Annotated in this window: 53 protein-coding genes (2 of these 53 only partly in view); 35 read left to right on the top strand and 18 right to left on the bottom strand. The window is 74.0% G+C overall.

Features of this window, described 5'->3' with window-relative positions:
- The 10 genes from AB0J46_RS30190 to AB0J46_RS30145 all read left to right on the top strand — a co-directional run.
- Window positions 1-1,016, top strand: partial view of an ABC transporter substrate-binding protein gene (locus AB0J46_RS30190; protein ID WP_364337618.1) — the 3' portion only. The gene continues 484 nt to the left of window position 1, outside the view; 1,016 of the gene's 1,500 nt are visible here — the last part of the coding sequence; its start codon lies off the left edge, out of view; the stop codon is at window positions 1,014-1,016.
- Window positions 1,013-1,951 carry an ABC transporter permease gene (locus AB0J46_RS30185; RefSeq protein WP_364337617.1) on the top strand — a complete coding sequence of 313 codons (939 nt, stop codon included), beginning with the start codon at window positions 1,013-1,015 and terminating at the stop codon, window positions 1,949-1,951. Before AB0J46_RS30190 ends, AB0J46_RS30185 begins: the two co-directional genes overlap by 4 nt.
- A complete protein-coding gene (locus tag AB0J46_RS30180; protein ID WP_364337616.1) occupies window positions 1,948-2,781 on the top strand; it encodes an ABC transporter permease in 834 nt (277 codons plus the stop codon). Before AB0J46_RS30185 ends, AB0J46_RS30180 begins: the two co-directional genes overlap by 4 nt.
- On the top strand, window positions 2,768-3,682 hold the full coding sequence (locus AB0J46_RS30175; RefSeq protein ID WP_364337615.1) for an ABC transporter ATP-binding protein: 915 nt from the start codon (window positions 2,768-2,770) through the stop codon (window positions 3,680-3,682). The genes AB0J46_RS30180 and AB0J46_RS30175 overlap by 14 nt, the downstream gene beginning before the upstream one ends.
- Window positions 3,651-4,475, top strand: coding sequence for an ATP-binding cassette domain-containing protein (locus AB0J46_RS30170; RefSeq protein WP_364337614.1), 825 nt, complete (start codon window positions 3,651-3,653; stop codon window positions 4,473-4,475). The genes AB0J46_RS30175 and AB0J46_RS30170 overlap by 32 nt, the downstream gene beginning before the upstream one ends.
- Complete coding sequence (locus AB0J46_RS30165; protein WP_358286198.1) at window positions 4,472-5,653, top strand: M20 family metallopeptidase; 1,182 nt, start codon at window positions 4,472-4,474, stop codon at window positions 5,651-5,653. Before AB0J46_RS30170 ends, AB0J46_RS30165 begins: the two co-directional genes overlap by 4 nt.
- Window positions 5,653-6,708, top strand: a complete 1,056-nt coding sequence (locus AB0J46_RS30160; RefSeq protein ID WP_364337613.1) for a P1 family peptidase — start codon at window positions 5,653-5,655, stop codon at window positions 6,706-6,708. Before AB0J46_RS30165 ends, AB0J46_RS30160 begins: the two co-directional genes overlap by 1 nt.
- Window positions 6,705-8,117, top strand: a complete 1,413-nt coding sequence (locus tag AB0J46_RS30155) for an aldehyde dehydrogenase family protein (protein ID WP_364337612.1) — start codon at window positions 6,705-6,707, stop codon at window positions 8,115-8,117. The genes AB0J46_RS30160 and AB0J46_RS30155 overlap by 4 nt, the downstream gene beginning before the upstream one ends.
- A 68-nt stretch (window positions 8,118-8,185) precedes the next feature.
- Window positions 8,186-9,559, top strand: a complete 1,374-nt coding sequence (locus tag AB0J46_RS30150) for a WD40 repeat domain-containing protein (RefSeq protein WP_364337611.1) — start codon at window positions 8,186-8,188, stop codon at window positions 9,557-9,559.
- Between the two features lie 59 nt (window positions 9,560-9,618).
- Window positions 9,619-12,720, top strand: coding sequence for a chondroitinase family polysaccharide lyase (locus AB0J46_RS30145; RefSeq protein WP_364337610.1), 3,102 nt, complete (start codon window positions 9,619-9,621; stop codon window positions 12,718-12,720).
- Window positions 12,721-12,937: 217 nt separating this feature from the next.
- Here the strand turns inward: AB0J46_RS30145 and AB0J46_RS30140 are convergent, their stop codons facing one another.
- Both AB0J46_RS30140 and AB0J46_RS30135 read right to left on the bottom strand, forming a co-directional pair.
- Window positions 12,938-13,492 (bottom strand): DUF4142 domain-containing protein, encoded by a 555-nt coding sequence (locus AB0J46_RS30140; RefSeq protein WP_364337609.1) that lies wholly within the window; start codon window positions 13,490-13,492, stop codon window positions 12,938-12,940.
- A gap of 104 nt (window positions 13,493-13,596) precedes the next feature.
- Entirely contained in the window at window positions 13,597-14,361 is a 765-nt protein-coding gene (locus AB0J46_RS30135; RefSeq protein ID WP_364337607.1) for an SDR family NAD(P)-dependent oxidoreductase, read from the bottom strand.
- A 279-nt stretch (window positions 14,362-14,640) separates the two neighbouring features.
- Between AB0J46_RS30135 and AB0J46_RS30130 the strand changes: the two genes are divergently transcribed.
- The 6 genes from AB0J46_RS30130 (at window position 14,641) to AB0J46_RS30105 (ending at window position 24,158) form a co-directional block, all read left to right on the top strand.
- Window positions 14,641-15,270 carry a class I SAM-dependent methyltransferase gene (locus AB0J46_RS30130; RefSeq protein WP_364337606.1) on the top strand — a complete coding sequence of 210 codons (630 nt, stop codon included), beginning with the start codon at window positions 14,641-14,643 and terminating at the stop codon, window positions 15,268-15,270.
- A 189-nt stretch (window positions 15,271-15,459) separates the two neighbouring features.
- Window positions 15,460-16,347, top strand: a complete 888-nt coding sequence (locus AB0J46_RS30125) for an aldo/keto reductase (RefSeq protein WP_364337605.1) — start codon at window positions 15,460-15,462, stop codon at window positions 16,345-16,347.
- Window positions 16,348-16,493: 146 nt separating this feature from the next.
- Entirely contained in the window at window positions 16,494-17,438 is a 945-nt protein-coding gene (locus AB0J46_RS30120; protein WP_364337604.1) for a TIGR01777 family oxidoreductase, read from the top strand.
- Between the two features lie 73 nt (window positions 17,439-17,511).
- Window positions 17,512-18,036, top strand: coding sequence for a type II toxin-antitoxin system prevent-host-death family antitoxin (locus AB0J46_RS30115; RefSeq protein WP_364337603.1), 525 nt, complete (start codon window positions 17,512-17,514; stop codon window positions 18,034-18,036).
- Window positions 18,037-18,281: 245 nt separating this feature from the next.
- A complete protein-coding gene (locus AB0J46_RS30110; RefSeq protein WP_364337602.1) occupies window positions 18,282-19,760 on the top strand; it encodes a DHA2 family efflux MFS transporter permease subunit in 1,479 nt (492 codons plus the stop codon).
- 312 nt (window positions 19,761-20,072) lie between these two features.
- A complete protein-coding gene (locus tag AB0J46_RS30105; RefSeq protein ID WP_364337601.1) occupies window positions 20,073-24,158 on the top strand; it encodes a hypothetical protein in 4,086 nt (1,361 codons plus the stop codon).
- Window positions 24,159-24,165: 7 nt separating this feature from the next.
- Here the strand turns inward: AB0J46_RS30105 and AB0J46_RS30100 are convergent, their stop codons facing one another.
- Window positions 24,166-25,356: an alpha/beta hydrolase gene (locus tag AB0J46_RS30100; RefSeq protein WP_364337600.1), complete on the bottom strand. Its 1,191-nt coding sequence runs from the start codon at window positions 25,354-25,356 to the stop codon at window positions 24,166-24,168.
- A 10-nt stretch (window positions 25,357-25,366) separates the two neighbouring features.
- Window positions 25,367-25,657 (bottom strand): hypothetical protein, encoded by a 291-nt coding sequence (locus AB0J46_RS30095; protein WP_364337599.1) that lies wholly within the window; start codon window positions 25,655-25,657, stop codon window positions 25,367-25,369.
- Window positions 25,658-25,768: 111 nt separating this feature from the next.
- On the opposite strand from AB0J46_RS30095, the gene AB0J46_RS30090 reads away from it, so the two are divergent.
- On the top strand, window positions 25,769-26,746 hold the full coding sequence (locus AB0J46_RS30090) for an acetylxylan esterase (RefSeq protein WP_364337598.1): 978 nt from the start codon (window positions 25,769-25,771) through the stop codon (window positions 26,744-26,746).
- Between the two features lie 52 nt (window positions 26,747-26,798).
- Here the strand turns inward: AB0J46_RS30090 and AB0J46_RS30085 are convergent, their stop codons facing one another.
- Window positions 26,799-27,086 (bottom strand): iron-sulfur cluster biosynthesis family protein, encoded by a 288-nt coding sequence (locus AB0J46_RS30085; RefSeq protein WP_352327979.1) that lies wholly within the window; start codon window positions 27,084-27,086, stop codon window positions 26,799-26,801.
- A gap of 117 nt (window positions 27,087-27,203) precedes the next feature.
- Between AB0J46_RS30085 and AB0J46_RS30080 the strand changes: the two genes are divergently transcribed.
- On the top strand, window positions 27,204-28,037 hold the full coding sequence (locus AB0J46_RS30080; RefSeq protein ID WP_364337597.1) for a methyltransferase domain-containing protein: 834 nt from the start codon (window positions 27,204-27,206) through the stop codon (window positions 28,035-28,037).
- A gap of 127 nt (window positions 28,038-28,164) precedes the next feature.
- Here AB0J46_RS30080 and AB0J46_RS30075 read toward each other — a convergent pair whose 3' ends face one another.
- Window positions 28,165-28,614: a pyridoxamine 5'-phosphate oxidase family protein gene (locus tag AB0J46_RS30075; protein ID WP_364337596.1), complete on the bottom strand. Its 450-nt coding sequence runs from the start codon at window positions 28,612-28,614 to the stop codon at window positions 28,165-28,167.
- Window positions 28,615-28,791: 177 nt separating this feature from the next.
- On the opposite strand from AB0J46_RS30075, the gene AB0J46_RS30070 reads away from it, so the two are divergent.
- The 3 genes from AB0J46_RS30070 (at window position 28,792) to AB0J46_RS30060 (ending at window position 30,992) form a co-directional block, all read left to right on the top strand.
- Entirely contained in the window at window positions 28,792-29,337 is a 546-nt protein-coding gene (locus AB0J46_RS30070) for a DUF4142 domain-containing protein (protein ID WP_358286231.1), read from the top strand.
- A 14-nt stretch (window positions 29,338-29,351) separates the two neighbouring features.
- On the top strand, window positions 29,352-29,987 hold the full coding sequence (locus tag AB0J46_RS30065; RefSeq protein ID WP_364337594.1) for a hypothetical protein: 636 nt from the start codon (window positions 29,352-29,354) through the stop codon (window positions 29,985-29,987).
- Window positions 29,988-30,092: 105 nt separating this feature from the next.
- Window positions 30,093-30,992, top strand: a complete 900-nt coding sequence (locus AB0J46_RS30060; RefSeq protein ID WP_364337593.1) for a DUF2382 domain-containing protein — start codon at window positions 30,093-30,095, stop codon at window positions 30,990-30,992.
- Between the two features lie 78 nt (window positions 30,993-31,070).
- Here AB0J46_RS30060 and AB0J46_RS30055 read toward each other — a convergent pair whose 3' ends face one another.
- The 5 genes from AB0J46_RS30055 to AB0J46_RS30035 form a co-directional block, all read right to left on the bottom strand.
- On the bottom strand, window positions 31,071-32,360 hold the full coding sequence (locus tag AB0J46_RS30055; RefSeq protein ID WP_364337592.1) for a flavin-dependent oxidoreductase: 1,290 nt from the start codon (window positions 32,358-32,360) through the stop codon (window positions 31,071-31,073).
- Window positions 32,357-33,325, bottom strand: a complete 969-nt coding sequence (locus AB0J46_RS30050) for an ABC transporter substrate-binding protein (RefSeq protein WP_364337591.1) — start codon at window positions 33,323-33,325, stop codon at window positions 32,357-32,359. Before AB0J46_RS30050 ends, AB0J46_RS30055 begins: the two co-directional genes overlap by 4 nt.
- 90 nt (window positions 33,326-33,415) lie before the next feature.
- Window positions 33,416-34,159, bottom strand: a complete 744-nt coding sequence (locus AB0J46_RS30045; RefSeq protein WP_364337590.1) for an ABC transporter permease subunit — start codon at window positions 34,157-34,159, stop codon at window positions 33,416-33,418.
- The gene (locus AB0J46_RS30040) at window positions 34,156-34,950 is read right to left on the bottom strand and encodes an ABC transporter permease subunit (RefSeq protein WP_364337589.1); all 795 of its coding nucleotides are present in this window, start codon (window positions 34,948-34,950) and stop codon (window positions 34,156-34,158) included. Before AB0J46_RS30040 ends, AB0J46_RS30045 begins: the two co-directional genes overlap by 4 nt.
- Window positions 34,951-35,195: 245 nt before the next feature.
- Window positions 35,196-36,899: an exo-alpha-sialidase gene (locus AB0J46_RS30035; RefSeq protein WP_364337664.1), complete on the bottom strand. Its 1,704-nt coding sequence runs from the start codon at window positions 36,897-36,899 to the stop codon at window positions 35,196-35,198.
- A gap of 247 nt (window positions 36,900-37,146) precedes the next feature.
- Here AB0J46_RS30035 and AB0J46_RS30030 point away from each other — a divergent pair, with 247 nt between their 5' ends.
- The 5 genes from AB0J46_RS30030 (at window position 37,147) to AB0J46_RS30010 (ending at window position 42,618) form a co-directional block, all read left to right on the top strand.
- Entirely contained in the window at window positions 37,147-38,037 is an 891-nt protein-coding gene (locus AB0J46_RS30030; protein ID WP_352351162.1) for a hypothetical protein, read from the top strand.
- A gap of 69 nt (window positions 38,038-38,106) precedes the next feature.
- Window positions 38,107-38,367: a hypothetical protein gene (locus AB0J46_RS30025; protein WP_364337588.1), complete on the top strand. Its 261-nt coding sequence runs from the start codon at window positions 38,107-38,109 to the stop codon at window positions 38,365-38,367.
- Window positions 38,368-38,413: 46 nt separating this feature from the next.
- Window positions 38,414-39,799: an FAD-binding oxidoreductase gene (locus AB0J46_RS30020; RefSeq protein ID WP_364337587.1), complete on the top strand. Its 1,386-nt coding sequence runs from the start codon at window positions 38,414-38,416 to the stop codon at window positions 39,797-39,799.
- Window positions 39,800-39,884: 85 nt separating this feature from the next.
- Complete coding sequence (locus tag AB0J46_RS30015) at window positions 39,885-41,453, top strand: MFS transporter (protein WP_358286251.1); 1,569 nt, start codon at window positions 39,885-39,887, stop codon at window positions 41,451-41,453.
- 25 nt (window positions 41,454-41,478) lie between these two features.
- Window positions 41,479-42,618 carry an FAD-dependent oxidoreductase gene (locus AB0J46_RS30010; RefSeq protein ID WP_364337586.1) on the top strand — a complete coding sequence of 380 codons (1,140 nt, stop codon included), beginning with the start codon at window positions 41,479-41,481 and terminating at the stop codon, window positions 42,616-42,618.
- 37 nt (window positions 42,619-42,655) lie between these two features.
- On the opposite strand, the gene AB0J46_RS30005 is transcribed toward AB0J46_RS30010, so the two are convergent.
- Complete coding sequence (locus tag AB0J46_RS30005; RefSeq protein WP_364337585.1) at window positions 42,656-43,114, bottom strand: Lrp/AsnC family transcriptional regulator; 459 nt, start codon at window positions 43,112-43,114, stop codon at window positions 42,656-42,658.
- Between the two features lie 95 nt (window positions 43,115-43,209).
- Between AB0J46_RS30005 and AB0J46_RS30000 the strand changes: the two genes are divergently transcribed.
- The 3 genes from AB0J46_RS30000 (at window position 43,210) to AB0J46_RS29990 (ending at window position 45,691) form a co-directional block, all read left to right on the top strand.
- Window positions 43,210-44,091 (top strand): LLM class flavin-dependent oxidoreductase, encoded by an 882-nt coding sequence (locus AB0J46_RS30000; protein WP_364337584.1) that lies wholly within the window; start codon window positions 43,210-43,212, stop codon window positions 44,089-44,091.
- Window positions 44,078-44,503, top strand: coding sequence for a nucleoside deaminase (locus tag AB0J46_RS29995; RefSeq protein WP_364337583.1), 426 nt, complete (start codon window positions 44,078-44,080; stop codon window positions 44,501-44,503). Before AB0J46_RS30000 ends, AB0J46_RS29995 begins: the two co-directional genes overlap by 14 nt.
- A gap of 222 nt (window positions 44,504-44,725) precedes the next feature.
- Window positions 44,726-45,691, top strand: coding sequence for an acyl-CoA desaturase (locus tag AB0J46_RS29990; protein WP_364337663.1), 966 nt, complete (start codon window positions 44,726-44,728; stop codon window positions 45,689-45,691).
- Here the strand turns inward: AB0J46_RS29990 and AB0J46_RS29985 are convergent.
- Complete coding sequence (locus AB0J46_RS29985; RefSeq protein WP_364337582.1) at window positions 45,658-45,960, bottom strand: hypothetical protein; 303 nt, start codon at window positions 45,958-45,960, stop codon at window positions 45,658-45,660. The genes AB0J46_RS29990 and AB0J46_RS29985 overlap by 34 nt on opposite strands.
- A gap of 76 nt (window positions 45,961-46,036) precedes the next feature.
- On the opposite strand from AB0J46_RS29985, the gene AB0J46_RS29980 reads away from it, so the two are divergent.
- From AB0J46_RS29980 to AB0J46_RS29970, 3 genes are all read left to right on the top strand, one after another.
- Window positions 46,037-46,600, top strand: coding sequence for a hypothetical protein (locus AB0J46_RS29980; protein ID WP_364337581.1), 564 nt, complete (start codon window positions 46,037-46,039; stop codon window positions 46,598-46,600).
- A 95-nt stretch (window positions 46,601-46,695) separates the two neighbouring features.
- A complete protein-coding gene (locus AB0J46_RS29975; protein WP_364337580.1) occupies window positions 46,696-47,229 on the top strand; it encodes a copper resistance CopC family protein in 534 nt (177 codons plus the stop codon).
- The gene (locus AB0J46_RS29970) at window positions 47,219-48,211 is read left to right on the top strand and encodes a hypothetical protein (protein ID WP_364337578.1); all 993 of its coding nucleotides are present in this window, start codon (window positions 47,219-47,221) and stop codon (window positions 48,209-48,211) included. Before AB0J46_RS29975 ends, AB0J46_RS29970 begins: the two co-directional genes overlap by 11 nt.
- A gap of 21 nt (window positions 48,212-48,232) precedes the next feature.
- Here the strand turns inward: AB0J46_RS29970 and AB0J46_RS29965 are convergent, their stop codons facing one another.
- From AB0J46_RS29965 to AB0J46_RS29950, 4 genes are all read right to left on the bottom strand, one after another.
- A complete protein-coding gene (locus AB0J46_RS29965; RefSeq protein ID WP_364337577.1) occupies window positions 48,233-50,137 on the bottom strand; it encodes a hypothetical protein in 1,905 nt (634 codons plus the stop codon).
- A gap of 81 nt (window positions 50,138-50,218) precedes the next feature.
- The gene (locus tag AB0J46_RS29960; RefSeq protein ID WP_364337576.1) at window positions 50,219-50,836 is read right to left on the bottom strand and encodes a pentapeptide repeat-containing protein; all 618 of its coding nucleotides are present in this window, start codon (window positions 50,834-50,836) and stop codon (window positions 50,219-50,221) included.
- 17 nt (window positions 50,837-50,853) lie between these two features.
- Window positions 50,854-52,014, bottom strand: a complete 1,161-nt coding sequence (locus AB0J46_RS29955) for a cation:proton antiporter (RefSeq protein WP_364337575.1) — start codon at window positions 52,012-52,014, stop codon at window positions 50,854-50,856.
- Between the two features lie 8 nt (window positions 52,015-52,022).
- Window positions 52,023-52,505 carry a cation:proton antiporter regulatory subunit gene (locus AB0J46_RS29950; RefSeq protein WP_358286272.1) on the bottom strand — a complete coding sequence of 161 codons (483 nt, stop codon included), beginning with the start codon at window positions 52,503-52,505 and terminating at the stop codon, window positions 52,023-52,025.
- Between the two features lie 216 nt (window positions 52,506-52,721).
- On the opposite strand from AB0J46_RS29950, the gene AB0J46_RS29945 reads away from it, so the two are divergent.
- The 3 genes from AB0J46_RS29945 to AB0J46_RS29935 all read left to right on the top strand — a co-directional run bounded on the left by AB0J46_RS29945 (window position 52,722) and on the right by AB0J46_RS29935 (window position 55,353).
- Window positions 52,722-53,366: a response regulator transcription factor gene (locus AB0J46_RS29945; RefSeq protein WP_364337574.1), complete on the top strand. Its 645-nt coding sequence runs from the start codon at window positions 52,722-52,724 to the stop codon at window positions 53,364-53,366.
- A gap of 93 nt (window positions 53,367-53,459) precedes the next feature.
- Window positions 53,460-53,888, top strand: coding sequence for an ATP-binding protein (locus AB0J46_RS29940; RefSeq protein WP_364337573.1), 429 nt, complete (start codon window positions 53,460-53,462; stop codon window positions 53,886-53,888).
- A 40-nt stretch (window positions 53,889-53,928) separates the two neighbouring features.
- Window positions 53,929-55,353, top strand: coding sequence for a PAS domain S-box protein (locus tag AB0J46_RS29935; RefSeq protein WP_364337572.1), 1,425 nt, complete (start codon window positions 53,929-53,931; stop codon window positions 55,351-55,353).
- Between the two features lie 12 nt (window positions 55,354-55,365).
- Here the strand turns inward: AB0J46_RS29935 and AB0J46_RS29930 are convergent, their stop codons facing one another.
- A protein-coding gene (locus AB0J46_RS29930; protein ID WP_364337571.1) for an acetate kinase crosses the window boundary here: on the bottom strand, window positions 55,366-56,378 show its 3' portion. The gene runs 166 nt beyond the window's last position; only the last 1,013 of its 1,179 coding nucleotides appear in the window; its start codon lies off the right edge, out of view — the gene reads right to left on this strand; it ends in the stop codon at window positions 55,366-55,368.

The raw sequence follows: 56,378 nt of genomic DNA, 5'->3' as shown, positions 1-56,378 counted from the left end.
ACGGCTTCCTCTACGCCCTGGCCACCCGCCTCGGCGCCATGTTCAGCCGCACCGGCGTGGCCGACCTGGCCAACAAGCCCGTCGGCACCGGGCCGTACACGCTCGGGGCGTGGAAGCGCGGCGAGTCGATCCAGCTCGCCGCCAACCCCTCCTACTGGGGTGCCAAGCCGGCGCTGTCGGCGATCACGCTGAAGTACTTCAAGGACGCCACGGCGATGAACAACGCGCTGCTGACCGGCGGCATCGACGTCATCTCCGCCGTGCAGGCCCCCGAGTCGCTGCAGCAGTTCGCCGATCCGAACCGGTTCCAGACGGTCGAGGGCACCACCAACGGCGAGGTCGTGCTGTCCATGAACAACGCCCGGCCGCCGTTCGACGACGTCAAGGCCCGCCAGGCCGTCCGGTACGCCATCGACCACAAGGCGCTGCTGGACACCGCGTGGGCCGGGCGCGGCCAGCTCATCGGCTCGATGGTGCCGCCCACCGACCCCTGGTACGAGGACCGCACCGGCGACTACCCCTACGACCCCGCCAAGGCCAAGGAACTGCTGGGCGGCAAGGCGCTGACGGTCAAGATGCGCATCCCCAACCTGCCGTACGCGGTGGCGAGCGCGCAGGTCGTGAAGTCGCAGCTGGCCCAGGTGGGCATCACGGCCGACATCGAGCCGCTGGAGTTCCCGGCCCGCTGGCTGGACGTGGTGTTCAAGCAGGGCGACTACGACCTTTCCATCATCAACCACGTCGAGCCCCGCGACATGGGGATTTTTGCCGATAAATCGTATTACTTCCACTATGACAACCCCGAGTTCGGCAAACTCCTCGCCTCCGCCGACGCCGGCACCGAGCAGCAGCAGACCGACGACCTGAAGAAGGCCGCCAAGCTGCTCTCCGCCGACGCCGCCGCCGACTGGCTGTTCCTGTTCCCCAACCTGATCGTGGCGAAGAAGGGCGTCACCGGGCTGCCGAAGAACGCCATCGCGGAGTCCTTCGACTTTACCGGTCTCGCCAAGCAGTGACGCTCTACCTGCTCAAACGGCTGGCGGTGCTGATCGTGAGCGCCGCCGTCGCCGCCGTCGCGGTGTTCGCGTTCATGGCGCTGCTGCCCGGCGACCCGGCCGAGATCGCCCTCGGCGTCAACGCCACCCCCGACGCGGTCGCCGCGCTGCGCCGGCAGTTCGGCACCGACCGCCCGCCGGTCGTGCAGTTCCTCGACTGGATCGGCGGGCTGGCCCACGGCGACTTCGGCGTCTCCTACGTCACCAGCTCGCCCATCGGCCCGCAGATCGGCGAGCGGCTCGGCGTGACGGCCGTGCTGGTGCTCGGCGGCATGGTGCTGGCGCTGGCCGTCGCGGTGCCGCTCGGCACGTTCGCCGCCGTGCACCACCGCAACCCGCTCGGCGCGGCGATCAGCGCGGTCAGCCAGCTCGGCATCGCCGTCCCCGCCTTCCTGGCGGGCATCCTGCTGGTGTTCGTGTTCGCGGTGAAGGCCCAGGCCCTGCCCTCCGGCGGGTACGTCCCGATCGCCGACAGCCCGCAGGAGTGGCTGCGCTCGCTGCTGCTGCCGTGGTTGTCGCTCGGGCTCGTCCAGGGCGCCGTGCTCACCCGCTACGTGCGCAGCGCCGTCCTCGACGTCATGCGCGAGGACTACCTGCGCACCGCCCGCGCCAAGGGCCGCGGCAGCACCGGCGCCCTGTGGCGGCACGGCCTGCGCAACGCCTCGATCCCCGTGGTCACCGTGCTCGGCCTGCAACTGGCCACCCTGCTGGTCGGGGCGGTCGTGGTCGAGCGGGTCTTCGTGCTGCCCGGGCTCGGCGACCTGCTGCTCAACGGCGTCGCCGGGCGCGACCTGCTGCTCGTCCAGGGTGTGGTGATGGTGCTGGTGGCCGCGGTCCTGCTGATCAACTTCGTGGTGGACGTCGCCTACCGCCTGCTCGACCCGAGGCTGCGATGAAGGGCCGCGCGAACGCCGCGCTGCTGACCGGCGGCGCGCTGGTCGGGCTGGTGACGCTGGCCGCGCTGGTCTCGTTCGTCTGGACGCCGCACGACCCGACCCTCGTCGACGCCGCCCGCAAGCTGCGCGACCCCGGCGGCGGCTACCTGCTCGGCGCCGACAAGTTCGGCCGCGACACCCTCAGCCAGCTCATGGTCGGCGCGCGCACCACCCTCTACGTCGGCGTGGTGGCCGTCGGGATCGCCGCCGTCCTCGGCGTGCCGCTCGGCGTGGTGGCCGGGATGACGCCGCGCGGCTGGCTGTCGGAGCTGATCATGCGGGTCAACGACCTGGTGTTCGCCTTCCCCGCGCTGCTGCTGGCCGTCATGCTGGGCGCGGTCTACGGGGCCGGCACGCTCACCGCGATGATCGCGATCGGGGTGGCCACCGTGCCCGCGTTCGCGCGGGTGGCCCGCGCCGCGACGCTCCAGGTCATGGTGACCGACTACATCCTGGCCGCGCGCGCCGCGGGCCGCCGCCGGGGCGCGATCGCCGTGCGGCACGTGCTGCCGAACATCGGGTCCGTGCTGATCGTGCAGGCGTCGGTGTCGTTCGCGATCGCGATCCTGGCCGAGGCGGCGCTGTCGTTCCTCGGGTTCGGCACCCGGCCGCCGACCCCGTCCTGGGGGCGGATGTTGCAGGAGTCGCAGGAGCTGCTGTTCTCCACCCCGCGCCTCGCGCTGTGGCCGGGCCTGGCGATCGCGCTCGCCGTCCTGGGGTTCAACCTGCTCGGCGACGGGCTGCGCGACCAGCTCGATCCGAAGCTCAGGAGGGTCCGTGCTGACGGTTGAGGGGCTTTCCGTACGGGCCGGCGCGGTGGGGCTCGTGCACGACGTGTCGTTCGCGATCGGGCCCGGCGAGCGGGTCGGGCTGATCGGCGAGTCCGGGTCCGGCAAGTCGCTGACCGCGCTGTCGCTCATGGGCCTGCTGCCCGAGGGCGTCACCGCGTCCGGCACGGCCAGGCTCGGGGGACGCGAGCTGCTCGGCGTGCCCGAGAAGCGGCTGAAGGACCTGCGCGGGCGCGCGTTGTCCATGGTCTTCCAGGAGCCGATGACGGCGCTCAACCCGCTCATGCGCGTCGGCGCGCAGGTCGCCGAGGCCATGACCCTGCACGGCGTCCCCCGCGCCGAGGCCGGGCGGCGCGCGCTCGCCCTGCTGGACCGCGTCCGGCTCCCCGAACCCGGGCAGATCGCCCGTGCCTATCCCCACCAGCTCTCCGGCGGCCAGCGGCAGCGCGTCATGCTCGCCATCGCCCTGGCCAACGAGCCGGGGCTGCTCGTCTGCGACGAGCCGACCACCGCGCTCGACGTCACCGTGCAGAAGCAGATGCTGGAGCTGATCGCCGAGGTTGCCCCCGCGCTGCTGTTCATCACCCACGACCTGGCGGTGGTGGCCTCCGTCTGCGAGCGGGTGATCGTCATGTACGGCGGCCGCGTCGTCGAGACCGGGCCCATCCGCGAGGTCTTCACCCGCCCCCGCCACCGTTACACCGAGGGCCTGCTGGCCGCCTCCCGGCTCACTCCGCGCGGCACCAGGCTCCCCACCATCAAGGGCAGCGTGCCGCCCGCGGGCGCCTTCCCCGAGGGCTGCGTGTTCCGCAACCGCTGCCCGCACGCCACCCCGCGGTGCGAGACCCCGCCGGCGCTGACAGGAGACGGCCATGCCCACGCATGCTGGCACCCCGCAGAATGAGCCCTCTGGCGACGCGCTGATCGAGGCGCGCCGTCTCAGCCGCGTCTACCACCGCCCGCGCACCTCGCTCACCAGGCCGGGCGCGCCCGTCCACGCCCTGCGGGAGGTGTCGCTGACCGTCCGCCGCGGCGAGCGGTTCGGCATCGTCGGCGAGTCCGGCTCCGGCAAGTCCACGCTGCTGCGCCTGCTGTGCGGCCTCGACCGGCCCACCGGCGGGTCCGTCGTCTTCGACGGGCGGGAGATCACCGGCCTGCCGGAGCGGCGGCTGCGCTTCCTGCGGGAGAACCTGCAGATCGTCTTCCAGGACCCGATGAGCTCGCTCGACCCGCGCATGCGCGTGCGGGACCTGGTGGCCGAGCCGCTGGTCGCGCTCGGCCTGCCGGTCGGCGGGCGGGTGGCCGAGCTGCTGGCGGAGGTCGGCCTGCCCGCCTCGGCCGCCGACCGCTACCCCCACCAGTTCTCCGGCGGTCAGCGGCAGCGCATCGCCATCGCCCGCGCGCTCGCGCCCCGGCCGAAGGTGCTGGTCGCCGACGAGCCCGTCAGCGCCCTGGACGTGTCCGTCCGCGGCCAGATCCTCAACCTGCTCGCCGACCTGGTGGACGAGCTGGGCCTCACGCTCGTGTTCGTCTCGCACGACCTGTCGGTGGTCCGGCACGTGTGCGAGACCGTGGCCGTCATGAGCGGCGGCGAGATCGTCGAGACCGGCCCGGTGGACGACGTCTGGGCCGCGCCGCGCCACCCGTACACGCGTGACCTGCTGCAGGCCGTACCGACCCTGGAGGGATTGTTGTGATCGAGGTCGACGAGCGGGGAGTCGTGGAGTTCACGCAGGCCCTGGTGCGCATCCCCAGCACCAACGACCCCGCGCGCGGGCGCACCGAGCGGCCCGCCGCCGAGCTGGTCGAGGCCAGGATGCGCGAGTGGGGCTGGGACCCGGTCGTGAGCGAGGCCGCCGCCGGGCGGCCCAACGTCGTCGCGGTGGTCGAGGGCGGCGGCGGCGACGGGCCGACGCTGATGTTCGAGGGCCACACCGATGTCGTGACCGAGGGCGACCTGTCCACCTGGACCGTCGACCCGTTCGGCGGCGAGATCCGCGACGGGCGGCTGTGGGGCCGGGGCAGCGCCGACATGAAGTCCGGCCTGGCCGCCACCCTCTACGCCACCCGCGCGCTCCAGCTCGCCGGCCCGTTCCCCGGCCGGATCAAGGTGTGCGCGCTGGCCGACGAGGAGGGCCTGATGATCGGCGCCCACCACTTCGTCGCCTCCGGGCTGGCCGACGGCGTGGACGGCGCGATCGTCGCCGAGCCCGAGGCCGGGGAGATCTGCGCGGTGGCCAAGGGCGCGCTGCGGCTGCGCGTCGACCTCACCGGCAAGATGGCCCACGGCGCGATGCCGCAGCACGGCCGCAACCCCGTCCAGGCGGTCGGCACGCTGCTGGTCGCCCTGAGCGGCCTCCAGCGGGAGCTTCAGGAACGGCATCCGGCCCACGAGCACCTCGGCGAGGTGTACGTCACCCCGACCGTGGTGCGGGCGGGCAGCGAGGAGCAGGTCAACGTCATCCCCGCCACCGCGTCCGTCTTCGTCGACGTGCGCACGATCCCCGGGCTGGAGCACAAGGTCGTGGCCGACCGGGTGGCCGCCCTCGCCGCGGCCGGGGACGGGATCGAGGCGTCGGTGTCGGTCCTGGTGGACCGGCCGCCGGTGGACGTGCCGGTGACCGACCCGGTGGTGGCCGCGCTGGCGGCGGCCCACCGTACGGTGACGGGGGAGGAGCCGGTCTACGGCGGCGTGCCGGGCTCGACGGACGGGACCGTGCTGACCCACTGGGGCGGCGTCCCCTCGGTCGTGTACGGCCCCGGCGGCAAGTGGATCGCCCACCAGGCGGACGAGTACGTCGAGGTCGCCGAGATCGTCCGGTGCACCCGGGTGTTCGCCGAGGCGGCGCGGCGCTTCCTGCACCGGGACTTCTGATGCTCGCCGAACCCGCCCCCGGCATGCGTCCCGGGCCGACGAACTCGCTGGTGGACGTCGCCGGGCTGCGCGTCGGGCACGCGCACCGGGTGGGCGGCGGCTACCGCACGGGCACGACCGTGGTGCTGGCTCCGCCGGAGGGCGTGGTGGCCGGCGTGGACGTGCGCGGCGCCGCTCCCGGCACCCGCGAGACCGAGTTGCTGGATCCGCGCAACCTGGTCGAGCGCGTGCACGCCGTCGTGCTGTCGGGCGGCAGCGCGTACGGGCTGAGCGCCGCGTGCGGGGTGATGGACGGGCTGGCCGACGCGGGCATCGGCTTCCCGGTGGCGGGCGGCGTGGTGCCCATCGTCCCGGCGGCCGTCATCTACGACCTCGGGCGCGGCGGCGACTTCCGCGCCACCCCCGACGCCGCCCTCGGCGCCGCCGCCTACGCCGCCGCCCGCTACGGTGGCGCGGCCCGGCACGCCACCGCGCCTCCCACGGCCAGCGGGTCCATCGGGGCCGGCGCCGGGGCGATGGCGGGCGGCCTGGCCGGCGGCGTCGGGACGGCCAGCGCCGTCCTGCCCGGCGGCGTCACCGTGGCCGCCCTGGCCGTCGTCAACGCCGCCGGGTCCGTGCTCGACCCAGCGGGCGCCACCCTCGCCGGCGTCCGCTACGGCCTGCCCGGCGAGTTCGGCCACCTGCGCCGCCCGGACCCCGCCGAGGCCGGGGCGTGGCAGCCGGACAAGGTCACCTCGTTCAACACCACCATCGGCGTGGTGGCCACCGACCTCACCCTCACCAAGGCCCAGTGCGGCAAGCTGGCCGGGGTCGCCCACGACGGCCTGGCCAGAGCCATCCGGCCGGCCCACACCATGGTCGACGGCGACACCGTCTTCGGCCTGGCCGCCTGCGCCCGCCCGGCCCCCGGCCCCGACGGGCTCCAGGACGTCCTGGCCGCCGCGGCCGACGTGTTCAGCCGGGCGGTGGCCCACGCCATGCTCGCCGCCACCGGCCGCGAGGACGCGCCCGCGTACCTCGACGTGTTCCCGAGCGTCCTAGGGGGAGACAGATGACCTGGCCGGACGGCCTGCCCATCGGAGACGGATGGGCCGCCACCGAGGACACCACCGAGGTGATCTTCCCCTACGACGGCTCGGTGGTGGCCCGCGCCCCGCTGGGCACCCCCGCCCACGCCGCCCGCGCCCTGGAGGCGGCGCTGGCCGTCGCGCCCGCCATGGCCGCGCTGCCCTCGCACGCCCGCCGCGCCGCGCTCATGGCCGCGCACGACGCGCTCGCCGCCCGCCGCGAGGAGTTCGAGCGGCTGCTGGTCCTGGAGACCGGCAAGCCGCTGGTCGACTGCCGGGTCGAGGTGGCCAGGACGCTGCTCACCCTCGCCACGGCCGCCGAGGAGGTCGCCCGGCTGCACGGCGAGACCGTCCCGCTGGACCTGCTGCCGTCGGGGGAGGGGCTGATCGGGTTCTGGACGCGGCGGCCGATCGGCGTCGTCGTCGGCATCACCGGCTACAACTACCCGCTGCTCCTGGCCGCCCACAAGATCGCCCCGGCGGTCGCGGCCGGCTGCCCGGTGATCGTCAAGCCCGCCCCGGCGACGCCCCTGGCCACGCTCCGGCTGGTGCACCTGCTCCGCGAGGGCGGCCTGCCGCCCGCCGGCGTCCAGCTCGTCACCGGGGACGTCGAGGTCGGCCGCACGCTGGTCGAGGACCGGCGGATCGGCGCGGTCTCCTTCACCGGCTCGGCCGCCGCCGGGCACGCCATCGCCCGCGCCGCCGCCCCCACCAAGGTGCTGCTCGAACTCGGCTCCAACGCCGCCCTCGTGGTCGCCGCCGACGCCGACCTGGCGGCCGCCGCCGACGCCGTCGTGCGCGGCGGCTACTACGCCTCCGGGCAGGCGTGCATCGCCGTGCAGCGGGTGCTGGTGGAGGAGCCCGTACGGGCGGAGTTCCTGGCGCTGCTGGCCGCCCGCGTCAAGGACGTCGCGGTCGGCGACCCGCGCCTGCCCGGGACCCGCGTGGCCCCGCTGATCGACGCCGCCGCCACCGACCGCGTCCTCGCGTGGATCGGCGACTCGGGCGCCGAGGTGGTCGCCGGCGGGGTGCGCGAGGGCCGGGCGATCGCGCCGACCGTGCTGTCCGGCGTGCCCGACGGCGCCGCCGCGTGGGACGAGGAGATCTTCGGCCCGGTGGTGTGCGTCCGCGGGGTGCCGGACCTCGACGCCGCCTTCGAGGCCGTCAACCGTTCCCGGTACGGCCTGCACGCCTCCGTCTACACCCGCTCGCTGGCCACCGCCTTCACCGCGATCGAACGCATCCAGACCGGCGGCGTGGTGGTGAACGAGGTGCCCGGCTTCCGCGCCGACAACATGCCGTACGGCGGCGTCAAGGACTCGGGCAGCGGCCGCGAGGGCCCGCGCTTCGCCATGGAGGAAATGACGGTGACCAGAATGGCGATCATCCGCCCCTGACGGCCGCTGTAGGGTGGCGCCCAAACGGCGAGGAGGCGCGTGCCCTGGCTATTCGGACGGACGTTCCGGTGGTTGTCCCGCGAGCGCGCGGCGGCAGGGCCCTGCCCGCGCTCGCCGCCCTCCTGGCCGTCGCCCTGGCCTGCGCCGGCACGGCCTGGTGGCGGGAGCACGGGCAGGCGCGGGACCGGGAGCGCGTCGCGCTGGCCCACGGGCTCGCGCTGCACGCCGCCGAGCTGCGCGGGGACGATCCGGTCAAGGCGCGCGACCTCGGCCTGGCCGCTGTGGGCGTGCACGCCGACGACCAGACCCGCGCCGGGCTGACCGACACCCTCCTGCTGGGGCGCAGGGACGACCTCCGGCCCCGCGACTCCGGCGGCACCTGGCACGCCGAGCTGAGCGGAGACGGACGCGTCGGCCTGGTCGCCGGGAACGGCAAGGCCGAGGTCTGGGAGCTCGGCTCCGGGAAATCGGTCACGCTGGACGGGCCCGAGGACGCGGCGCCGGCGCTCTCCCACGACGGCCGCACCGCTCTGACCGGCGGCGACGACGGCGCCACGACCGTGTGGGACCTCACCGATCCCGCCCGCCCGGCCCGCCGGGCGACGTTGCCGGGCGTGGCGGCGAAGGGGCCGCTCGACGACGTCCAGGCGGTGGCGGTGAGCCGGGACGGCCGGGTCGCCGCGGTCGCCGACTTCGCCGGGAACCTGCTGGTGTGGGACCTGACCGCACGCGACCACCCGGTCCGGCGCTCGGTCACCGCCGTCCACGACTCCTCGACGGAGGACCTCGACCTCAGCGGCGACGGCAGGACGGCGGTCACCATGACCGGCAGGGGCCCGGTGACGATCTGGAACCTGGCGGACCCGGCGCACCCGGTGAAGGCGGCCGAGCTGACCCCGGCCATCCACACCGGCACGGCCGCCGCCCTGAGCGGCGACGGACGCGTCCTCGTCGTCGCGCGGCGCGACCCGGGGGCCGACTTGCGGAGCCAGGCGGAGGTCTGGACGCTCGGCGACCCGGCCCGCCCGGTCCGGACCGCCGTCATCGGGATGCCTCCGGCGGACATGCTCGACGTGGCCCTCACACCCGACGGCGGGACCGCTCTCCTGGCGGGCTCCAACGGCAACGGATCGCTCTGGGACCTGTCCGTCCCTTCCCGGCCCGTCCGGCTGGCCGGGCTGCGCGGATACCCGTCGGAGGTGCGGGGGGTGGCGTTGGGCGACGGCGCCCGCAGCGCCCTGCTGGCCGCCCCCGAGAGCGCCACCTTCTCCCTGTGGGACCTCCACGACCTGCGGCAGGTGGTCGCCGCCCCCGAGCAGACCCTGTGCGACGACGGCCCCCAGACCTTGAGCAGGGCGGACTGGGACCGCTACGCCGGCGGCGCGGACCCTTCGGACTACGGCGGCGGCGACGGGGACGTGAGCCTCTGCTCCCTCCGATGAGGATAACGGTTTGACCAGATGTCTTTACCTCGCCGCAGCGGTCGCGTTGGATGGCGCGCATGGTGGAGATCACGCGCAGAACGGTGTTCAAGGCGGGTGCGGCAAGCGCTTTCCTCGGCGCGGGCGGCGGCCCGGGGACGGCGGCACTGGCGGCGTCCGGCCTGGTGGGCGGACCGGCCGCCGCGGGAGTGGCCGCCGAAGGGCTGGAGCAGCGGGCCATGGCGATGGACCCGCCGGTGTTCCTGCTGGAGAGCGCCGTCCCGCCGCACTTCGCCGCCGGCCCCGGCTCCACGTTGTCGATCAGCGACCGGGTCGCCGTGTGCGGGACGCGGTCGCTGCGCTGGGAGCACGCCGGCCGCGACGTGATCACCGTGCGGGCGCCGCTGCGGTGGGCGCCCGACCCCTACCGGCTCGGCGACGACCAGGCGTGGCAGGGGCTGGTGGACGCGTTCTGCGTGTGGGTGCACAACGCCGAGCCGGTGGACGACGTGCTGCGGTTCGAGTTCGGCCGGGGTGAGCGCACCGACCTGTGGTTCGAGTTCCGGCTCGGGTTCAGCGGGTGGCGTACCGCCTGGGTGCGGTACGCCTACGACATGCACGGCCGGCCCCACCCCGACATGGACACCCTGCGGATCGTCGCCCCGCGCCGGGCCGGGACCCTGCACCTCGACCAGCTCATGCTCAACGTGCCGCTGCGTCCCGACGCCCCCTGCCGCGACCACCAGCTCCCCGACATCGCCCCCGAGGGCGACGAGTACGACAACCAGCACTGGCAGGCACTGCACCGCTTCGACCGGCTGCTGGCCACCGTCGAGCCCGACCTGTCGCCGCCGTCCGCCGGCGAGCTGGCCTCGCTGCGCGCCCTGCACGCCCGCTACCACGACGAGTACCTGACCGCCCAGGTCAAGCCGGACGTGCCGGGGCTGACCGCGCAGGTCGCCGCCCTGGAGGGCCGCCCCACGCACGCCTACCAGGCCCAGATCTACCCGGCCGAGATCGCCGCCGAGCTCAAGGCGTTCGTGAACCCGGTCACGCTGCGCGCCTGCAGCGATCTGATGAAGACGATCGCCCAGGCCCACCAGGCCGCCCCCGCCGAACGTCCCGCGCTGGCCGCCCTCTACCTGCGCATGGTCGCCCACCTGCGGGAACAGGGCTGGACGAAGGGCAGCTGCCAGGGCACGATCCACCATCTCGGCTACGACGTCCGCGGCCTGTACGACTCCGTCTACCTCATGCGGGACGCCCTGCGCGAGGCGGGGGAGTTGGAGCGGGTACGAGCGGACCTGGAATGGCTGAGCGGACTCGGCCGGATCTTCCGCGGTTTCGGCTTCCGGATGGCCCGGGGCAGCATCATGGACCTCTACAACACCACGGTCCGCGGCATGCTGGCGGCCGTGCTGCTGCGCGACGGCGAGGCGCAGCAGGTGGCGTACCTGCGGGCGCTGCGCGACTGGCTGAACGCCACACTGCTGCCCACCGACGGCATCCAGGACGGCATCAAGGTGGACGGCACCGCCTTCCACCATGTCGGCTTCTTCCCCGACTACGTCCGCGACGGCTTCGCCGGGCTCGCGCCGCTGGTCTACGTCCTGCACGGCGGCTCGTTCGCGATCTCGCCCGAGGCGTCCGGCTGGCTGCGCAAGGCGCTGCTCACGCAGCGGGTCTACGCCAACAAGAACCACTGGCCGATCTCGATCAGCGGCCGCAACCCCAGCGGCGCCACCGCGCTGTCGATCGTCCCGTTCGAGTGGCTTGCCCCGATCGACGATGAGATCGCCGCCGCCTTCCTACGCCTGCTGCCCGGCAACCCGACGCCGCGGCAGAAGGAGCTCGCGGCCCGGCTCGCCGCGCGCGGCATCGCCCCGGAACCGGCTCCGACCGGCGCCTGGGCGCTCAACTACGCGGCGCTGGCCGTGCACCGCCGCGACGAATGGCAGATCACCGTACGCGGGCACAACCGCTACCTGTGGAGCACCGAGATCTACGTCGGCGCCAACTGGTACGGCCGCTACAACACCTACGGCCAGATCCAGGTCCTGCACCGCGGCGACCCCGTCACCAACCAGGACAGCGGCTACGCCCAGCCCGGCTGGGACTGGAACCGCCGCCCCGGCACCACGGTCATCCACAAACCGCTCGACCAGCTCAAAGGCGACCTGACCGGGGCCATCGAGGAGATGCTCCTCACCGACTCCCGTTTCGCCGGAGCCTGCACCATCGACGGACGCAACGCCCTGTTCGCCATGGACCTGCACGGACACCCCAAGTACGACGGCACGCACCGGGCCCGCAAGTCGGTGTTCCTGTTCGACGACCGCGTCGTGGCCCTGGGCACCGGCATCACCAACGACGACACCGCGGACGAGACAGAGACCACCCTCTTCCAGACCCGGCTGCCGGCCAGGACCGCCCCCACCGTGGTGGACGGCGCCGCGGTCACAGCCTTCCCTCACCAGGAGCTCGACGGCGGCCCGCGCTGGCTGCTCGACGACAAGGGCATCGGCTACTACCTGGCGCCCGGGCAGAAAGTGGCCCTGACCCGCTCGGCCCAGACCTCCCGCAACAACGCCACGGAAGAGCCCACCAGCGGAGACTTCGCCACAGCCTGGATCAGGCACGGCACCGCCCCTCGGAACGGGACGTACGAGTACGCGATGGTGGTGAACGCCACGGCCGAGCGCATGGCCGGCTTCGCCGCCGCGATGGGGGACGCGGCGAGCGCCCCTTACCGGGTGCTGCGCGCCGACACGGCGGCCCACGTCGTACGGGACCGGGACACCGGCATCACGGGGTACGCGGTGTTCGAGCGCACCCGCCTGGAAGGTCTGGTACGCGAGGTGGACACGCCTTCGATGCTGCTCGTCCGTACGGAGGGGGAGACGCTGGTGATCGCGGTGTGCGATCCGGACCTGCGCCTTTACGGCGGGATCGACCACGACCAGTACGAGAAGGGCCGCTACGTCGGGCACTACAGCCCGTGGTCGCGGCCCTGGCTGGCCAGTCCCAGCCACCCGCACCGCATGAGGGTGACCCTGGACGGCCGGTGGCGGGCGGACGCCGGCCAGCCGTGCCGGACGAGGATCACCGGGCCGCGCACGGTCCTGGAGTTCGAGACCGTGCACGGACGGCCGGTGCAGGTGCGGCTGAGTCCCGCGACCTGACCCGGGCGGGGGCGGGGGCGCCCCCGCCCGGAGCTCACGCCCGCGACCGCGACGACCACCGTCCCGATCAGACGGTTCACGTCCTGGTCAGCCGGTTCGCGTTCCCGGTCGGACGGTTCATGTCTCCAGTCGGACCGTTCACGCTCCCGGTCGGACGGTTCGCGTCCTGGTCAGACGGCTTGCGTCCCGGTCGCGGGGCGGGATGATGCACGCCCGGTCAGCGGGTGTGCCGGTCGAGCTCCGCGCGGACCTCGCGCAGGTGGTGCCGGACCGCGGGGGCGCCGTCGCGCGCCAGGTCCCGCACCCAGCCGGAGTGACCGTCCCGCAGCTCGCGCCGGATCAGCGTGAGCGTCTGCTCGTGCGCCCCGGCCTCCAGGCGCAGCCACGCCCGGTCGAACCGGTGACCGGAACGGCGGGTGAGCACCGCGTCCAGGTCGTCGCGCTGGGCGGCGCTCGGCGCGTCAGGAAGGCTGACGCGCAGCCGGTGCGCGACCTCGCGCAGCCGGGCGTCGAGCTTGCGGTGGTCACGGATCAGCCGCCAGGCGATCTCGCGCACGTCCTTGTCGTGCGACCTGCGGAGCGCGGCCTTCCCGGCCGCGATCTCGGCGAGATTGCCGCGGTGCGCCTGCCGCAGGTACGCCCGGTCCTGGCCCGAGGCGTGGAACGCCTGGACGGACGGGGCGGCTGCGGCGCCGGGCGCGGCCACCGGCCGGACGGTGGTGGCGGCCTGGGCCGCGGCGGGGGCTGTGGCGGACACGGTCAACGCCAGCACGGCCGCGATTCCCGCGGGTGCTAAGTGGCTCCGTGCTGTTCTCATGAGTCCCTCCCTTCAATGGGACCCGTGCCTGCTGCCCCATCCGGTCGGGAGTATTCGAGCTAATTGGGCGGATCGAAACGGCCGTCCACGGCGGTCCAGCCGCCGTCCACGTACAACACCGAGCCGGTCACGAAGCTCGCCGCGTCGCCGGCCAGGTAGACCACCGCGCCGGCCATCTCGGGCGCGGTGGCCCACCGGCCGAGGGCGCTTTTGGCGGCGTACGCGGCGTACCAGTCGGGGTTGTCCTTGATCTGCCGGGTCAGCGGGGTCTCCACGACGCCGGGCGCGATCGCGTTGACGCGCACGCCGTGCGGGCCGAACTCGGCCGCCGCCGTCCGCAGCAACTGCACCAGCCCCGCCTTCGTGGCCGAGTAGACGCCCTGCCCCGGCTCGGTCACCGACGCCCGGATCGACGCGAACCCGATGATCGACCCGCGCCCCCGCCGCACCATCCCGGCGCCGAAGGCCCGCACCACGTCGAACGAGGCCCGCAGGTTCAGCCCCACCACCCGGTCGAACTCCTCGCCGGAGTAGTCGAGCAGCCGCTTGCGCACGTTCGTCGCCGCCGTGAACACCAGCACGTCGGCCGGCTCCTCCGCGGCGGCCGCCCGGACGGCGTCGGCGTCCAGCACGTCGAGCAGCCGGGCCGTGCCCCCGCACCCGGCGGCGGTCTCCTGCGCGGCGGCCAGGTCCCGGTCCGCGCACACCACGGACGCCCCATGCGCGGCCAGGGCGAACGCCGACTCCCTGCCGATCCCGCTGCCGGCCCCGATCACCACGGCCCGCCGCCCGTCGAGGCGGAACAGCGCGTCATATCCCGTCATGCTGAGAAACACTAGCGACTGGTCAGACCAGTACACCAGGTTCCCCCGCTCACGACCGCCCTCCCCACGACCGCCCTCCCCACGACCGCCCTCCCCACGACCGCCCTGCCCGCGCCGCCCTCCCCGCCCGCGTCGCGCCGCCCGCCCGGCGATCCAGCGCGCGGGGGCGCACGGAACGGCCGGTCGGGCAGGGGGCCGCGCCGGGCCGGGGATCCTGACGCGTGGGGGCGTACGGCCGCAGGCCCGAAACTGTCGGCGGCGCCTGCCAGGATGCGACTCATGACGACCATCGCAGGCTTCTGGGACGCCGCCGCCGACTCCTTCGACGACGAAGCCGACCACGGGCTCCGCGACCCCGAGGTCAGGGCCGCCTGGGCGGCGCGTCTGGCCGAGTGGGTGCCCGCCGGGCCGCTCGACGTGCTCGACCTGGGCTGCGGCACGGGCTCGTTGTCGTTGCTGCTGGCCGTCCAGGGCCATCGTCTGACCGCCGTCGACCTGGCGCCGCGCATGGTCGAACGGGCCCGGGCCAAACTGGCCGCCACCGGCGCCACGGTGCTGACGGGAGACGCGGCCGACCCGCCCGTCGGCGACCGCCGCTTCGACGTCGTGCTGGCCCGCCACCTGCTGTGGACCATCCCCGACCCGGAGGCGGCGCTGGCCCGCTGGGTGTCGCTGCTGCGCCCCGGCGGCCGGCTGGTGCTGGTCGAGGGCCGCTGGCAGACCTCCGGCGGGCAGTCCGACTACGTGCCGGGCGAGCACTTCCCGTGGATGGGCGGCGTCACCGCCGACAACCTGACCACGGCCCTCCGTCCCCTGGTCGGCGACCTTCGGGTGCATCCCCTGCCCGACCCGGCATTGTGGGGCAAGGAGATCACCGACGAGCGCTACGCGGTGGTTGCCACGCTCTGAGAACAGGCCCGGCGGCACCTGGGAGTGCCGGATGTCCGGCTCCGGCTTTCGGCTCCCCGGTCCCGGCTCCCCGGTCCCGGCTCCCCGGTCCCGGCTCCCCGGTCCCGGCTGGAGCCTGACCCGTCGTCGCTGCTGGACGAGCCCCGCCCTGTCAGGGAGCGGCGGTCCCGGCGGTGAGGCGGCCGTACGATGGGCCCTTTCATCGGGGAAAGGGCGGGCACGGTGGTGGGCAGGACGTTCGAGATCGCCGGTGAGCTGCGGGTGCGACGCCTCGGCTACGGCACCGCCCAGCTCACGGGCCCCGGCTACTGGGGCCCGCGCCTCACGCCCGGCGAGGCGGTCGCGCTCCTGCGCCTGGCCGTCGACCGCGGCGTCACGCTCATCGACACCGCCGACAACTACGGCCCGGACATCGCCGAGGAACTGATCGCCCAGGCCCTCCATCCGTACCCGGGCGACCTGGTGCTGGCGACCAAGGGCGGCGTGATCCGCACCGGTCCGGACAAGTGGCACGCCGCCGGACGCCCCGAGGATCTGCGCGCCATGTGCGAGGCGAGCCTGCGCCGCCTGCGCACCGACACCATCGACCTGTACCAGCTCCACCGCATCGATCCCACGGTGCCGCTCGCCGACCAGCTCGGCACACTGGCCGAACTGCGCGAAGAGGGCAAGATCCGGCATATCGGGCTCGACACCGTCACCCTGGACCAGCTCGACGAGGCGCTGACCGTCCTGCGGCCGGCGTCGGTGCAGAACCGGTTCAACGTGCTGGACCGGGAGTCGGAGCCGGTGCTGGCGCGGTGCGAAGAACTGGGCATCGCGTTCCTGCCGTGGTTCCCTCTCGGGAACGGCTCCCTCGCCGCGGGGGCCGGGACGGGGGCGGCGATCGAGCGGGTGGCCGACCGGCACGGCGCGACGTCCGGGCAGGTGGCGCTGGCGTGGCTGCTGCACCGCTCCCCGGTCGTCCTGCCCACGCCCGGCACTGGCTCGGCCGTTCATCTGAAGGAGAACCTGGCCGCCGCCGACCTCACCCTGACCGACGAGGACATGCGGACGCTGGACGCCCTCACGTCCTGATCCGCCACGACCACGAACTCCCGCCCGGCCAGGACCCCTCTGCTCCTTCGTCCTCTCCGACGCCCTCCGCCGCGATGAGCGCGCTACCCGGCGCGCGCTCGGGGCCGCCCTGAACGCGTTCAAATGACGGGAGTAGGGTCGGCAGAGTGAAGACCGTGATTCCCGGAGGAACCGGACAGGTCGGCGAGATTCTCCGCAGGGCGCTGACCTCCGCCGGCCACGAGGTCGTGGTGCTGACCCGCAGGCCGTCCCGGAAGGGCGAGGTCGCCTGGGACGGCGAGACCCTGGGCGCGTGGGCGCACGAGATCGACGGCAGCGACCTCGTGGTCAACCTGGCCGGGCGGAGCGTGAACTGCCGTTACACCCCCGCCAACCTGCGGGCCATGATGGACTCGCGAGTGCGCTCCACCCAAGTCGTGGGACGGGCGATCGCCGCCGCCGCACGTCCGCCCCGGGTCTGGTTGCAGATGAGCACCGCCACGGTCTACGCCCACCGCTTCGACGCCCCCAACGACGAGGCGACCGGTCTGATCGGCGGCGACGAGCCAGGCGTCCCGGGCTACTGGCGCTACAGTGTCGAGATCGCCAAGGCGTGGGAACGGGAGCAGGAGCGGGCCGAGACCCCGCACACGCGCAAGGTCGCCCTGCGCACCGCCATGGTGATGAGCCCCGACCGTGGCGGCGTCTTCGACGTGCTGCTGCGCATGACCCGGCTCGGCCTCGGCGGGCCGCTGGCGGGCGGCGCCCAGTACGTGTCCTGGATCCACGACCGCGACCTCGTCCGCGCGGTCGAGTTCCTGGCCGGGCGGGACGACCTGGACGGACCGGTCAACCTGGCCGCGCCCGGGCCGCTGCCGCAGGCCGCGTTCATGCGGACGCTCCGGTCCGCGTGGGGCGTGCCGGTGGGGCTGCCCGCGACGCGGTGGATGGCCGAACTCGGCGCGTACGCGCTGCGGTCCGACACCGAGTTGCTGCTCAAGAGCCGCCGGGTCGTCCCGGGGCGGCTGCTGGAGGCGGGTTTCGCCTTCGAGTACCCGCAGTGGCGGGAGGCCGCCGACAACCTCGTCCGGAGGGTGCGTCGCGGGAGGTGAGCGCGCCGGACGCCTCGCGGGAGCGGGCGAGGATCCTTGCGCGAATATCGTAAGGTGCCTTACGGTTTTCCTCATGATCAATTACAGCGAGATGGAGGACAGGCTGGGCGTGCCCATCGGGGTCGAGGAGGCACGGTCCCGCTGGGGGGCGCTGGTCGGCGCGGCGGGTGACGGGCAGATCACGCTGATCACGCGGGAGCGCTGGGAGTGGGCCGCGCTGGTGCCGCTGTCCAAGGTTCCCGGGATGCTGACCGGATTGCCCGTGGTGTCGTTGTCCACGGCCAAGGCGAAGCTGGGGGAGCTCGTCCGGCAGGTCTCGGAGCCGTACGACGACAGCCCTGTGCTCCTGGCCCGGCACCGGACGCCGGTCGCCGCACTGATCGCGGCCACCCGTCTGCTCGGGCCCGGCTCCGGTGAGCGAGCCGCGCCCCAGAGGGCGGCCGACGTGGGGGCGCTGCTGCGCGACGGCTGCACGGTCACCTTGAGCCGCCATCCGACCGGGTCCGGCGTGATCGCCGTCGCACGTGATGGCAACGGCGGCGAGGTGGCCGTCGGCACCGGCGACACCGTGGAGCAGGCCCTCCGCACACTGGCCTGAACCTTCCCCACCGGGGGCGCCGCCTCCCACAGCGCCCCCTGCGCCCCTGCGCCCGCCCCCTGCGCCCGCCCCCTGCGCCCGGATCTACGCGTGCACCGCTGCATTACCTCCACCCCCACCCCCACCCTCGCCCGCGCCTGTGACCGTACGTTCCTGGGGATGGGATCTTGACAATCGGTGGGGTGGGCTCTTTCCTAGAGGGGGATTCTAGAAAGAGTGGGGCATGAACGTTCAGGCGGTCCGGTGTGACTGAGTCCGAGGCCGTCGTGGCGGTGCCGGTGGCGGGGGCGGAGGATGAGGCGGCGCAGCTCCGGTACGCCTGGAGGGCCGTCTCGGTCACCAGCCTCGGCATGTTCCTGACCGGGCTCAACTCCAGCTCGCTCAACGTCGCCCTGCCCGCCGTCGTCGCGCACTTCCACGTCGGCGCCTTCCTGGCGAGCTGGGTGCTGCTCGCCTACATGCTGGTCAGCTCGGTCGGACTGGTGGTGTTCGGGCGGGTGGCCGACCTGTTCGGCAGGCGCGGCACGTACTTACTGGGGTTCGTGGTGTTCACCGTCGCGAGCCTGGCGGCCGGCTTCGCGCCCTCGATCGAGGCGCTGCTCGCGGCCCGCGTCGCCCAGGCGTGCGGCTCGGCCATGATCCTGGCCAACAGCTCGGCCATCCTGGCCGGCGCCTTCCCGCCGGCCCGGCTCGGCCGTGGCATGGCCGTCTACATGGCCATCATCTCCGTGGCGGGGCTCGTGGGGCCGTCGTTCGGCGGGTTCCTGGCGGGCGCGGCGGGCTGGCGGTGGATCTTCTGGTTCAACGTGCCCGTCGGGGTCGCGGCCATCGTGTGGGGCGCGGTCACCCTCCGCCCGGTGCCGAGGGGCCCGCGCGAGCGGCTGGACGTGCCGGGGATCGTCCTGCTGTTCACCTGGCTGAGCGGGCTGCTGCTGGCCCTGTCGCAGGGCAGCTCACTCGGCTGGCTGAGCCCGTGGGTGGTCGCGGGCGGGGTGGCGTTCGCGGCGGCGGCCCCGGTGTTCGCGCTGGTCGAGTGGCGTAGCCGGACGCCGCTGCTCGACCTGCGGCTGTTCGGCGACCGCGGTTTCGCGCTGGCGAACCTGGCCGCCGTGCTCAACTCGCTCGGGCAGTTCTCGATCGTGCTGGTGATCTCGTTGTTCCTGCAGTCCACCCGGCAGTTCGAGCCCGCCCAGGCCGGGCTCGCCGTGCTGCCCGTCTCGGCCGCCTCGGCCCTGACCTCGCTGGTCGCCGGGGCGCTGACCGGACGGTTCCACCCGCGCACGGTGGCGGTGGCCGGCTCGGCGGTGAGCGCGGCGGGCATGGCGGTCATGCTGGCCGCGCTGGACCCGTCCGTGCCCTACGCCTGGCTCGGGACGGCGCTCGCGCTGGTGGGGGCGGGCAGCGGGCTGTTCATCACCGCCAACACCACCGCGATCATGATGGACGCGCCGCAGGACCGGCTCGGCGTGGTCAACGGTGTACGGCTCATGCTGGTCAACGTCTCGACCGTGATCAGCACGGCCATGTCGCTGGCGATCGTCGCCGCGTCCGTGCCGGCGGCCGAGCGCCACCTGGTCTACGCCGCCGACCCCGCCCGGCTGTCCGGCGTGACAGGCGTACTGCAGGACGGTTACCGGCTGGCGGTGGGCGTCCTGCTGGTGCTCGCCGTGGCGGCCACCGTGGTCACGGCGGTGAGCCGGACGGGGGCGCGCCGGGCGGCGTAGCGGCTCACCTGGCGTCGAGCGAACGCGTCGTCGGGGATGAGGTGGCCGCGGGGGCGAGGTGGCGGGGGCGGGAATTGGAGTTCCATGTTGCGCCGCGTTTGACGATTAGTGAGGAAATATGGTCATCTCGTGACCATTGTTTCTGATGGGATGAGTTAGACGGGTTCGGGGGAACGCTTCATGCCGCACGCCCTTCTGCGCGTGCTCGCTTCGACGTCCATCGCAGCCACGGCACTGGCAGGTCCGCCCGTCGTCGCAGCCTCCGGCCATGCCTCGACTGCGCGAGTGGTCCAGGCGTCGGCGGGTGGCCAGGTGATGGCGCAGGTGGTGCCCGGGGTTCCGGAGCCGCCGCCTGCCGTGGTGCGGGTTCCGTCGGGGCCGTCGCCCGCCGTACGGCCGATGGGGAAGGGGCCGGTGGGGCCGGGACGGCTGGAGATCACCACGCCCGCCGGGACCGGTCTCGCCGACGCCATCGCCGACCAGGCCGCTCGGCGGCAGGAACTTCAGGGGCTCGGACGGCGGGCCCCCGCCCCCGCCGCCCTCCTCCCCGACACGACCGGCGCCGCCCTTCTGACCCTCCTGCGCCCGCCCCCGTCCGTCACCAAGGCCCTGGACGCCCTGCGCCTGGACATCCGCCCCCTGATCCGCCCCCAGGGAGGCCGCGCAACCCGCCCTCAGGGAGGCCGCCCGGCCGTCCCCACCATCCGCCCCCAGGGAGGCGGCGCGGTCGTTTCGGCGGGAGGGCCGGTGGGTGATGCGGTCGGTGGGGCTCTGCCGAGGAGGCAAGGGGTGACGTATCGGTTGTGCGTGGTGGGGGTGGAGCGGGCGGTGGCGTGTTCGGCGCGCAGGCCCGTCGCCGTGCCGGTCGCCGCGGACGTCACCGGCGACGGCCTCCCCGACCTGGCGGCCGACCTGGTGCCCGTAGCGAACCCGGGGAGCGGGGGCATCGGGCTCGGGTTCGCGGTCAGGAGCCTGTCCGGGAAGAGGGTCAGGGCGCTGGTCTGGGCCGAGTACGACGGCAAGGTGACCGTCGGCTTCGACGGCCTGCGCGGCGGCGCGTCGCTGTCGGCGCTCGACCGCGGGACGTTCACCATCGATCCGGACGGCCGGACGGTCAGGGCGAACGTCACCCGCAAGGACCCCGGACCGTCCGCCGTCACCCTGGCGGGGCTGACCGGACGCACGGCGGTGCGCCTGCGCCAGACCCCCGCCACCGAACGACTCATCGTCAAGGCCACCCTCGACTCACCAACCCCGGCCGCCGAGCGGGACGCCACCACCTCCCCGGCGGTCGAGCTGGACGTCACCGCGTCCCGTCCCGCCAGGCTGGACGCGGTCGCCGTCTCCCCGGGCCGCTACACGCAGGCCGTACTGGACCGCATGCCCACCCGCGCCCGGGTGCGCCTGGCCGGCGGACGGATGCGCTTCACCGCCCCCGCCCCGATCGCCCGCGCCGAGCTGCACACCCACCTCTACCGCGACGGCCGCCTGGCCACGGCCGCGAGCGCCGAGCTGCGCGAGGTGCCCCGCTCGTTCACCGCCGCCCACGCCGCGTCCGGCGGCAGGCAGAGCCTGACCGTCGAGTCGTCGGGGCCCGCGCAGGCGGGCTCGGCCAAGGTGCTGTACTACGACCGGGCCGCGTCCGGGACCGTGCTGCGGGCCGAGCTGAGCGGGCTGCCGGCCCGGGCCCGGTTGGCGAGCGACCCGGTGGCGCACCGCGTCACGCAGACGGCCAGTTCGCCGATCGGCCGGTTCGCCGCGGTCCTGCAACGCGGCGGCGGCGCGATCTCCAGCCCCGCCGGCGGCCACGTCACCCTGATCAAGAACGGCGACGCCACGGGGGTCTCGGCGCTGCTGTCCGGCGTGTCGGGGTTCGACGTCACCTACGGCAGCGCGCCGCACGCCCACCTGGAGGCCAGGGCGAGCGACCGGCCCTTCGTGGCCGCGGGCCTCGACGGGACGCGCCTGGCACGCCTGGAGATCTCCAACACGCCCGCCGAGGCCGACCTCACCCTCGACCCCGCCGCCGGAACAGCCGTCTACCGAGCCGGCGGCGCGATCGACCGGGTCCGGGCGGCCTACGCCGACGCCCGGAGCGGGCCGACGATCGACGGCACGGTCCGCGGGGTGCGTGGGGACGTCAGGACCGCGTGGACGCTGGGCGAGCGCTCGTCGGTCGAGGTCGCCACGTCCGGCCGGCTCCGCGGCCTCCGCCTCTACGCGGCCAGGTCGTACGTCACCGCCCTCGACGGCGCCTCGGCCGGGGACGACGTGCGGGTGGCGGTGGAAGGGGCGCCGAAACGGGCCGAACTGGCCGCCGACACCGCGGCCGGGACCCTCGCCTGGACCGCGAGCGCCCCCGTGGCCAAGGTGTCGGCGCTGGCCCGGATCAGGACGGGCGGCCGGGTGCTCAGGGCCGCCGCCGACGTGACCGGCGTCCCGGCCCGCTTCGAGGCCGCCTGGAAGGACGGCCTCTACCGCTTCCGCGGGCTGTCCGGCCCGCTGGGTTCGGCGGCCCTGGCCGTCGCCAACCACGACGGCGCCACGTCTCCCGACGGCCCGCACCTGGCTGCCCACTACGACCGGGCCGGCGGCGACCTGGACGCGAGCGTGCTGGTCAGGGGCCTGTCGCGGGTCGAGCTCAGCCCGTCCGGCCAGGGGTTCCTGGCCCGGTTCCGGGCCGCCCGGCAGCGGCTCGCCGTGGACGCCGACATCGTCCTGGGGGACGTGCGCTTCGGCGTCCTCGGCAGGGTGGGGCCGGTGCCGGGCGACCTGACCGTCGCCGCCACGCCCGAGGGCAGGCTCACCTACTCCGGCTCCCGGCTCGGCGTGACCGCCCGCGCCTGGCTCGGGAGGACCGCCGCGCTGGCCCGCATGCGTCCCGCGCCCGCCGTCGAGGGCGGCCTCTCGCTGGCGGACGGCGGCTGCCCGGCGGGCGGCTGCGGTCAGGGCCCGTTCTGCACGGCGGGGCGCGGCTGCTACGGCCTGCAGGGCTACCTCGACGTCACCGGCCTGCCCAGCCAGGTGACGATCGACCCGGCGGGCGGCACGTTCGCCTTCTCCGGCTTCGCCCCCAGACGCCGGACCCTCGTCCTCCACCTGGACAGCAGCGTGCTCGCGCCGGTCCCGATCAGGGCGCGGGCCACGCTGACCCGGCTGCCACCGAGGATCACCCGGTTGTCCCTGGGCCCGCTGGACGCCGGGCACGTCGCCTACCGCGTCGAGCCCGCCGCCACCCTGGGCGCGCTGGACGTGCTGGCCGAGGCGGGCGGGCTGCGCGGCCACGTCGCCCTCGACCCGGTGCCCGCCGCCGTGGACGTGCGCGGCACGTACGGGGCCAGGACCCGGATCAGGATACGGAACTCCGCGCCGGTCGAACGCCTGACCGCCGAGGTCACCCTGCCCGGCCGGGGCAGCGGCGGGCTGCGGCTGACCGACGTCCCGGCGGTGCTCGGCCTGGACGCCGACGCCTCGGCCGCCGGGCTGAGCGTCCCCACGCTCACCTACCGGGGCGGCGCGAGCACCCTGGACGGCCGGCTGGCCGTGGACGGCCGCCTGGTGGACCCGTCCGGGCGGCTCGGCGGCGTCTCGCTCGCGGTCGAGGACCTGGCCGCCGACACGACGATCCGCCTCAATCCCGACCAGTCGCTCGACCTGGTCTCGAAACCCGGGCCGACGGGCCGCGTCGCGGTGGGCGCCGGGTTGCGCGTGGGCCCTGTCCAGCGGCAGCGGATCGCCGTGTCCAAGGAGGTCCCGTACACCTCGGGGTTCCTCACCTACCAGGTCGGCGGGGACTTCGCGCTCGGCGCGAGCGCGGTGCGGGAGGTGTCGCTGGCGGTCCGGCGCGTGTCCTGGCTGCGGGTACGGCCGGGGCGCATCCCGTTCGGGCTCAAGGCGCCGGCCGCGGCCGGGTTCCTCGCGCCCGGCTTCGAGGGCGCCTACGACCGCCTCCGCCTGACCGCCAAGGGCGTGGACCTGCGGCCGGACGTCTCCCTGCGGGTCAGGCTGAGCAGGAGGATCGGCGCGGACGCCTTCACCGGCTCCCTGCGGCTCACCCGGGCCACCTCGCTCGCCCTGCGCCGCTACGACCAGCGCATGCGCCGCATCGGCGCCCGCCAGGAGATCGCCGCCGCCGGGATCGGGCTCGTCTGCCTCACCGTGGACGCCAAGCCCGGCTTCGCCTCCGGCGGCAGGGACGGCTCGATCACCCTGCGCGGCTCCGACGGCCCGCAGATGGTGTCCTTCCTCGACCCCGGCGGGCAGGCCCCCGACTACGCGGTGGACCTGCTGACCCACTTCATGTCGCCGTTCCCGGACGCGGGATGGAAGGTGGCGGCGGCCACGGCCGGCTCCTGCGCCCGCCCCGCCCGCCCGCAGCCCCGGACGCGGGACCGCTGAGCCGGGTTCACCACGGCCCCCGGTAACCGGCCGGGGGCGTGGCCCCCTCGTACGGCGGCACCGCCCGGCCCGCCAGGAACGCCCGCAGCGTCGCCAGGTACGCCCCCCGCCCCTCGGCGTAGACGAGCCCGGCACCGGGGATCGCCCGCCGGACGTCGGTGGCCGCCGACCAGCTCTCCCCGTCACACGCCCCCTTGACCACCAGGACGGGCGCCGTCACCCGGGCCAGCTCCTCCCGCATCCCCGGCGGCGACGGCCGCTCCACCAGCCGCGCGTATCCATCCGAACCCTCCGACTCGGTCAGGCGCGGCTTCCCGGCGGGCCGGTCCTCCGGGCAGACGGCGGAGCCTGCGGCGCGGGCGTCGAGTTCGGCGTCGCCGGCGAACGCGTGCGCCGCCGCCGGTTCGACTCGCAGCAGCGTGTAGACCGCGAGCATCCTGGGGGTGGGCGGGCCGTCGTCCAGCAGCGTCGCGGCACGGGCCCGGTCGAGGTCGGCGGGGGAGGCGAGCACCGCCCTGGACACCCCGTCCGGATGGGCGGACAGGTAGGCCGCCGCGAGCCGGGCGCCCTCGCCGCGCGCGACCAGGGTCAGGCGGCGGGCGCCGATCGCCTGCCGCACCTGCTCGAGGTCCGCCACGTCGCGGCCGAGCCCGTACGCGGCCGGGTCCGGCAGCCGCGCCGAGCGTCCCGCGCCCACCCGGTCGTAGACGTACACCTCGTGGCCGTCGGCGGCCAGCCGCCGGTAGAACGCCGGATCGGCGGCCAGGTCCGCCAGGCCGGCCGCGCCGGACAGGAAGACCACCGGCTCCGGGCGGGTCACCCGCTTCGGCGCGACCCGTACGTACGCCAGCCGCGACCCCGTCGGCAGCCGCCACTCGCGCTGCCCGGCCACCGGCGACGGGGCCGCGGCCGGCGCTGGCGGCGGGGTCAGCGTCGCGTCCGCGACCCGCCAGACCACCGCCACCTCGACGGCCAGGATCAGCGCGGCCCGTAACCACCGCCCCCAGGTCGCGCGCGGCCGGGGCACGCACAGCAGCAGCCCGAGGTAGCACACCGAGGCGAACACCGCGAGGCCGGTCACCGTGAACACCCCGGGCCGCGCGCCCACCATCGCCGTCCCGGCCAGCGCGGCCAGCCCGGCGACGGGCGACAGCGCGAGCACCGCGGCGCCCGCCACCATTCCGGCGAAAGACCTCACAAAGGGGACGCTAGCCCGTGACGGGGGAGGGGAGCGAGCGGCCCAGGCGGATGCGCAGGCGGTCGCCGGTGCGCAGCGTCTCGCGCACGGTCCACACCCGCTCGTCGATGACGGTGCCGTTCGTGGTCATGTATCCGCCGACCCTGAGCACCGGACGTCCCGAGGCGTCGCCGAGGAGCTGGGCGCGCGACTCGGAGTCGTCGGTGAACAGCACGAGGAAGTCCTCGGCGTCCGCGGGGGCCTCCAGCACCAGGCCGGGATAGAGATGGGAGGAAGGAACCTCGATCACGTATTCGATCACGCGACCTCCACTACCCCGTACGCGCGCTTTCAGCTTCCGCCGGCGGAGGATAGCGCTTACCTGGGCTGATGAGGTGAAATATCAGGGTTGCCTACAGCTTGGAGTCCCCCCGTGTCCTTGTTCGACCTCCCGATCGAGCAGTTGCGCGCCTACCTCCCCGACCGCGACGAGCCCGCCGACTTCGACGACTTCTGGTCCCGTACGCTGGCCGAGGCCGAGGCGTTCGACCTCGCCGCCGAGTTCGTGCCCTACGACCTGCCGCTGAGCGGCGTCGACGTCTACGACGTGTCGTTCGCCGGGTGGGGCGGCCACCGGATCAGCGGCTGGTTCATCCTGCCGCGCGGCGTGCGGGAGCCGGTGCCGTGCGTGATGCACTACATCGGTTACAGCGGCGGGCGCGGGTTCCCGAAGGACCACCTGCTGTGGCCCACGGCCGGCTACGCGGTGTTCGTGATGGAGACCCGGGGACACGGCGGCGCGAGCCCCACCAGCCCCGGCACGACCGGCGACCCGCACGGCAGCGCCGACGTCCAGGCGCCCGGCATGATGACGCGCGGCATCCTCGACCCCGAGGACTACTACTACCGGCGCGTGTTCACCGACGCGGCCAGGGCGGTCGACGTGGCCGCGGCCCACCCGGCGGTGGACGCCGGGCGCATCGTGGTCTCGGGCGGCAGCCAGGGCGGCGCGATCGCGCAGGCCACGGCGGCGTTGCGCCCGTCGGTGCGGGCCGCGCTGGTGGACGTGCCGTTCCTGACGCACTTCCGGCGGGCGCTGGAGATCACGGACCGGGACCCGTACCAGGAGGTGGTGCGCTTCCTGGCCTCCCGCCGGGACGGCGCCGACCAGGTGTTCCGCACGCTGTCGTACTTCGACGGCGTCAACTTCGCCGCCCGCGGCCGGGTGCCCGTGCTGTACTCGGTCGCGCTCATGGACTACGTCTGCCCGCCCTCCACGGTCTTCGCCGCCTACAACCACTGGCAGGGGCCGAAGGAGATCACCGTCTGGCCCTGGAACGGGCACGAGGGCGGGTCGGGCTACCAGACCGAGGAGCAGGTCCGCTACCTGCACAAGCTCCTGGCCGGCTGACCCGGGTGCGGGGCCGCCGTACCGGCGTGAGCACCGGTACGGCGGCTGCCCGTCACACCGCCTGCGGGGTCACCATGAACGACACGCTCCCCTGCGCGTCGGCCCCGGCGTCGAGGGACTTGTCGTCCAGCACGGTCGCGGCCACGGGATCGAGGTAGACCCGCGCGCCCTCGGTCTCCACCACCTCGTCGGCCGGCTCAGGGGCCGTGGCCAGGGAGAGGGTGAGCGAGTTCGCGCCCTCGCCCTGCGACGAGATGCGGATCCCGCCCTGGGCGGGTTCCGGCGCGGACGCGGTCAGGTCGCGGATCGCCTGGGCTGCGTTGGCTGTCAGGGTGAGCACTACGGCTCCTCCAAACGGTCGACGTACAGAAGTTGCCTGCCATTCCCCCCATCCCGGAGCCCAACCCTTCTTGGCGTTTTCTTTACCGGGAATTCCCGGCCGGTGGACAATTGCCTCATGGAGGCCGTCCGGCTCAGGCAGGCCATGGTCGCGGACCTGCGCCGGCGCCAGGAGATCGCCGACGACGTGGCGGACGCGCTGCTCGCGGTGCCGCGCCACCTGTTCCTGCCCGGCGTCGATCCCCGCACCGCCTACCGGGACGTGCCGGTCGTCACCCGGCGGGACGAGCACGGGCTGCCGGTCAGCTCGTCGTCGCAGCCGTCCGTCATGGCGACGATGCTCGGGCAGCTCGGCGTCGAGCCCGGCCACCGGGTGCTGGAGATCGGCGCGGGCACCGGCTACAACGCGGCGCTGCTGGCGCACCTGGCCGGGCCGGACGGGCGGGTGGCGAGCCTCGACCTCGACGCCGGCATCGTGCGGGACGCCCGGCGCAACCTGGCGGTCGCCGGGTTCCCGCAGGTCGAGGTGGTGTGCGCGGACGGGGGCGAGGGGTTCGCCGGGGCGGCGCCGTACGACCGGGTGATCGCCGCCGTCGGCGTGTGGGACCTGGCTCCCGCCTGGCTCGACCAGCTCGCGCCGGGCGGGCGGCTGGTGGTGCCGCTCGACCTGCGCGGGGTGCAGGTGTCGGTGGCGCTGGAACGTTCGGGCGGCCATTGGGCCGGACGTACGGTGGCGCCCTGCGGGTTCATGCGCCTGCGGGGGCCGTCCGCGGGGCCGGAGTCGGTGGTCATGCTGCGCCGGGACCCTGACCTGTGGCTGGCGTTGCACGAGCCGCGCTGGTGCGTGCTCGGCGGGTACCGGAACGGCGGCTACGGCGGCACCTTCGGCCTCACCGACGGCTCCGCCATCGGGCCGCCGCAGGCCGCCCACGCACCACCGACCTACGCCTGACCGCCCACCGCAACCCCGCCCCAGGAAGCCCCGCCCCAGAAGGCCCCGCGCCAGAGAGTGCCGCCCAAGGCCCAGGACAGGAGTTCGTCATCGTGAAGCGGCACACCACGCTGGTGCTGGGGTTCGGTTAGACGGTCCACTTCCCGTCGAGCATCAGGTCGCGCCCGGCGAGCTCGTTCACCTCGCGCCACGCCTGCACCAGCACCGGCGTGACCCAGAAGTACGTGTACGGGCCACGCGACACCCGCGGGTCGAACCCGGTCTTCACCGCGAACGCGTCGCCGATGTCGCCGGGGATCGTGGCGGCCGGCTGCGCGGTCACGGTGCCGTGGATGAGGACGACGTCCCTGGTCAGGCCCAGGCCGAGGCGCACGATGCCGCCGTCGAGCAGGTTGCGGGCGGTGGGCGTGGCGTCGGCGGTGGAGAGCAGCAGCCGGTGCCCGTCCCACAGGAACGACAGCGGCGTCATGTACGGGCCGCCGTCGCCCGCCGTGGCCACCCAGACATCGACGTCGTGTTCGAGCCGGTCGAGCGTGTCCTGCTTGCGCTGCTCCGGTGATCGGGCCGGTGGCGTCATCCTTCTCCCCGCACTCTCGGCGGTCAGGTCCGACCGCGTCTCGTCCGTCAACATGATGACGGCTCACGGCGGCGGCCCGCGACACCCGGCCAGGGGTGCGGCGCGCCTGAGGGGGAAGTGGCGGGCGCATGGTTACTCTCTGTGTCGGAGAAGTGTCACCATGTCATAGGAAACCTCATGCGTACTCGTCTGACCATGCTGCTGGCCGCCGCGGCCGTCGTCGCCCTGTCCGGGTGCGGCGAAAGCGCCACCACCAACACCGCGGGGCTGGCGCCGCGGACCGACGCTCAGCCGTCCGAGCAGGACAGGACCTGGATGGCGACCATCCACCAGGGGAACCTGGCCGAGATCGAGGCGGGCCGCCTGGCCGAGAAGAAGGGCGCCACCGACCAGATCAAGTCGATCGGCCGGATGCTTGTCGACGACCACACCCAGTTCGACAAGAAGGTGACCGAGACCGCGAGCCAGCTCGCCATCCAGCTTCCCGCCGCGCCGACCTCCGCCCAGGCCGCCATGGCCAAGCGCCTGCAGGACGCCAAGGGCAAGGAGTTCGACAAGGAGTTCGTCGTCGGCATGGTCAAGGCCCACAAGACGGCGATCGAGGCCACCAAGGAGGAGATCTCCAAGGGCTCCTCACCGGCGGTGGTGGCGCTGGCCAAGTCCGCGTCGCCGACGCTGCAGGAGCACCTCAAGGCGCTGAAGAAGGCGCAGGAAGACTACTGACGAGGGCGTCCGCGATGCCCGGCGGCGCGGGCCCTCCGGCCGCGCTCGCCTCCTTCGCCCGCGCCGCGGCGCGCGTGCTGGCCGGGCTCCGGCACGGCCGCGCGCTGCACCGGCGCGGGCTGCTCCTGGCGGGCACGCTGACGGTCGAGGCGGCGCCGCTGGGGGAGCCGGGCGAGCACGAGGTGCGGGCCCGGCTGTCCAAGGGGCTGTCCCTGCCGGGCCGGCTGCCCGACGTGCTGGGGCTGGCCGTGCGCCTGCCCAACGGGGTGGACCTGCTGCTGTCCACCGGCGCGGGCCCTGTGCCGGTGCCGCGCCGCACCTTCACGTCGGGGCCGTACTCCAGCCTCACGGCGTACGTGTACGGAACCGGCCGGTACCGGCTGGTCGCCCGGCCCGAGGGGGAGCGCGTGCCCGCCGATCCCGCGCTGCTGCCCGGCGCGCTGGCCCGTGGCCCGCTGCTGTTCCATCTGTGGGCGGGCGGTCGCTACCTGGCCCGCCTGCGCCTGCACACCGCGCTGCCCGGCGCGGACCTGACCTTCGACCCCGTGCTCAACAGCGCCCCCTGCCTGCGTCCGGCCGGATGGACGGCCAGGCTGCGGCGGGCCGCCTACGCGGGCTCCCGGCAGGGCCGCGGCGTGCCTCCGCCGTAGACCGATCCATGGCAAAGACTGGCCGACCTGTGTGTGCAAATGCGACTCTCTGGGGTATTTGTCCTTTTTGAACCAGGACGAACAATCGGGGGGATCGTCGTGGCTATGCAAACAGAGATCCGGAGCCTGCTCGAGTGCCATGTGATCGGGTCGGACGGACAGTCGATCGGCAAGGTGGGCCAGGTCTACCTCAGTGACCGCACCGGTGAGCCGGAGTGGGTGACCGTGCGCACGGGGTTCTTCGGCATGAAGCAGACCTTCGTGCCGCTGGCCAACGCCCGCCGTTCCGGGGACGAGATCAGGGTCCCCTTCGACAAGGAGATGATCAAGGGCGCGCCCAACATCGACGTGGACGGCCGCCTGTCGCTGGAGGAGGAGGCCGAGCTCTACCGGTACTACGGGATGCAGCCGTCCACCATCCCGTCCCAGCGCTCGCCCGCCGCGGGGGAGCGGCAGGCCCAGCGGCCCACCGGAGAGCCGCGGACGACCGGGGAACGCGGCATGCGCCCCGGCATGACCGGCCAGCCGCCGACCGGCCAGCCGGGCGCGATGGGCCAGCCGGGCCGGCCGGGCCCGATGCGCGGCCGGGACGTGGGCGACCGCGACATGGACATGACCGCGTCGGAGGAGCAGCTCCACATCGGCAAGGAGAGCCGCGAGAGCGGGCACGTCCGGCTGCGCAAGTACGTCGAGACCGAGAACGTCCAGGAGCGGGTGCCGCTCGCGCACGAGGAGGTCGTGATCGAGCGCGAGCCCATCAGGGACGGCGAGCCCGGCACGTACGAGATCGGCGAGGACGAGCAGCAGATCACCCTGCACGAGGAGCGGCCGGTGATCGGCAAGGAGACCAGGCCGGTCGAGCACATCCGCGTGCACAAGGAGCGCGTCGAGCGCGAGGAGACCGTCGAGGGCCAGGTCAGGAGGGAACACCTGGAGGTCGACGAGGACAGCGAGGCGCGCGAGCACACCCGCAACCGCGGCGACGACCTCCCGCCCAAGCGGTAGGAGGCCGCGCCCGGTCCCGCGCGGGGGCGCCCACGCGCCCCCGCCTCACCACACCCACCTCCAGAACACGTCGCGCGGTCAGGGCGAGCTCTCGGCCTGACCGGCGTTCAGGGAAACAGGCCCTTGACCGGCGTTCAGGGGAACAGGCCCTTGGCCGGTGACCGGGGGGACCGACCAGCTGGGGCGGGCGTTCAGGGTGGCCGGCTCGAAGCCCGCGAGCTGCTTGTAGTGCAGCGCGATCTTCTCCAGCGTGTCCCTGGGGATGACCTCCTCGATGTCGGCGAACCCGTCAGGGGCGCGTTCGTGCGCCATCCTCAGGACGACCTCGGGCCCGTCCTCGCGGTTGGCCAGCACGATCCGGTTCGTGACCGGCCGCCGCCGGCTCTCGTAGAACTCCAGGCCCTGGCCGGTGGCCAGCGCGTGGGCCAGCACGCGGGCGTCGATGACGGCCTGCGTGCCGCCGTTGGACCCGGTCGGGTACATCGGGTGCGCGGCGTCGCCCATCAGCGTCACCGTCTCCGACGACCAGTACGGCAGCGGGTCCCGGTCCACCAGCGGGTACTCGTACGCCTTGTCGGCCGAGGCGATGAGGCCGGGGATGTCGAGGGCGTCGGAGCGCACGTCGGCCACGTGGTGCAGGAACGTGCCGATCTCCACCTCCCGGTTCCAGTCGCCCCGGGGCACGGTCTCGGGGGCCCGGTGCTGGATGGCCCAGTTGACGAGCTGCGTGCCGTCGGGGTCCGGCGGCGCGATCGGGTAGATGACGATCTTCTGGGCGCCGTCGCCCGCCATGATCATGGATCGGCCGGTGAGGAACGGCCGCGCCCGGGACGTGCCGCGCCACAGCACGTGCCCGCCCCACAGCGGCTCGCCCTCGCCAGGGAACAGCGCGGCCCGCACGCCGGAGCGGATGCCGTCGGCGCCGACGAGCAGGTCGGCGTCGTGGTCGAGCCCGGTGACGGGGGAACCGGTCACCACGGCGTCCGGGCCGAGCCGCTCGCGCACGGCGTCGAGGAGCAGGAGCTGCAGCCGGCCGCGGTGGATCGAGTACTGGGGCCAGGCGTGGCCCGCGGCCCGGCCGCGCGGCTCGGTCCAGATGCGCTGCCCGCGCCGGGTGACGAAGGTCAGGTCGGCCGTCTCGACGCCGACGCGGGCCAGACGGTCGCCCAGGCCGAGCTCGATCAGCTCGCGCACGGCGTGCGGCAGCAGGTTGATGCCCACGCCGAGCGGCCGGATGTCCTTGACGGCCTCGCGCACGGTGACGTCCGTGATGCCGGCCGCGTACAGGCTGAGGGCGGCGGTGAGCCCGGCGATGCCCGCCCCGGCGATGACCACCCGCCGCGGGCGTCGTCCCGCGAGGCCCGTCATGAGGAGCCGCCGGGAAGGAGCAGGGCCGAGACGTCGAACGGCGCCTCCAGGTAGCCGTTGCCCTTGAACTCCAGCATGAGGTCGGCCACCCGCTGCAACCGGGCCTTGTCGACGGTGGTGGAGTAGCCGCCCAGCGCCATCAGGTCGGCCGTCGCCTTGTCGATCTTCGTGTACTTGAGCAGCGCGGCCCTGGCCTGGGCCGGGTCGGCGATGGCCAGGTCCACCGCCTTGCGCAGGCCGCGCTGGAAGGCGGCCACCGTGCGCGGATTGTCGGCAGCGAAGCCCTCGGTGGTCAGGTAGCCCGCCATCGGGAAGTCGGCGGTCGCCCCGGTGAACAGGTCGGACAGGCTGCGGGCCCCGCTGGTGGCGGCCGCGGTCTGCCAGAACGGCTCGGGCAGCACGGCGGCGTCCACGTCGCCGTTGGCCAGGGCGCCGGCCATCTGTGGGAAGGGCCGTTCGACGAAGGTGATGTCGGCGGGCGCCACGCCGGCGGGCTTGAGCAGCGCGCTCACGGCCAGGGTGGCGACGTTGCCGAGGGTGTTGACGCCGACCTTCCTGCCCTTGAGGTCGGCCAGCTTCGTGACGGGCGAGTCCTTGCGCGTCATGAGGACGAAGTTGCCGGGCTTGGCCGCGTAGGCGTCGCCGACGACCTTCAACCGGCCCACGCCGCGCGCGGCGGCCAGCATCGCCGAGACGTAGTTGCTGTGCAGGACGTCGAGCTTGCCGCTGATCAGGTCGGGCATCGCGGCGGCCCCGCCCTGGATCACGACGGGCTTGACGGTCAGCCCCTCCGCCGCGAAGAACCCCTTGTCGATGGCGATCTGGACGGGCGCGACCTCGGGAAGGGCCAGCATGCCGAGGTTCAGCACGGCCTTCTCCGGCCCGCCGGACGACGGCCGGGGATCCGCCCCGCCGCACCCGGTCATCGCCAGGGCGAGGGCGACCGCCGCGAGTAACAGACGCATGAAAACGCTCCCAGAGAGTTGAGTTCGCGAACAAAGCGTGCCGGGGAAAAAGAACAGCCGTCCGGCAATCCTTCGCATTCCCGGGCGGCTTTATTCGGTCGCGCCATAATGCGCCACCAGCCGGCGTTCCAGAATCAGGAAAACCTGATTGAGCAGATAACCCAGAACCCCGAGCACGGTGACGGCCGCCCACATGCCGGGCAGGTCGAAGGAACGCTGGGCGGCGCGCAATCGGAAACCGACGCCGTCGGTGGCGAAGAACTCGGCGATCACCATGAGGATCAGCGCGAGCGACAGGCTGAGCCGCAGCCCGGCGAGGATCTTCGGGGCCGCCGAGGGCAGCACGACGCGCAGCAGGCGCTGCCCGGCCGACAGCCTGAAGACCCGCGCGGTGTCCAGGTGCAGCCGGTCCACATCGCGGGCGCCGTCGGCGGCGTTGACCAGCACCGGCCAGACGATGCCGCACGCGATGGCCGCGACCTGCATGAGCGTGCCGGTCGAGAACAGCGCCAGGAACACCGGCAGCAGCGCGGGCGGCGGCAGCGCCCGGCAGAACTGCACCGCCGGGTCCACGAACCTCGACAGCAGCGGCGAGCGGCCCATGGCGACCCCGGCCGCCACGCCCGCCACGCCCGCCACCACCCAGCCGGTCAGCAGCCGGCCCAGGCTGTGGGAGAGGTCGTCCAGGGCCGTCCGGCTGATCCACAGCTCGCCCAGGCGCAGCGCGATCGTGGACGGCGGCGGGAAGTAGGGGTTGCCCGCCGCCCTCGTGGCCAGCTCCCAGACGGCCACGACGACGGGCACGGCCCACAGCCGCGCCACGGATCTGATCATCGTGCCGCTCCCGTCAGCGTCGTGTGCCAGCGCAGCAGCCGCCGGAAGGCGTGGGCGAGCAGGGCGTTGGTGAGCAGGCCGAGCGCGCCGGCCCACAGGGTGGCGGCGATGGTCAGCCGCAGGCCGTCCGGACTGCTCTCGGCCACGATGATGAAGTGGCCGATGCCGCTGCTGCCGGCCAGCAGCTCGGTGCTGACGGCCAGGATCAGGGCGATGGCCGCGGCCACCCGCACGCCGGTCGCCACGAAGGGGGCCGCGCTCGGCAGGCTGACCCGCCACAGGACGGCCGGCGGGCCGAAGCCGAAGGCCCGCATCGTTTCCTTGGCCAGCGGGTCGACCTCGCGCAGCCCGTACATGGTGTTGAGCAGGACGGGCCAGGTCGCGGCGTACACGATCATCGCGACCTCCGTCTCCAGGCGGCCGGTGAAGACGAACGCGGCCAGGGGGATGAGCGCCACCGAGGGGATGGGCCGCAGGAACTCCAGCACGGGACGCAGGGCCCGCTCGACCGGCGGCAGGCTGCCCAGCAGCAGCCCGGCGGGCACGGCCACCGCCACGGCGGTCAGCAGCCCGAGCGCCCACGCGCCGCAGGTGGCCAGCACGTCGGCCAGGAAGGCGGGGTCGGCGGCGAGCCCGGCGGCGGTGGCCACGACCGCCGAGGCGAGCGGCAGCTCCAGCTGGGAGACGAGCCCGAGGCGGCCGGCCGCCTCGGCGGCGCACAGCAGCGCGACGGTGCCGGTCACGCCGCACACGGCGGCGCTGTCGAAGGGGCGGGAGGGGATCAGGCGCACGGCGACGCCTCGGCGCCGGGGGAGTGGGACGGCAATTTATCGGCTCTCCGGAACATCGGTCCGGCCATTCGTCACCGCGGCAGGCCGGAAGGCGGGCAGAGAGGAACGGAAATCACAGTAACCGAGCCACGCCTTTCCGCCCGGCCGGGAAAACTCCGGTCCCGAAAGCCCGCCGGGTCCGGCGTCACATTCCGTAGGCTCGCGCCATTTCGGCCCGCCTGATAATCCGCATATTCCGGCCGGGTTCAGCGTCCGTAGAGTTCGAGTTCGCTGAGCATGCTGCAGGAGTCGCCGATCTCGGCGTCGCAGTCGTCCGTCGGCTCGGTGACGATCATGACGTGCGCGCCGGTGCGGGCCACCGTGTGGTAGCGCATGGCGTAGTCGGTCCGGTCCTCGACGGTGACGACGGGCTCGCCCCAGGAGCGGCCGTCGGCGGAGACGTACACGCGGGCGCCGGCCGCGTGCCCTGGGCGCAGGGCTAGGCCGATCCGGTTGATCGCGTACGGGCGGTCGAGGTGCAGGACGTACCGGCCGGGGCCGGCGGCGACGGCGCCGGACCAGTAGTCGGTGCTGCCGTCGAAGGCGCCCGCCGGGCCGGTGCGCGGCCGGCCGGGGCGGGTCCAGCGCATGTCGGTCTCGACCTTGAGCGCGCCGCGGCGGTACAGGGCGGCCAGGTCGAGCAGGTCGGGGCCGGGGGGCGTGACGGTGAACAGGCGGCGCTTGATCGCGTACCAGCCGCCGTTCTCGAACTTGCCGTGGGCCGGGCAGGCCGTCTCGTTGAGCAGCCCGTCGGGGCGCACGCCGGGCAGCTTGCAGTTGTCGAACACCTGGATCAGCCGGTGCGGGCCGACCGCGGCCACGGCGGTGTAGCCCGAGGAGCCGTGCACGTCCCGCACGCCGTCGCTGTTGCGGTACGTCACCGTCTGGTGCCGCCACTCCTCGCCGATCCCGTCGGGGGCGATCGCCAGCCAGTTGTGCGGACGCCCGGCGCTGAGCACGAGCACGCCGTCCGGCATCAGCAGCAGCCGCGGCGCCACGCCGCGCACCAGGCAGTCCTGACCGTCGATGCGGAGCGGCCGGACCGGCGACCAGGTGCGGCCGCCGTCGGAGGAGCGGCTCTGGTGCAGCGTGGAGGGCGGCTCGCCGTCCCTGCGCAGCACCGCCAGCAGGGAGCCGTCGAGCGTCTGGGCCAGGGCGGTCTCGTTGTAGACGAACGGTCCTTGGGGCGGGGCGATCACGCCGCGCCTGGCGAACGTGCGGCCGCCGTCGTCGCTGGCGAACACCTCCGGCTGGTAGGCCTCGGTGTCGCCCTGGCGGATGTAGGCCGTGAACAGGATCGTGCCGTCGGCGAGCTGGATCGGCAGGCCGTGCGCGGCTCCGCCGGAGGCGCCGGCGTCCGGCGAGGAGACCGTGGCCTCCCAGCGCACCCAGCTCTCGTCGTGCGCAGAGGTGGAGGACAGCACGCCCAGCTTGGCGGTGCCCGGCCCGGAGCGCCGCAGGTAGTACTCCAGGGCCAGCAGCCGGCCGTCGCGCAGCTCGATCGGCGCCTCCCGCAGCGGCGTGCGGTTGCTCGGGCCGAACGTGACGCCGCCGTCGTCGGAGGTCGCCGACTCGCTGGAGAGGGTGACGACCTTGTCCACGTTGGTGGCGTAGGTGACCAGGAGCTTCCTGACCGGAGCGCCGTCGCGGCCCACCGTGTCCAGCGCCGCCACGCTCGGGAACCCGGCGAAGTCGAGCCGCTGCTCCGACGACGGCTCGCGCTCGGCGGGCGTCGGGTACGGGTAAATCCACCGCGGTGAGACATCAGTGTCGATCAGGTAAGGCCCCTCCGGAACCGACTTGCCGGTGAACTCCGGCATGCGGCAGAACGTCTCGCCGGCGTGCGTGACCCCATGGGCCGCGGGCAGCCCGGCGGCCAGGAACACCGCCGCCAGCGCGGCTCTGGGCATCGCCACCGGGGACTCCTTCCTCTCGTGGCCGCTCGCGGGCGGCCGCCTCGCGACGGGCGAGGCCATGCCTTGTCTCTGCCCCCTCCGGCCCCTTGTTTCACCTCCGTCCCAGGGTTGCCAAGCGTGCGTCCGATAGGTATTCGTTAAGTGTCAGTTGACAGCGACGGGCTGCGACCCGAGGATCAGAGCTGCAGGATTAAGTGTCAATTTACGTAGGAGGGACCTTCGGGTCTGGAGGTGGCCTCAGATGAGCATCGAGCCCAGGGCGCGAGTCGCCCCCGAGCGCGTGCCGCCGGTCTGGGCGGCGGACCCGGCGCCGGTGGCGCCGGAGACGGCGGCGCAGCAGAAGGTCGTCCAGCGCATCTGCGCCAGGGTGGCCCCCGAAGGGGTCGAGGTCGGCGTCGGCGAGCTGCCTCCCGGCGGCCTGCAGGTGTGGATCGACGCCCCCGTCCACGTCGACCCGCGCGAGTCATGGGTGCTCCACCACCGCATGGCCCGCGAGGTCAGCCTCGTCGGCTGGCACTGCGAGGCCGACAGCGACCGGCTGCTGGTGCTCGGCTGGAGCGCCGCCTGCCTGCACAACCGCATCAGGCTGCTGCAGAGCGGGCTGAAGCGGCTGTCCGACTTCGAGCACACCGCGCAGCGGGCCGTGCAACTGGAGGGCGAGGACCCGCGGGGCCGCACCGCGGCCGACGTCGCCGCCGCGACCCGCGCCGCCGTCGAGCGGCGGCTGCGCTGGCCGGCCCGGCTGGCCGAGCTCGACGGGTTCGACCGCAGCTCCGGCCTGTCCCACCTGCAACTGCTCCTGGCCCAGGTGGTCGGGCTGGAGTCGAAGGTGGCCGCGGCCTGCGAAGAGCACCTGATCATGGCCCGCGCCCTCGCGTGGTCCGTCTGCGAGCACTACGCCGCCCACGGCGACCTGCCCAGGGCGCAGCGCGAGGTGCTGGCCGAGACCCGCCGGTGGGTGCACGCCAGCTCGATCATCCGCGGCACGGCCGCCGTGCGTCCGGCCGGCGCGCCCCGTCCGCACATGGGGCTGACCGAGCGCCGGATCGCCGCCAGCGTCATCAACCACGGCGTGCCGAGGGCGACTCCCACGGCCGTCATCCCCCGCTCCGGCCACCAGGAGAGCACGTGACGACCCACGTGCCGCTCCACGGGCGGCAGCACGCACAACCCGTACGAACCCTGTAGGAGAGCTCCCGTCATGCGAACCCCACCGCATCTGCCCGCGCTCGTCCGGCACGAGTCGTCCGACACCGGACGCACCCGCGCCCGCCGCCACCCCTACGGCCCGCACGACGTGCCCGCACAGGCCGCCCCGCGCGGCTCACTCGACTTCCCCGCCCCCGCCGCCGTGCCGCCCGCGCCCTACGAGGCGTTCACCGAGCAGCGGCTGCGTGAGATCAGGGAGATGTCCACCCAGGCCATCGGCTCCATCGACGACCTCCTCCAGCACACCGCCTGACGTGATTTCGCATCCCCCGAGGAGAGCCATGCAGGGACTATCGCGAGTGGATCTGCGGCCGCGTGACGTGGGCGCCCACCGACCGCGTTCGCTGGCGGGCACCGAGACCCCGCACACCCTGGACGAGGTACGCGCCCTCGTCCGCCGGGCCATGGTGAGCAAGAGCCGCCTCTACCCGGTCAGCACCGGCAGGAACTGGGGCATGGGCTCCGCGCTGCCGGTCACCGAGGACAACGTCGTCGTCGACCTCAGCCGGATGAACCGCATCCGCGGCCTCGACCTGGAGGCCGGCTACGCCGTCATCGAGCCGGGCGTGACCCAGGCCCAGCTCGCCGAGGCGCTGCGGGACACGCCGTGGATGCTCAACGTCACCGCCTCCTGCGCCGACACCTCGGTCATCGGCAACGCCCTCGAACGCGGCGACGGCTGCTTCCGCTCCCGGGTCCAGGACGTGGCCGGCATCGAGGCCGTGCTCGCCGACGGCAGCGTGATCACCACCGGCGGGCTCGACCCCACCGGCGTCTACCACGGCCGGGTCGCCGGGCCCGACCTGACGGCCGCGTTCGTCCAGCACAACCTGGGCGTCGTCACCGCCATGGCCGTCTCGCTGGTGCCGCGCCCGGAGACGATCGGGCTCGTGCACGCGCGCATCCGGCGCGACCAGGTCGGCGCCGCGATCGGTGCGATGGCCGGGTTCCTGCGCCGCGGCAACCCGGCAGGCGGGCTCATGCGGCTCCGCGAGCTCGCCCTCGCGCCCGGCAGGGACGGCGGCTGGCTGCTGCCGGCGGGCGTGGACACCGGCAAGTTCACCGTCCTCGGGCCGCTGCTCGGCACCGGCGCCACCGTCGAGCTGGCCGAGGAGATGCTGCGCAAGGCGCTCATCGAGGTCGAGGGCGGCGAGACGCTGCGCGTGCTCGACGCCGCCGCGGTCGGCCCCGACGACCCGCTCTACACCAGGGCGCTCACCGCCCAGGGCATCCCGACCTGCCAGGGCGTCCGCAACGCGCTCGGCGTCACCTCCTGCGAGCAGATCGACGCCGGCGGCATGGGCTTCCTCGTGCTGCTGCCGCTGATGCCGCTGCACGCCACGAAGACCGAGCGCATCCTCGACGCCCTGCAGACCGCCGTCGACACCCACCGCATCGCCCTGATGGTGGAGTGGAACCTGGTCAGCCCGCACATGGCCAACGCCGTCATCCAGATCTTCTTCGACCGGGCCGACGCCGACGCCGCCCACCGCGCCCACCAGCTGCGCAACGACGCGAGCTGCCTGCTGCGCGGCAACGGCTGCGCCATCTACCGCTCCGACATCGACCACGCCGCCGCCGACGTCTGGTCCGAGACCAGCACCGCCAGCCTCGGCATGCTCCACCGGCTCAAGACCGCTCTCGACCCGGACGGCCTGCTCTCTCCCGGCCGTTACGGCGCCTGACCCCCCGAACCACCCCGCGCCGGTCGCACCCACCGCAGTGTGCCGGCCGGCGGGGAACCTGAGGCTTTCTTGCGAGGAGGACCGAGTGCGTGAGACACCAGTGGCCGTCAGAGCAACCGGCGTGACCCGCCGTCACGCCGTGATGCTGCGGCTGGTCGGCGCGGGCGTGATGCTGACCGTGATGGCCGACACCACGGCCACCACCCTGGCCGTCGGCGTGCTGCGTTACACCCCCGCGGGCGCCGGCATGCCGCTGGGCGACCTGGTCTGGCTGACCAGCGCCGCCTTCATCCCGATCGCGGCGCTGCTGGCCACGGCCGGCCGCTGGGCTGACCTGTTCGGCCGCCGCCGGGTGCTGGCGTTCGGGCTGGTGGTCTTCGTGGCCGGCGGGATCGCCACCGTGGCCGCGTCGTCCTGGTCGTTCGTGCTGGCCGCGCGGGCGGTGCAGGGCGCGGGAGCGGCGGCGATGATCCCGGCCAGCCTCGGGCTGCTGCTCGGCGAGCTGCCCGAGTCGCAGCGCCGGGGCGCGATCGCGCTGTGGAGCTCGGCCTCCGGGCTCGGCTGCCTGCTCATGCAGGCCGGCGGCGGCTGGCTGGCCGCCACCGTCGACTGGCGCGCCCTGTTCGTGCCCGACGTCGTCATGGGCGTCGCGCTGCTGATCGCCTGCGCCGCGCTCCCGTCCGGCAGGCGCGCCGCGGCCAAGGGGGTGCCGGACGTGCTCGGCGCCTGGCTGCTGGCCGCCGGGATCGCGGTGATCGTGCTGGCCATCTCCAAGGCCATGGCCTGGGGCATGGACGTCGTGTGGCTGGCCGTCGCGGCCCTGGCGCTGCTCGGCGGCGCGCTGGCCCAGGCCAGGCACCACCGCCTGCCGGCCATCGACCTGGCGTTGTGGCGGCAGCGCAAGTTCGTCTGGGGCTGGCTGGCCACCTGGTTCTTCGGCGCCCTGTCCTACGGCCTGCTCACCGTCCAGCCGCTGTACCTGCTCCACCTCGGCTACCCGATGCTGGAGGTGGCGATGTGGCTGACGCCCACCTCGGTGGCCGTCGTCGTCACCAGCTACCTGGCCGGCAAGCTGCTCAAGCACATCGGCGCGTACGGCCTGATCTACGCCGGCTCCCTGCTCTGCGGCGGCGCGTGCGTGCTCGTGCTGACCCAGTCAGGGCCGACGGTGTGGGGCCTGATCGCCAGCGTCGTGGTCGGCATGGGCGTCGGCGCGCTGGCGCCCGGCACCTCCGTGGCCACCACCCTGGCCGCCCGCCCCAGCCAGTACGCCTCCGCCGTCGGCGCGGCCACCATGGCCCGCATGGTCGGCGGGGCCGTCGGCATCGCCGTGGTGTCCCTCGTCATCGACCACCCGTTCATCCTGACCGGCCCGCTGGCCGGGCTGGCCGGCGCGCTCGCCATGTGCGTGGCCATCTCGGTGTTCATCGGGGCCATCGCACTCACCAAGATCACCCGGCTGCGGACCGACCCGGGCGACGACATGATCAAGGTGCCGCGCCGGCTGCTGCTGGAGCTGCGCATGACCCTCGCCACCGTCGCGGCGGAGGCCGACGCGCTGCTGCCTGTCGAGACCCGCACGACCCCCAGGGATCACATCCCGAGGCCCCGGGCGGCAGAGAGCTCGGAGACCTACGGAACCACGCACGTCTAGTTCAACCTCAAGAAGGGCTCTCGTCATGGCAACCACCTCGTGCGACGTGGCCATCGTCGGCGCCGGGCTCGGCGGCTGTTTCCTCGCACTGCTGCTGCGCCGCCGCGGGCAGCGCGTCGTCGTCATCGAGCAGGGACCTTCGATCCCCAGCGCGGGCGCCGACTTCCTCAAGCCCCCCGGCCTGCGGGTGCTGGCCCGCCACGGGCTGGCCGAGCTCGTCGAGCGCCACGGCCTGCGGCGCGACCTCATCCGCTACTACCACGACGGCGAGCCGATCAGGGAGTGCCGCTTCCCCGACGGGGGCTTCCTCATCCGCCCCTACCGCGAGCTGGTCGAGCTCATCTACGCCTGCTGCGCGATGGAGGGCGTCGAGTTCTGCTTCGACGCCGCCATCGAGCACGTCGAGCGCGACGGCGACCGCATCGAGCTGCTGACGCTGTCCGACGGCAGCCGGCTGCGCGCCGACGTGGTCGTGGGCGCCGACGGCACCAAGTCGGCCGTCCGCCGGGCGCTCGACATCGACCAGGTCACCATGCCCTACGACCGGCTGCTGATGCGGGTGGCCACCGTGCCGCTGAGCGCCAGCGTCGCCCGGCTCAACCGGCTCTACTTCAGCTCCGGCGGCTGGCTCGCCTACCTCTACCCGCTCGACAAGGACCAGGCCAGAGTGTTCGTCGGCCTGCCCCCCGAGCAGGACGACGAGGTCTTCGGCCGGGGCGCCACCAGCCTGCCCGACATGCTGAAGGGCTTCGTCACCGACAGCACCGACGCCTTCGCCTCCCTGCAGGCCGCCGCCTGGCAGCCGATCAGGGTCTCGTCGCTGCGGGTGGGGGCGTACCACAGGGGCAACGCCGCGCTGCTCGGCTCGGCCGCCTTCGCCTGCCACCCGATGACCGGCATGGGCATGAGCTACACCCTGTACGACGCCGAGATCCTGGCCGACGTCATCTCCGCGGCCGGCGGCGACCTGCCGCTGCTCGACAAGCTGCTCCAGGCCCGCTACGAGCCGCGCCGGCAGGCGCACCGCCAGCTCATCGACTACGGCGACGCCCTGGCCGCCACGTTCCACGACCGGCGGGCGTACCTGCGGGCCTTCCGCGCCGACCTGCACATCTACGGCGACGAGGCAGCCCCCCGCACCGTTCCCGCCCTGCAGCCGATCTGACCTCGCCGCCCTCCGGGAGGCCCCCGGCGCCCCCGCCTCAGAGCCGTGCGGGCGGGGCTGCCGGGCCCCGGTAGGGCAGGGTCTGGCTGTAGACGATGCTGGTCGTGGTGCTGCCGAACCGGGCCAGCTCGTCGATGACGCGTTCGAGGTGGGACATCGACCCGGCCGCCACCTTCAGCGTGTAGCAGTCCTCGCCGGTGGTGCGCAGGCATTCGAGGATCTCCGGGCGCTCGCCGAGCAGGCGGCGCAGCGGCTCGTGCCGGCTGCCGGGATACTTCAGCCGCACGACGGCCAGCACGCCGAACCCGACCTTGCCCAGATCGACCTCCGCCCGGTAGCCGGCGATGACGCCCAGCGCCTCCAGCCGCCTGACCCGCTCGGTCGTCGCCGAGGCGCTGAGGTTGACCCGGCGGCCCAGCTCGGTCAGCGGCAGGCGGCCCTCCCGCTGCAGCTCCGCCAGGATCGCCCAGTCGGTGTCGTCGAGATCCTCGGCCATCCGGCGAATATACCGGCAGATCCACGGCGATCCCCGCCGCACACCGTGAGCGGGGCCTTCAGCCCGGCGGGACGGCCTGGATAGCCTTCGGTGTCATGAGAATCGGCGTGAACGTACCGAACTTCGGGCCCGGCACCGACCCGGCCACGCTGCGGCGATGGGCGCAGACCGTCGAGGGCCTCGGCTACGACCTGCTGATGATCTCCGACCACGTCGCGATCACCCCCGACGTCGCCCAGCAGTACCCGGGTCCCTTCTACGAGCCGTTCACCACGCTGTCCTGGCTGGCCGGGATCACCACGCGGGTCAGGCTCGGCACCTCGGTGCTCATCGTGCCGTACCGGCATCCGCTGGTGATGGCCCGGATGGCGGCCAACCTCGACCGGTTCAGCGGCGGCCGGCTGGTGCTCGGCGTGGGCATCGGCTGGGCGCGGCAGGAGTTCGACGCGCTCGGGGTGCCGTTCGAGCGGCGCGGACGGCTGACCGACGACCACCTGCTGGCCATGCGCGCCGCCTGGTCCGCCGAGGACGACTACCGCGCCGGGCCCATCCCGTTCTGGGTCGGCGGCAACGGCGAGGCCGGCCTGCGCCGCGCCGTACGGCTGGGCCAGGCGTGGCACCCCCTGCGCAACACCCTGCCCTGGCTGCGCGAGGCCGCCGGGCGGCTGGCGGACGTCGCCGGCGAGCTCGGCCGCCCCGTGCCCGCGTTCGCGCCGCGCATCCTGCTGCGGCTGACCGCCGAGCCGGTCACCGGCCCCGGCCGCCACGCCGGGGAGGGCACCCTCGACCAGGTCCTGGCCGACCTCGACGCGCTGCGGCACCTGGGCGCCGACACCGTCGTGCTCGACCCGTTCGCCGGCGACCCCGCCGAGACGCTGCACCCCCAGACGGCCTGGCACGCGCTCGCGGCCGTGGCCGGCCACTGGGACCTCGAATCCCGCGACCCGTCCAAGGAGGACGACGATGACCCCCGATGACGAGACCCTGCTGCGCCGGGCCATCGAGCTGGCCGCCTGCGCCCGCGCGAACGGCGAGGCCCCCTTCGGCTCGCTGCTGGCCGGCCCCGGCGGCGAGGTGCTGGCCGAGGAGCACAACACGGTCCTCGGCGACCGCGACATCTCCGCCCACCCGGAGCTGAAGCTGGCCCGCTGGGCCGCCCGCGAGCTGACCCCGGAGGCCGCGGCCGCCACCACCATGTACACCAGCTGCCAGCCCTGCGGCATGTGCGCCGGCGCCATCGAACGCTCCGGCCTCGGCCGCGTGGTGTACGCCCTGTCGAACGAGCAGCTCGCCGGCCTCAGGACCGGCCCCGGCTGGCCGCACGTCCCGCAGGAGGGCCCGGCCCTGTACGCCGAGGCCAGCGCCCCGCTGGAGGGCTACTATCGCTGACCGCGCGGCCCCGCCGAGGGCCGCCGATGGTAGGGCCTGCCCCACCATCAGGACGGGTGACAGCGGGGGTCCGCCGCAAGGCCGCCGCCGCGATGCTGAGGAGTGTTCACGCCCGCCTCACCAGCATCGGAGAGAGCCTTGACCGTGGTGGAAACCCCTCGCGCCGCGCCCCGGGGGAGCGACTTCGCGCAACTGTCGCGCCGCATCGCCCAGGCGGGGCTGATGGAGCGGCGGCCCGCCTACTACGCGATCAGGATCGGCCTGGTGGCCGCCCTGTTCGCCGGAGGGTGGACGCTGTTCGCCACGGTCGGCGACTCCTGGTGGCAGCTCGGCGTCGCGGCGCTGCTGGCCGTCGCCTTCGCCCAGGTCACGCTGCTGGCCCACGACCTGGCGCACGGCCAGGTGGTCCGGTCGCGGCGGCGCAGCAGGATCGCCGGGCTGGTGGTCGGCAACCTGACCGTCGGGCTCAGCTACGGCTGGTGGATGGACAAGCACACCCGCCACCACGCCAACCCCAACCACGAGGACCACGACCCCGACGTCGCGCCCGACATCCTCATCTGGTCGCGGCGGCAGGCCGAGGCCAGCCGCGGGCTGCCCCGCTTCATCGGCAGGTGGCAGGCGTTCCTGTTCTTCCCCCTGCTCACCCTGGAGGGCCTGAACCTGAAGGTGGCCGGCTTCCGCGCCCTGCGCAGGGTGAAGGGCGGACGCACCGAGGGGCTGCTGCTCGTCGCGCACAACCTGGCCTACCTGGCGGGGGTGTTCGCGGTGCTGCCGCCCGGCAAGGCGCTCGCCTTCCTCGCCGTGCACCAGGCCTGCTACGGCGTGTACCTGGGCTGCACGTTCGCGCCCAACCACAAGGGCATGCCGGTGCTGACCGCCGAGGACTCCCTGGACTTCCTCCGCCGCCAGGTGCTGACCTCCAGGAACGTGCGCGGCGGCCGGCTGATGAACGTCGCGCTCGGCGGGCTCAACTACCAGATCGAGCACCACCTGTTCCCCGGCATGCCCTCGGCCAACCTGCGCCGCGCCCGGCCCCTCGTGCGCGAGTACTGCCGCGAGCTCGGCGTCGCGTACGCCGAGTGCGGGCTCGTCGAGTCGTGGGCCCAGGCCATGCGGCACCTGCACGACGTCGGGGCGCCGCTGCGCGCCCCTCAGGAGGTGACCACCAGCTCCAGGCCCTCCTGATCCTCCCGGATCTCGTGGCCGGCCCCGGCCAGGACCATCCGCAGCGCGAGCAGGACCGCGGTGCGGATGGTCGCGTATTTCGCCAGGTGGGCGGCGGTGTCGGTGCCGGCCGGACCCCAGACGACCACCACACCGCGGGACGGATCGAGCCAGACGGTGAGCCCCCCGTCGACCGGCAGGGGGGACGGTTCGACGTTGAAACCCGCGTCGGTCAACTCCCGCCGGACCACCAGTTCCAGATCCGGCCCATCGCCTCGGGCGAAGTCCATCAGAGTCCGCTGCCCCCGCGCGGACACGCCGAACGCGCCGCCTGGTAAGTGTGGCGGTTGTGTAAGGATGGCGGCTGTGACCGCCGCGTCAGTCTGGCTGCGTCTGTCGCGGGCCGTCGTGTTCGCGACGGTCTGCGGCTTGGTGTCCGCGGCGGGGCACCTGCTGGCCGGTGGCGGGGCCGTCCCGCTCTGGGGCGGCGCGCTCGGGGTGCTGGCCGCCCTCGCCGCCGCGCTCACGATCAACGGCCGCGAGCGCGGCCCCGCGGCGATCCTGGCCGCCACCACGCTCACCCAGCTCGTGCTGCACCAGCTCTTCGAACGCCTCGCGCCCGCCACGGGCGCCGCCGCCGGGCACGGCCATCCCGCGCCCGCCATGGCGCTGGTCCACCTCACCGTGGCCGCGCTGACGGCGTGGTGGCTGCACCGCGGCGAGCGCGCGCTGTGGCTCGTGATCCGCCTGTCCGCCGCGCCGCCCCCGGTCCTCGGGCCGCTGCTGCTCGCGCCGGTCGAGGCGCCGATCCCGCCGCGCCGCCCCGACGGGCGCACTCCGGCGTACGCCGACGTCCCCACTCCGATGGGCAGGACCGCCTGCCGCACGGTCACCCGGCGAGGACCACCCCGGCGGCTCCGCCTCCGCTGAGTCCCGCGTCCGGTTCCGGACGCGTCCCCGTCCTTGCTCTCCCGTGCCCGGACGGCGCCCCGGCGCCGGTCCGGCCGTCCGCATCCGGAGTTCCCATGAAACCCTCCTGGCCCTTCCGCCTGGCCACGCTCGCCTGCGCGGCCCTCCTGGCGCTGCTGCCGTCCACCGCGGCGCTCGCCCACGACACGCTCAAGAGCAGCTCACCGGCCAAGAACGCGCAGTTGTCCGCGATCGAGCGGATCGAGCTGGAGTTCAACGCCCACGTCCAGTTCCCCTTCGTCGTGCTGCACGACGCGGCGGGCAAGGCCGTCGAGGTCGGCAAGCCCCGCATCGAGGGGCCCAAGGTGTTCGCCGAGGTGCCCCGGCAGCCCGCGCCCGGTTCGTACGTGATCGCCTGGCGTGTCGTGTCCTCGGACGGCCATCCGATCGAGGGCGAAATCCCGTTCGTCATGAAAGGATCTACTTCGCAACCGGCAGCGGCGCCCTCGCCCGTCGAGGAACGGCCCGCCGCGACGGGCGTCCCCGGCTGGATCTGGGGCGGGCTGGCGGTGCTCGTCGTGCTGGGCGCGGTCCTCCTGATCAGGGGCGCGCGCCGCGGCCCTGACCGGGAGGACGTGGATGCTGGTTGAGCGGGCCAGGCAGCTCGCGCGGCAGTGGGTGCTCGACGAGGGCGCCCGCCTGCCCGGGTTCGAGGGGGCGTTCCTGACCGGGTCCGCGCTGTGGGCGGCCCCGGGCACGGAGCTCGGCCCCACGTCCGACGTGGACGTGATGGTGCTCGCCGACCCGCCGCCCGCGATCGGCAAGTTCCGCTACGAGGGCGTCCTGCTGGAGGTCTCCGGCATCGCCCGCATCGGCTCCACCCACGAGGTACTGAGCGACTACCACCTGGCCGGCAGCTTCCACCTGCCCAGCGTGCTGGCCGACCCGACCGGGCGGCTCGGCGAGATCCAGCGCCTGGTGGCCCGCGACTTCGCCGAGCGGCCCTGGATCATCGCCCGCTGCACGCAGGCGATGGACCGGGTGCGCGGCTGGATCAACTCCATGGACGAGAACGCGCCCGTCCCCGAGCAGGTGGCGTCCTGGCTGTTCGGCACGGGCGTGACCACGCACGTCCTGCTGGTCGCCGGGCTGCGCAACCCGACCGTGCGCCGCCGGTACGCCGCCGTGCGCGAGCTGCTGGCCGGGCACGGGCGGCTCGACTGGCACGAGCACCTGCTCGAACTGCTGGGCTGCGCGCAGATGACCCCGCAACGGGTGGAGCGGCACCTGGCGGCCCTGGAGGCGGTCTTCGACGCGACGGCCCGGCTGGAGGCGCCCTCCTACCGCTTCACCTCCGACATCACGCCGCAGGCGCGTCCGATCGCCATCGACGGCAGCCGCGAGCTCGTCGCCGCCGGGCTCCACCGGGAGGCGGTGTTCTGGCTGGTCGCCACGTACGCGCGCTGCCTGGACAAACGCGCCGCCGCCGGCGCGCCGGCCGGGTACGAGGAGGGCTTCCAGGAGCTGCTGGCCGACCTCGGCGCCGAGACGTTCGCCGACCGGCGCCGCCGCGGCGACCACGTGCTGGCCGCCCTGCCCAGCCTGTGGCAGACGGCCATGGCACTGTGCTGACGGCCCCCCGGGCCGCCCGCCTCAGGTCCGGCGCAGCGAGCGGGTCAGACCGGCGGCGATCGTCGTGGCCAGCACCCAGCCGGCCATGATGAGCCCCCAGGCCAGCCACTGCGCGCCGCCCTGCGGGTTGTAGGCCTTCTCCTGCCCGAGGTCGATGATCGGCAGCAGCAGGTCGAGGGTGTAGACCAGCGCGTGGAACGGCGGCGCCTCACCCGGCTTCAACGGCGGCGGCACGTCGAGCCCGAACACGACCGTGCCCGCGGCCAGCAGCGCGGCCAGCCAGGCCGCCGCGCGCAGGGGGCGGAAGCCGTAGCCGACGGTGGCGTCCTGGAGGTGGCCCCAGAAGCGGGCGTACCCGGGGAGCGCGGCGCGGCGTCGCCGCTGGCCGGCCAGCAGCGTCTCGCGGGCGTCGGCGTCGGCGCCGAGCCGCCGGTACATCGCGGCCAGCTGCTCGTAGGCGCCCGGCAGGTATCCGTCGGGGTCGGCACGCAGCCAGCGCAGCCGCCCGGCGGCCGGCAGCATGGGGTCGAGCACCTCGTACGACAGCCCGTCCATGCGCATCGCCCGCGGCCACCCGGCGGGGTCGTCACGCAGGACGCCGATCCGCGCGTACCGTAACTCCACCACGCCCTCGATCGGCGCGGCCGTGCGCAGCGCCAGCTCGCGGGCCTCCAGCCGCCAGCACTTCAGCGCCACCTCGCCGGGCGCCGCCAGGGTGGCGTCGTCGAGGCACAGGCGGCTGCCGACCTGGGCGCTGGTCAGCCTGATCCGGCCGCGGGCGGCGAAGCCGTCGCAGAGGTTGAGCACCTTGCCCACCGACAGGCCGTTGGCCGACAGCGCGGCCCCGCCGGGGTTGACCAGGGTCGCGCCCTCGAAGTGCGCCGGTCCGGTGATCGTGGCGTCGAGCAGGCTGAACTCGCCCTCGGCGCGCAGCCCCCGCCAGGCCAGCAGCGAGCCGTTCACGGTGAGGCCGTCGGCGGCGACCACCACGCCGCCCGGGGCGCTCAGCCGCGCGCCCTCCAGGCCGAGGGTGCCGCCGATGACCGAGCGGTTGAGGCGCACCTGCCCCTCGGCCGTCAGCCCGGCCAGGAAGAGCCCCGCCTCGGCGTTGAGCCCGGTGGCGCGCAGCGCGAGGCCGCCCGGCCGCCGGATGCGCGAGCCGCGTAACGTGAGCGGGCCGGACACGCGGGCGAACCGCAGGCTGACCTCGCCGTCGGCCTCCACGTCCCGCGCGAACAGCCCGACCTGGACGATCACGTTGGACGCCTCCAGGGCCGTGCCGCCCGGCGCGTTGAGGCGGGCGCCGTCCAGCTCGACCGCGCCGCCGATCCGGGCGGAGGCCAGGACGAGCGTGCCGTCGCAGGCGAAGCCGTCCTGGGCGCGCAGGTGACCGGCCACGTCGAGGTGCTCACCGTTGAGCGCCGTGCCCGCCGGGTGGCTCAGGCGGGCGCAGTTGAGCACGAGGTTGCCGCTGATCCGGCCGCCGGGCAGCCGCAGCTCGCCGGTGACGTGGCTGCCCGCCAGCCGCAGGTTGCCCTCGACCTGGACGTTCGAGGCGGTCAGGCCGGGCAGCAGCGAGCCGCTGAAGCTGAGGAAGCGGGTGCGGGCGTGGTAGAGGTCGGGGGCGGCGTCGAAGGCGCAGCCCTGGAAGGTGACGGGGAAGGGCAGCTCGGCGAACGCCAGGTTGAGCGCGCCCGTGATCCGCGCCCCCGCCAGGATCAGCCGGGGCTTGGCGGCGGGCTCGTCGAACCCGCCGAGCAGCAGCCCGGCCAGCACCTCGCCCCGGACCGTGCGGCCGGGGTCCCAGGACGCGGCCGCGGCCGGGTCGTCGGCGGCGGGGTCGCCGGTGCGCAGGTCGACGGCGCGGCCGTGGGCGAGCGCGGCGGCCACGGCCCGCTCGGCGTCGGTGAGATCGGCGTTCGGCACACCGCCATCATCGCCGACCCCGCCTCAGGAGCGGACCTCAAGGCCCGGCGCCTCAGGAGCGGACTTCAAAGGCCAAGTGCCTCAGGAGCGGACCTCCAGGCCCAGGGCCTCGGCGATGACCGTGGCCTGGAAGGGGTCGATGACCGCCTTCTTGAGCGTGACCGTGTGCGGGTCGAGCGTGCTCAGGTCGCTGCCGCGCAGGTCGCAGCCGGTGAGGTCGGCGCCGTGCAGCCAGGCCCCCGACAGGTCGGCCCGGCGCAGCTCGGCCCCGGCGAGCCGGGCCCCGGTCAGGTCGGCCTCCCGCAGCCGGACGCCGTGGAAGGCGCTGCCGCGCAGGTCGGCGCCGGGCAGCCCGGTGTAGGACCAGTCGCCGCCGTCGACCTTCAGCAGCCCGAAGGTGCAGCCGTCGAACACGCTGCCGGTCAGCTTGCACCCCCTGAACGTGGCGTCGAACAGGGAGCACCGGCTGAACAGGCAGTTGAGGAAGCGCGCGTCCTCGTGGGTGGAGACGTTGAGCCGCACGTTCCTGAACGTGCACTCCTCGAACGACGCCCCCTGGTCGACCAGCTCGGTCAGGTCGACGCCCTGGAACAGGACCCGGTGGAAGGTCTCACCGGCGATCTCCGTCCTGTCCCAGTCGTCGGCGTGGATCGTCGTCTCGATCGGGGGCGCGGGCACCCCGTGCTTACGGTCGGCCATGCGAACAAACTAGCGGATCACGCCTTGTTCGCGATGGCCGTGATGAGCGGCTGGACGAGCTTGGCCGCCAGCGGCCCGAACGCCGCCAGGATCAGCACGTACGCCGCCGCCAGGGCCCCGAGGTCGGGATGGGCCCCGGCGCCCACCGCCAGGCCCGCGATGACGATGTTGAACTCGCCGCGCGGGATGAGGGCGATGCCCGCCCGTGCCTGGCCGGCCTTGCCGATGCCCGCCCGCCTGGCCGCGTACGCGCCCGTCAGGAGCTTGGTCACCATGCTCACCAGCGCCAGCAGCGCGGCCAGCCCCGCCACCGGCAGGATCTTCGCCGGATCGGTCTGGAAGCCGAAGAAGACGAAGAACACCGCCGCGAACAGGTCGCGCAGCGGCGCGAGCAGCGCCTGCGCGTCGTGCGCGAGCTGCCCCGACAGCGCGATCCCGACCAGGAACGCGCCGACCGCCGCCGAGACCTGCAGCTGCTGGGCCAGCCCGGCCACCAGCAGCGCCAGCCCGACCACCTTCAGCAGCAGCACCTCGGAGTTGGGGCTCGACACGAACGCCTCGATGAAGCGTCCGAAGCGCAGCGCCACGACGAGCACGACGCTCACCGTGCCGAGCGCGATGCCGACCGAGATCGCCCCGCTGACCAGGCTCAGGCCCGCCAGCAACGTGGTGAGGACCGGCAGGTAGACCGCCATGGTCAGGTCCTCGAACACCAGCAGGGACAGCACCGTCGGCGTCTCCCTGTTACCGATCCATCCCAGATCGGACAGCACCTTGGCGGTGATGCCGGAGGAGGTGGCGTAGGTGACGCCCGCCATGGCCACCGCCGCGACCGGCCCCCAGCCCAGCAGCAACGCGCAGATCGCGCCGGGGGCGGCGTTCAGCACGAGGTCGACGATGCCGGCCCGCGCGTTGCTCGTGAGGCTGGTGACCAGTTCGTCGGCGTTGTACTCCAGGCCGAGCGTCAGCAGCAGCAGGACGACGCCCAGCTCCGCGCCGACCGAGATGAACTCCTCGCTGGTCGCCAGCGGCAGCACGCCGCCCGTGCCGAACGCCAGACCGGCGATCAGGTAGAGCGGGATCGGTGAGATGCCGCCGCGCAGCGCGAGCGCGCCCAGAATCCCCAGACCCAGAAGAACAGCACCGAACTCGAGAAAGATGACCGCGGTTTCGTGCACCCGCGGTCCTACCCGTCAGCCAGGATGCCGGCGACGTCCGCGGTGCTGTCCGCGCTCCCCACCACGACCACGACGTCGCCCTCGCGGAAGACGAAGTCGGGGCCGGGGCTGGCGAACACCTGGCCGCCGCGGACCACGGCGACGATGGAGGCGCTGGTACGGGTTCTGACCCGGGCCTCGCCCATGGCGCGCCCGGCGTAGGGGGAGCCGGACGGGATGGGGAGCTGGACGCTGACCAGGCCCTCGACCTGCTGGTGCAGCTGGTTGAGCCGCTGCACGATGCGGGGGGCGCCGAGGAGCTCGGCCAGGGCGTCGGCCTCCTCGTCGTTCAGCTTGACCGTCTGACAGGCGCGGTCGGGGTCGTCCTTGTCGTAGATCACCAGGTCGCGACGGCCGGTGCGGTGCGAGACGATGCCTACCCGCTGGCCGGCGCGGGTGGTGAAATCGTGCCGAAGCCCGATGCCCGGCAACGCTGTCTGCTCAACCTCCACCTATCCCACCCATCCCAAAAAATACGCATATTTCTGGACAACACTACCAACGGTCTCCGCCCGCTTGACCTCCTCGAACCCCGCACTCCGAGCCGTCCGGCGCTCTCCGGCCGCCCGTGGCGGCACCCGTCCGGCCCGCGCGGGAACGGGCGGCGCGGGCGGGACGCGGATGGGAAGATGCCGGGGACGTTGCCGCGGGAGAGGCGAGACGAAGCCATGCCGACCACTTCCTCCATCCGGCTGCTGCTCGTGGAGGACCACGCGATGGTGGCCGAGGCCATCGGCCTGGCGCTCGGCCGGGCGCCGGGCATCGAGGTCGTGGCGCAGGCGGGCACGGTCGCCGCCGCCCTCGCCGCGGCCGCCCGCCGCCGGCCCGACGTCGTGGTGCTCGACCGGCGGCTGCCCGACGGCGACGGCGTCGAGGCGATCAGCCGGTTCGCGGCGGTCGCGCCCGGGGCCCGGGTGCTGGTGCTCACCGGGGAGGCCAGCGCCTCCGTCGCCGCGCGGGTGGTGGAGGCGGGCGGGGCGGGCCTGCTGGTGAAGTCGTCCAGGCTGGAGGAGCTGGAGTCGGCGGTGCGCGAGGTGGCCGCCGGCGGCGTGGTGTTCGCGCCGGGCCTGCTGCCCGGCGTGCTCGACCGGCTGACCGGCCGGGTGCGGAGCCCGGGTGCGGCGCTGACCGCGCGCGAGCGCGAGACGCTGCGGCTGCTGGCCGAAGGGGCGAGCACGGACGAGATCGGCGCGCGGCTCGGCGTGGCCCGCAACACCGCGCGCAACCACGTCCAGCACGTCCTGGAGAAGCTCGGGGCCCGGTCCAAGCTGGAGGCCGTGGCCGTCGCGCGCCGGGAAGGGCTGCTCGACTGACGCAGACGCACCAGACGGCGCCCCTCATCCGCACCGGTAGAGGTGGTTCCACTGCGTCTCGTGATCAGTCCTGTACTGCCCGACAGTAGGAGGATGGGCAGTTTCGCTGCGCCGTACCAGGTGGACACCCAGCTGCCGGAAGAGATGGGCAGCATCACCGCGGCCCGACAGAGAGCACGTGAGGTGCTGGCCGAGTGCGGCTACCGGGGGCGCCGCGAGGACGTCCTGCTCGTGGTCTCCGAGCTGGTGACCAACGCGCTCGTCCACGGCGACGGCCCGCCCGCCTTACGCATCCGCTGCACCCCCTCCCACGTGCGGATCGAGGTGCGCGACTGCGGCCACCGCCTGCCCGAGCCGCGCGAGCCCGGGCCGGACAACGGCTGGGGCCTGCACGTCATCGAGCTGCTGTCCACCGGCTGGGGCGTCTCCCGCGCCGACGGGGGCGGCGAAGGCGGCAAGGTGGTGTGGTGCGAGCTGGCGCCCCACGTCGTCGCGCCCGCCCAGGAGCGCTCCAGGGCATGATCGAGTTTCGGTCTTCCGCCGGGCCGTGCGAAGCTGCAGTATGCCCGGTCAAGACAGGCAGTCAGCGGACATCCAGCTGCTCGTCCGCAGCGTCGTCGACTACTCGATCTGTCTGCTCGACCCCGCGGGCCATGTGACCAGCTGGAACGCCGGCGCCGAGCGCATCAAGGGCTACCGCGCCGAGGAGATCATCGGCCGCCACTTCTCGGTGTTCTACCCCCCCGAGGCCGTCGCGGCCGGTCGTCCGGAGCAACTGCTGGGCCGCGCGGCGGCGGCCGGCCGGGTGGCCGACGAGGGCTGGCGCGTCCGCAAGGACGGCGCCCGGTTCTGGGCGCGCGTGGTCATCACCGCCCTGCGCGACAAGCGGGGCCTGCTGCGCGGGTTCGGCAAGGTCACCGGCGACCTGACCGAGCGCCGCCTGGCCGAGCAGGCGATGCGCGACAGCGAGGAACGCTTCCGCCTGCTGGTCCAGAACGTCGTCGACTACGCCATCTTCATGCTCGACGCCCAGGGCCGGATCGTCAGCTGGAACGCCGGCGCCGAGCGCATCAAGGGCTACCGCGCCGAGGAGATCATCGGCCGCCACTTCTCGGTCTTCTACCCGCCCGAGGACGTCGCGGCCGGCAAGCCCGCCATGGAGCTGGAGGTCGCCGTCGCCGACGGCCGGTGGGAGGAGGAGGGCTGGCGCGTCCGCAAGGACGGCACCAGGTTCTGGGCCAGCGTGGTCATCACCGCCCTGCACGACGACCGCGGCGAGCTGCGCGGGTTCGGCAAGGTCACCCGCGACCTGACCGAGCGCCGCAACGTGGCCCGCGCCCTCGACGAACGCGGCATGCTGCTGGCCCACCTGGTCCGCGCCCAGGAGGTCGAACGCCGGCGCATCGCCTACGACGTGCACGACGACACGATCCAGTCCATGGTCGCCGTCGGCATGCGCCTGCGCGCGATGGAGAGCGGCCTGGCCGGTGAGCGGGCCGCCGAGGTGCGCGGCATCGGCGAGGCCGTCGAGGCCGCCGTCGCCCGCCTGCGCGACCTGACCTTCGAGCTGCGCCCGCCGGCCCTCGACGAGGAGGGCCTGGTCGAGGGCCTGGCCGGCTACCTGCGGCAGGTGACGGCCGGCACCGGCCTGTCGTTCGAGATCGACCACCGCCTCGACGCCGACCCGCCGCCCGAGGCCGCCGTCACCATCTTCCGGATCTGCCAGGAGGCGATCACCAACGTGCGCAAGCACGCCCGCGCCACCTCGATCAGGCTCTCGCTGGTCTCGCTCGACAGCGGCGTGCACGTGCGCGTCGCCGACGACGGCACCGGGCTGCCGCCGGGCGCCGAGGGGCCGCTGCGCCACTTCGGGCTGATCGAGATGCGCGAACGGGCCGAGATCGCGGGCGGCTGGTGGAGCCTGACCGACCGGCCGGGGGCCGGGACCACCGTGGACTTCTGGGTCCCGGCCGTGCCCCATGCCTGACCGCGGCGGCGCTCAGCGGCGGGGGAGCACCTCCAGGGACTGGCGGGCGATCTCCCACTCCTCGTCCGTGGGCACGACCAGCACCGCCACCTCCGCGCCCGGCGGCGAGACCGCCCGCTCCCCGGCCGGGCCGGCCGCGTTCAGGGCGGGGTCCACGGTGATGCCGAGCCGGTCGAGCCCGGCCAGGGACTCCGCGCGGGTGGCCGCGTCGTGCTCGCCGACGCCGCCGGTGAACACGATCGCGTCCAGGCGGCCGAGCAGGGCGTAGTACGCGCCGACGTACTTGCGGATGCGCCGGGTGTAGACCTCCAGGGCCAGCCGGGCCTCCTCGTCGCCGCGGGCCCGCACCTCGCGCATGTCGAGCGTCCCGGCCAGGGCGCGCAGGCCGCCCTCGTGGCTGAGCGCGCGCTCCACCTCCTCGCCGCCCAGGCCGCGCACCCGCGCCAGGTAGCCGGCGATCGCGGGGTCCACGTCGCCGGAACGGGTGCCCATCACCAGCCCCTCCAGCGGGGTCAGCCCCATGGAGGTGTCCACGCTGCGCCCGCCGGACATCGCCGTCGCGCTGGCGCCGTTGCCCAGGTGCAGCACGACCAGGTCGAGGTCGGCCAGGTCGCGGCCGAGCAGGGCGGCGGCGCGGCGGGAGACGTAGGCGCAGGAGGTGCCGTGGAAGCCGTAACGCCGCACGCCGAGCTCCCGCCAGGCCCGCGGCACCGCGTACGTGTACGCCTGCGGCGGCAACGAGAGCTGGAACGCCGTGTCGAACACCGCCACCTGCGGCACCCCGGGGAACGCCGCCAGCGCCACCCGGATCCCGGCCAGGTTCACCGGGTTGTGCAGCGGCGCGAGCGGCGCCAGCTCCTCGATCGCGGCGATCACCTCGTCGTCGACCAGCGCCGGGCCGGTGAACCGGGTGCCGCCGTGCACGACCCGGTGACCGACCGCGACCGGCTCCAGCTCGGGCCCGGCCCGCGCGAACGCCTCCAGCATCGCCGTCAGCCCCTCGGCGTGCCCGGGGAAGCGCTCCT

It is taken from the genome of Nonomuraea sp. NPDC049758 (assembly GCF_040674635.1).
GTDB lineage: Bacteria > Actinomycetota > Actinomycetes > Streptosporangiales > Streptosporangiaceae > Nonomuraea.
The sequence above is the reverse complement of the archived record's forward strand: the minus strand, read 5'-3'. Positions and strand labels throughout refer to the sequence as shown.

Bases quoted from the DNA above. Each gene is read 5' to 3' on its own strand.
- AB0J46_RS30180 (WP_364337616.1), top strand. From the start codon at position 1,948: ATGAAGGGCCGCGCGAACGCCGCGCTGCTGACCGGCGGCGCGCTGGTC.
- AB0J46_RS30170 (WP_364337614.1), top strand. From the start codon at position 3,651: ATGCCCACGCATGCTGGCACCCCGCAGAATGAGCCCTCTGGCGACGCG.
- AB0J46_RS30160 (WP_364337613.1), top strand. From the start codon at position 5,653: ATGCTCGCCGAACCCGCCCCCGGCATGCGTCCCGGGCCGACGAACTCG.
- AB0J46_RS30155 (WP_364337612.1), top strand. From the start codon at position 6,705: ATGACCTGGCCGGACGGCCTGCCCATCGGAGACGGATGGGCCGCCACC.
- AB0J46_RS30145 (WP_364337610.1), top strand. From the start codon at position 9,619: ATGGTGGAGATCACGCGCAGAACGGTGTTCAAGGCGGGTGCGGCAAGC.
- AB0J46_RS30135 (WP_364337607.1), bottom strand. From the start codon at position 14,361: ATGACGGGATATGACGCGCTGTTCCGCCTCGACGGGCGGCGGGCCGTG.
- AB0J46_RS30130 (WP_364337606.1), top strand. From the start codon at position 14,641: ATGACGACCATCGCAGGCTTCTGGGACGCCGCCGCCGACTCCTTCGAC.
- AB0J46_RS30125 (WP_364337605.1), top strand. From the start codon at position 15,460: ATGGGCCCTTTCATCGGGGAAAGGGCGGGCACGGTGGTGGGCAGGACG.
- AB0J46_RS30115 (WP_364337603.1), top strand. From the start codon at position 17,512: ATGATCAATTACAGCGAGATGGAGGACAGGCTGGGCGTGCCCATCGGG.
- AB0J46_RS30080 (WP_364337597.1), top strand. From the start codon at position 27,204: ATGGAGGCCGTCCGGCTCAGGCAGGCCATGGTCGCGGACCTGCGCCGG.
- AB0J46_RS30075 (WP_364337596.1), bottom strand. From the start codon at position 28,614: ATGACGCCACCGGCCCGATCACCGGAGCAGCGCAAGCAGGACACGCTC.
- AB0J46_RS30070 (WP_358286231.1), top strand. From the start codon at position 28,792: ATGCGTACTCGTCTGACCATGCTGCTGGCCGCCGCGGCCGTCGTCGCC.
- AB0J46_RS30065 (WP_364337594.1), top strand. From the start codon at position 29,352: ATGCCCGGCGGCGCGGGCCCTCCGGCCGCGCTCGCCTCCTTCGCCCGC.
- AB0J46_RS30060 (WP_364337593.1), top strand. From the start codon at position 30,093: ATGCAAACAGAGATCCGGAGCCTGCTCGAGTGCCATGTGATCGGGTCG.
- AB0J46_RS30055 (WP_364337592.1), bottom strand. From the start codon at position 32,360: ATGACGGGCCTCGCGGGACGACGCCCGCGGCGGGTGGTCATCGCCGGG.
- AB0J46_RS30050 (WP_364337591.1), bottom strand. From the start codon at position 33,325: ATGCGTCTGTTACTCGCGGCGGTCGCCCTCGCCCTGGCGATGACCGGG.
- AB0J46_RS30045 (WP_364337590.1), bottom strand. From the start codon at position 34,159: ATGATCAGATCCGTGGCGCGGCTGTGGGCCGTGCCCGTCGTCGTGGCC.
- AB0J46_RS30035 (WP_364337664.1), bottom strand. From the start codon at position 36,899: ATGCCCAGAGCCGCGCTGGCGGCGGTGTTCCTGGCCGCCGGGCTGCCC.
- AB0J46_RS30030 (WP_352351162.1), top strand. From the start codon at position 37,147: ATGAGCATCGAGCCCAGGGCGCGAGTCGCCCCCGAGCGCGTGCCGCCG.
- AB0J46_RS30025 (WP_364337588.1), top strand. From the start codon at position 38,107: ATGCGAACCCCACCGCATCTGCCCGCGCTCGTCCGGCACGAGTCGTCC.
- AB0J46_RS30010 (WP_364337586.1), top strand. From the start codon at position 41,479: ATGGCAACCACCTCGTGCGACGTGGCCATCGTCGGCGCCGGGCTCGGC.
- AB0J46_RS30005 (WP_364337585.1), bottom strand. From the start codon at position 43,114: ATGGCCGAGGATCTCGACGACACCGACTGGGCGATCCTGGCGGAGCTG.
- AB0J46_RS30000 (WP_364337584.1), top strand. From the start codon at position 43,210: ATGAGAATCGGCGTGAACGTACCGAACTTCGGGCCCGGCACCGACCCG.
- AB0J46_RS29995 (WP_364337583.1), top strand. From the start codon at position 44,078: ATGACCCCCGATGACGAGACCCTGCTGCGCCGGGCCATCGAGCTGGCC.
- AB0J46_RS29990 (WP_364337663.1), top strand. From the start codon at position 44,726: ATGGAGCGGCGGCCCGCCTACTACGCGATCAGGATCGGCCTGGTGGCC.
- AB0J46_RS29985 (WP_364337582.1), bottom strand. From the start codon at position 45,960: ATGGACTTCGCCCGAGGCGATGGGCCGGATCTGGAACTGGTGGTCCGG.
- AB0J46_RS29975 (WP_364337580.1), top strand. From the start codon at position 46,696: ATGAAACCCTCCTGGCCCTTCCGCCTGGCCACGCTCGCCTGCGCGGCC.
- AB0J46_RS29970 (WP_364337578.1), top strand. From the start codon at position 47,219: ATGCTGGTTGAGCGGGCCAGGCAGCTCGCGCGGCAGTGGGTGCTCGAC.
- AB0J46_RS29960 (WP_364337576.1), bottom strand. From the start codon at position 50,836: ATGGCCGACCGTAAGCACGGGGTGCCCGCGCCCCCGATCGAGACGACG.
- AB0J46_RS29945 (WP_364337574.1), top strand. From the start codon at position 52,722: ATGCCGACCACTTCCTCCATCCGGCTGCTGCTCGTGGAGGACCACGCG.
- AB0J46_RS29940 (WP_364337573.1), top strand. From the start codon at position 53,460: ATGGGCAGTTTCGCTGCGCCGTACCAGGTGGACACCCAGCTGCCGGAA.
- AB0J46_RS29935 (WP_364337572.1), top strand. From the start codon at position 53,929: ATGCCCGGTCAAGACAGGCAGTCAGCGGACATCCAGCTGCTCGTCCGC.